The organism is Streptomyces sp. NPDC017991, from assembly GCF_044328075.1.
GTDB lineage: Bacteria > Actinomycetota > Actinomycetes > Streptomycetales > Streptomycetaceae > Streptomyces.
Genome location: NZ_JBIRGP010000005.1, coordinates 383,766 through 439,460, shown reverse-complemented (window position 1 = coordinate 439,460; position 55,695 = coordinate 383,766). Strand labels below are relative to the sequence as shown.

50 protein-coding genes are annotated in these 55,695 nt (G+C 71.0%); 23 read left to right on the top strand and 27 right to left on the bottom strand.

The features are described 5' to 3' along the window. The first annotated feature begins 68 nt into the window (after positions 1 to 68). Positions 69 to 731: a dihydrofolate reductase family protein gene (locus tag ACH4DZ_RS18230; protein ID WP_398288142.1), complete on the top strand. Its 663-nt coding sequence runs from the start codon at positions 69 to 71 to the stop codon at positions 729 to 731. A 32-nt stretch (positions 732 to 763) separates the two neighbouring features. Here the strand turns inward: ACH4DZ_RS18230 and ACH4DZ_RS18225 are convergent, their stop codons facing one another. The 3 genes from ACH4DZ_RS18225 to ACH4DZ_RS18215 all read right to left on the bottom strand — a co-directional run bounded on the left by ACH4DZ_RS18225 (position 764) and on the right by ACH4DZ_RS18215 (position 3,193). After that, positions 764 to 1,402, bottom strand: coding sequence for a restriction endonuclease (locus ACH4DZ_RS18225; RefSeq protein ID WP_398288140.1), 639 nt, complete (start codon positions 1,400 to 1,402; stop codon positions 764 to 766). Positions 1,403 to 1,811: 409 nt separating this feature from the next. Beyond that, positions 1,812 to 2,525: a polysaccharide deacetylase family protein gene (locus tag ACH4DZ_RS18220; protein ID WP_398288139.1), complete on the bottom strand. Its 714-nt coding sequence runs from the start codon at positions 2,523 to 2,525 to the stop codon at positions 1,812 to 1,814. Beyond that, positions 2,522 to 3,193, bottom strand: coding sequence for a glycoside hydrolase family 11 protein (locus ACH4DZ_RS18215; protein ID WP_398288138.1), 672 nt, complete (start codon positions 3,191 to 3,193; stop codon positions 2,522 to 2,524). Before ACH4DZ_RS18215 ends, ACH4DZ_RS18220 begins: the two co-directional genes overlap by 4 nt. A gap of 386 nt (positions 3,194 to 3,579) precedes the next feature. On the opposite strand from ACH4DZ_RS18215, the gene ACH4DZ_RS18210 reads away from it, so the two are divergent. Then, positions 3,580 to 4,365, top strand: coding sequence for an SDR family NAD(P)-dependent oxidoreductase (locus ACH4DZ_RS18210; protein WP_398288137.1), 786 nt, complete (start codon positions 3,580 to 3,582; stop codon positions 4,363 to 4,365). Positions 4,366 to 4,400: 35 nt separating this feature from the next. On the opposite strand, the gene ACH4DZ_RS18205 is transcribed toward ACH4DZ_RS18210, so the two are convergent. Beyond that, positions 4,401 to 5,072 carry an enoyl-CoA hydratase-related protein gene (locus ACH4DZ_RS18205; protein WP_398288136.1) on the bottom strand — a complete coding sequence of 224 codons (672 nt, stop codon included), beginning with the start codon at positions 5,070 to 5,072 and terminating at the stop codon, positions 4,401 to 4,403. Between the two features lie 266 nt (positions 5,073 to 5,338). Between ACH4DZ_RS18205 and ACH4DZ_RS18200 the strand changes: the two genes are divergently transcribed. Together ACH4DZ_RS18200 and ACH4DZ_RS18195 are read left to right on the top strand one after the other, a co-directional pair. Beyond that, on the top strand, positions 5,339 to 6,772 hold the full coding sequence (locus tag ACH4DZ_RS18200) for a PHB depolymerase family esterase (RefSeq protein ID WP_398288135.1): 1,434 nt from the start codon (positions 5,339 to 5,341) through the stop codon (positions 6,770 to 6,772). Positions 6,773 to 6,786: 14 nt separating this feature from the next. After that, positions 6,787 to 8,184: an SGNH/GDSL hydrolase family protein gene (locus tag ACH4DZ_RS18195; protein WP_398288134.1), complete on the top strand. Its 1,398-nt coding sequence runs from the start codon at positions 6,787 to 6,789 to the stop codon at positions 8,182 to 8,184. A gap of 46 nt (positions 8,185 to 8,230) precedes the next feature. Here the strand turns inward: ACH4DZ_RS18195 and ACH4DZ_RS18190 are convergent, their stop codons facing one another. Then, a complete protein-coding gene (locus ACH4DZ_RS18190) occupies positions 8,231 to 8,758 on the bottom strand; it encodes a MarR family winged helix-turn-helix transcriptional regulator (RefSeq protein ID WP_398288132.1) in 528 nt (175 codons plus the stop codon). A 144-nt stretch (positions 8,759 to 8,902) separates the two neighbouring features. On the opposite strand from ACH4DZ_RS18190, the gene ACH4DZ_RS18185 reads away from it, so the two are divergent. Continuing rightward, positions 8,903 to 9,415, top strand: coding sequence for a YceI family protein (locus ACH4DZ_RS18185; protein WP_398288131.1), 513 nt, complete (start codon positions 8,903 to 8,905; stop codon positions 9,413 to 9,415). 226 nt (positions 9,416 to 9,641) lie between these two features. Here ACH4DZ_RS18185 and ACH4DZ_RS18180 read toward each other — a convergent pair whose 3' ends face one another. The 5 genes from ACH4DZ_RS18180 to ACH4DZ_RS18160 all read right to left on the bottom strand — a co-directional run bounded on the left by ACH4DZ_RS18180 (position 9,642) and on the right by ACH4DZ_RS18160 (position 14,045). Beyond that, on the bottom strand, positions 9,642 to 9,965 hold the full coding sequence (locus tag ACH4DZ_RS18180; protein ID WP_398288129.1) for a MazG-like family protein: 324 nt from the start codon (positions 9,963 to 9,965) through the stop codon (positions 9,642 to 9,644). 5 nt (positions 9,966 to 9,970) lie between these two features. Next, the gene (locus ACH4DZ_RS18175) at positions 9,971 to 10,531 is read right to left on the bottom strand and encodes a DoxX family protein (RefSeq protein WP_398288128.1); all 561 of its coding nucleotides are present in this window, start codon (positions 10,529 to 10,531) and stop codon (positions 9,971 to 9,973) included. Between the two features lie 209 nt (positions 10,532 to 10,740). Beyond that, a complete protein-coding gene (locus tag ACH4DZ_RS18170) occupies positions 10,741 to 11,445 on the bottom strand; it encodes an ABC transporter ATP-binding protein (RefSeq protein WP_398288127.1) in 705 nt (234 codons plus the stop codon). A 41-nt stretch (positions 11,446 to 11,486) separates the two neighbouring features. Further along, entirely contained in the window at positions 11,487 to 12,977 is a 1,491-nt protein-coding gene (locus tag ACH4DZ_RS18165; protein ID WP_398288126.1) for an ABC transporter permease, read from the bottom strand. Between the two features lie 258 nt (positions 12,978 to 13,235). Then, complete coding sequence (locus tag ACH4DZ_RS18160) at positions 13,236 to 14,045, bottom strand: SDR family oxidoreductase (RefSeq protein WP_398288125.1); 810 nt, start codon at positions 14,043 to 14,045, stop codon at positions 13,236 to 13,238. 145 nt (positions 14,046 to 14,190) lie between these two features. Here ACH4DZ_RS18160 and ACH4DZ_RS18155 point away from each other — a divergent pair, with 145 nt between their 5' ends. After that, on the top strand, positions 14,191 to 15,837 hold the full coding sequence (locus ACH4DZ_RS18155) for an alkaline phosphatase D family protein (protein WP_398288124.1): 1,647 nt from the start codon (positions 14,191 to 14,193) through the stop codon (positions 15,835 to 15,837). A 97-nt stretch (positions 15,838 to 15,934) separates the two neighbouring features. On the opposite strand, the gene ACH4DZ_RS18150 is transcribed toward ACH4DZ_RS18155, so the two are convergent. After that, positions 15,935 to 16,978, bottom strand: a complete 1,044-nt coding sequence (locus tag ACH4DZ_RS18150) for a Gfo/Idh/MocA family protein (RefSeq protein WP_398288123.1) — start codon at positions 16,976 to 16,978, stop codon at positions 15,935 to 15,937. 123 nt (positions 16,979 to 17,101) lie between these two features. On the opposite strand from ACH4DZ_RS18150, the gene ACH4DZ_RS18145 reads away from it, so the two are divergent. From ACH4DZ_RS18145 to ACH4DZ_RS18130, 4 genes are all read left to right on the top strand, one after another. Next, positions 17,102 to 18,493, top strand: coding sequence for a multidrug effflux MFS transporter (locus ACH4DZ_RS18145; RefSeq protein WP_398288122.1), 1,392 nt, complete (start codon positions 17,102 to 17,104; stop codon positions 18,491 to 18,493). Next, on the top strand, positions 18,466 to 19,623 hold the full coding sequence (locus tag ACH4DZ_RS18140; protein WP_398288314.1) for a serine hydrolase domain-containing protein: 1,158 nt from the start codon (positions 18,466 to 18,468) through the stop codon (positions 19,621 to 19,623). The genes ACH4DZ_RS18145 and ACH4DZ_RS18140 overlap by 28 nt, the downstream gene beginning before the upstream one ends. A 64-nt stretch (positions 19,624 to 19,687) precedes the next feature. Then, positions 19,688 to 20,689 carry a small ribosomal subunit Rsm22 family protein gene (locus ACH4DZ_RS18135; protein WP_398288121.1) on the top strand — a complete coding sequence of 334 codons (1,002 nt, stop codon included), beginning with the start codon at positions 19,688 to 19,690 and terminating at the stop codon, positions 20,687 to 20,689. A 273-nt stretch (positions 20,690 to 20,962) separates the two neighbouring features. Next, a complete protein-coding gene (locus tag ACH4DZ_RS18130; RefSeq protein ID WP_398288120.1) occupies positions 20,963 to 21,574 on the top strand; it encodes a TetR/AcrR family transcriptional regulator in 612 nt (203 codons plus the stop codon). Here ACH4DZ_RS18130 and ACH4DZ_RS18125 read toward each other — a convergent pair. Then, positions 21,553 to 22,413 (bottom strand): glycerophosphodiester phosphodiesterase, encoded by an 861-nt coding sequence (locus ACH4DZ_RS18125; protein ID WP_398288119.1) that lies wholly within the window; start codon positions 22,411 to 22,413, stop codon positions 21,553 to 21,555. The genes ACH4DZ_RS18130 and ACH4DZ_RS18125 overlap by 22 nt on opposite strands. 169 nt (positions 22,414 to 22,582) lie before the next feature. Between ACH4DZ_RS18125 and ACH4DZ_RS18120 the strand changes: the two genes are divergently transcribed. Further along, entirely contained in the window at positions 22,583 to 23,314 is a 732-nt protein-coding gene (locus tag ACH4DZ_RS18120; RefSeq protein ID WP_398288118.1) for a bifunctional DNA primase/polymerase, read from the top strand. A gap of 201 nt (positions 23,315 to 23,515) precedes the next feature. On the opposite strand, the gene ACH4DZ_RS18115 is transcribed toward ACH4DZ_RS18120, so the two are convergent. The 7 genes from ACH4DZ_RS18115 to ACH4DZ_RS18085 all read right to left on the bottom strand — a co-directional run bounded on the left by ACH4DZ_RS18115 (position 23,516) and on the right by ACH4DZ_RS18085 (position 31,151). Continuing rightward, on the bottom strand, positions 23,516 to 24,538 hold the full coding sequence (locus tag ACH4DZ_RS18115; protein WP_398288117.1) for a hypothetical protein: 1,023 nt from the start codon (positions 24,536 to 24,538) through the stop codon (positions 23,516 to 23,518). A 152-nt stretch (positions 24,539 to 24,690) separates the two neighbouring features. Continuing rightward, entirely contained in the window at positions 24,691 to 25,539 is an 849-nt protein-coding gene (gene efeU / locus ACH4DZ_RS18110) for an iron uptake transporter permease EfeU (RefSeq protein WP_398288116.1), read from the bottom strand. 3 nt (positions 25,540 to 25,542) lie between these two features. Continuing rightward, on the bottom strand, positions 25,543 to 26,859 hold the full coding sequence (gene efeB, locus ACH4DZ_RS18105; RefSeq protein WP_398288115.1) for an iron uptake transporter deferrochelatase/peroxidase subunit: 1,317 nt from the start codon (positions 26,857 to 26,859) through the stop codon (positions 25,543 to 25,545). A gap of 9 nt (positions 26,860 to 26,868) precedes the next feature. Beyond that, a complete protein-coding gene (gene efeO, locus ACH4DZ_RS18100; RefSeq protein WP_398288114.1) occupies positions 26,869 to 28,029 on the bottom strand; it encodes an iron uptake system protein EfeO in 1,161 nt (386 codons plus the stop codon). Between the two features lie 184 nt (positions 28,030 to 28,213). Continuing rightward, positions 28,214 to 29,050, bottom strand: a complete 837-nt coding sequence (locus ACH4DZ_RS18095) for a heme ABC transporter ATP-binding protein (RefSeq protein ID WP_398288113.1) — start codon at positions 29,048 to 29,050, stop codon at positions 28,214 to 28,216. Then, on the bottom strand, positions 29,047 to 30,162 hold the full coding sequence (locus ACH4DZ_RS18090) for a FecCD family ABC transporter permease (protein WP_398288112.1): 1,116 nt from the start codon (positions 30,160 to 30,162) through the stop codon (positions 29,047 to 29,049). Before ACH4DZ_RS18090 ends, ACH4DZ_RS18095 begins: the two co-directional genes overlap by 4 nt. Beyond that, a complete protein-coding gene (locus ACH4DZ_RS18085; RefSeq protein ID WP_398288313.1) occupies positions 30,159 to 31,151 on the bottom strand; it encodes a hemin ABC transporter substrate-binding protein in 993 nt (330 codons plus the stop codon). Before ACH4DZ_RS18085 ends, ACH4DZ_RS18090 begins: the two co-directional genes overlap by 4 nt. Positions 31,152 to 31,404: 253 nt before the next feature. Between ACH4DZ_RS18085 and ACH4DZ_RS18080 the strand changes: the two genes are divergently transcribed. The 3 genes from ACH4DZ_RS18080 to ACH4DZ_RS18070 all read left to right on the top strand — a co-directional run bounded on the left by ACH4DZ_RS18080 (position 31,405) and on the right by ACH4DZ_RS18070 (position 35,270). Further along, the gene (locus tag ACH4DZ_RS18080) at positions 31,405 to 32,913 is read left to right on the top strand and encodes an HtaA domain-containing protein (protein WP_398288110.1); all 1,509 of its coding nucleotides are present in this window, start codon (positions 31,405 to 31,407) and stop codon (positions 32,911 to 32,913) included. Between the two features lie 76 nt (positions 32,914 to 32,989). After that, positions 32,990 to 34,477, top strand: a complete 1,488-nt coding sequence (locus tag ACH4DZ_RS18075; protein ID WP_398288109.1) for an HtaA domain-containing protein — start codon at positions 32,990 to 32,992, stop codon at positions 34,475 to 34,477. 148 nt (positions 34,478 to 34,625) lie between these two features. Next, the gene (locus tag ACH4DZ_RS18070; RefSeq protein WP_398288108.1) at positions 34,626 to 35,270 is read left to right on the top strand and encodes a PhzF family phenazine biosynthesis protein; all 645 of its coding nucleotides are present in this window, start codon (positions 34,626 to 34,628) and stop codon (positions 35,268 to 35,270) included. Between the two features lie 206 nt (positions 35,271 to 35,476). On the opposite strand, the gene ACH4DZ_RS18065 is transcribed toward ACH4DZ_RS18070, so the two are convergent. Together ACH4DZ_RS18065 and map are read right to left on the bottom strand one after the other, a co-directional pair. Further along, positions 35,477 to 36,136 carry a heme oxygenase (biliverdin-producing) gene (locus tag ACH4DZ_RS18065; RefSeq protein ID WP_398288106.1) on the bottom strand — a complete coding sequence of 220 codons (660 nt, stop codon included), beginning with the start codon at positions 36,134 to 36,136 and terminating at the stop codon, positions 35,477 to 35,479. Positions 36,137 to 36,318: 182 nt separating this feature from the next. Further along, on the bottom strand, positions 36,319 to 37,176 hold the full coding sequence (map, locus tag ACH4DZ_RS18060) for a type I methionyl aminopeptidase (RefSeq protein WP_398288105.1): 858 nt from the start codon (positions 37,174 to 37,176) through the stop codon (positions 36,319 to 36,321). Between the two features lie 58 nt (positions 37,177 to 37,234). On the opposite strand from map, the gene ACH4DZ_RS18055 reads away from it, so the two are divergent. Next, the gene (locus tag ACH4DZ_RS18055; RefSeq protein WP_398288104.1) at positions 37,235 to 37,465 is read left to right on the top strand and encodes a hypothetical protein; all 231 of its coding nucleotides are present in this window, start codon (positions 37,235 to 37,237) and stop codon (positions 37,463 to 37,465) included. Between the two features lie 129 nt (positions 37,466 to 37,594). Here ACH4DZ_RS18055 and ACH4DZ_RS18050 read toward each other — a convergent pair whose 3' ends face one another. Further along, positions 37,595 to 38,209, bottom strand: coding sequence for a hypothetical protein (locus ACH4DZ_RS18050; RefSeq protein WP_398288103.1), 615 nt, complete (start codon positions 38,207 to 38,209; stop codon positions 37,595 to 37,597). Positions 38,210 to 38,316: 107 nt separating this feature from the next. On the opposite strand from ACH4DZ_RS18050, the gene ACH4DZ_RS18045 reads away from it, so the two are divergent. From ACH4DZ_RS18045 to ACH4DZ_RS18035, 3 genes are all read left to right on the top strand, one after another. Beyond that, the gene (locus tag ACH4DZ_RS18045) at positions 38,317 to 39,408 is read left to right on the top strand and encodes an exo-alpha-sialidase (RefSeq protein WP_398288102.1); all 1,092 of its coding nucleotides are present in this window, start codon (positions 38,317 to 38,319) and stop codon (positions 39,406 to 39,408) included. A gap of 57 nt (positions 39,409 to 39,465) precedes the next feature. Then, positions 39,466 to 40,170 (top strand): NADPH-dependent F420 reductase, encoded by a 705-nt coding sequence (npdG, locus tag ACH4DZ_RS18040; RefSeq protein ID WP_267026133.1) that lies wholly within the window; start codon positions 39,466 to 39,468, stop codon positions 40,168 to 40,170. 123 nt (positions 40,171 to 40,293) lie between these two features. Beyond that, on the top strand, positions 40,294 to 40,488 hold the full coding sequence (locus ACH4DZ_RS18035) for a hypothetical protein (protein WP_398288100.1): 195 nt from the start codon (positions 40,294 to 40,296) through the stop codon (positions 40,486 to 40,488). 12 nt (positions 40,489 to 40,500) lie between these two features. Here the strand turns inward: ACH4DZ_RS18035 and ACH4DZ_RS18030 are convergent, their stop codons facing one another. Continuing rightward, complete coding sequence (locus ACH4DZ_RS18030; protein WP_398288099.1) at positions 40,501 to 41,301, bottom strand: site-2 protease family protein; 801 nt, start codon at positions 41,299 to 41,301, stop codon at positions 40,501 to 40,503. A gap of 192 nt (positions 41,302 to 41,493) precedes the next feature. Between ACH4DZ_RS18030 and ACH4DZ_RS18025 the strand changes: the two genes are divergently transcribed. After that, the gene (locus ACH4DZ_RS18025) at positions 41,494 to 45,009 is read left to right on the top strand and encodes an AfsR/SARP family transcriptional regulator (protein WP_398288098.1); all 3,516 of its coding nucleotides are present in this window, start codon (positions 41,494 to 41,496) and stop codon (positions 45,007 to 45,009) included. Positions 45,010 to 45,049: 40 nt separating this feature from the next. On the opposite strand, the gene ACH4DZ_RS18020 is transcribed toward ACH4DZ_RS18025, so the two are convergent. The 3 genes from ACH4DZ_RS18020 to panB all read right to left on the bottom strand — a co-directional run bounded on the left by ACH4DZ_RS18020 (position 45,050) and on the right by panB (position 48,159). After that, on the bottom strand, positions 45,050 to 45,880 hold the full coding sequence (locus ACH4DZ_RS18020; protein ID WP_398288097.1) for an ABC transporter permease: 831 nt from the start codon (positions 45,878 to 45,880) through the stop codon (positions 45,050 to 45,052). After that, positions 45,877 to 46,941: an ATP-binding cassette domain-containing protein gene (locus ACH4DZ_RS18015; RefSeq protein WP_398288096.1), complete on the bottom strand. Its 1,065-nt coding sequence runs from the start codon at positions 46,939 to 46,941 to the stop codon at positions 45,877 to 45,879. The genes ACH4DZ_RS18020 and ACH4DZ_RS18015 overlap by 4 nt, the downstream gene beginning before the upstream one ends. A gap of 351 nt (positions 46,942 to 47,292) precedes the next feature. Next, positions 47,293 to 48,159: a 3-methyl-2-oxobutanoate hydroxymethyltransferase gene (panB, locus tag ACH4DZ_RS18010; RefSeq protein WP_398288095.1), complete on the bottom strand. Its 867-nt coding sequence runs from the start codon at positions 48,157 to 48,159 to the stop codon at positions 47,293 to 47,295. A gap of 237 nt (positions 48,160 to 48,396) precedes the next feature. Between panB and ACH4DZ_RS18005 the strand changes: the two genes are divergently transcribed. From ACH4DZ_RS18005 to ACH4DZ_RS17990, 4 genes are all read left to right on the top strand, one after another. Further along, positions 48,397 to 49,971: an MFS transporter gene (locus tag ACH4DZ_RS18005; RefSeq protein ID WP_398288094.1), complete on the top strand. Its 1,575-nt coding sequence runs from the start codon at positions 48,397 to 48,399 to the stop codon at positions 49,969 to 49,971. A gap of 415 nt (positions 49,972 to 50,386) precedes the next feature. After that, entirely contained in the window at positions 50,387 to 51,022 is a 636-nt protein-coding gene (locus ACH4DZ_RS18000) for a TetR/AcrR family transcriptional regulator (protein ID WP_398288093.1), read from the top strand. A 210-nt stretch (positions 51,023 to 51,232) separates the two neighbouring features. Beyond that, positions 51,233 to 52,270, top strand: coding sequence for an endonuclease/exonuclease/phosphatase family protein (locus ACH4DZ_RS17995; RefSeq protein WP_398288092.1), 1,038 nt, complete (start codon positions 51,233 to 51,235; stop codon positions 52,268 to 52,270). A gap of 103 nt (positions 52,271 to 52,373) precedes the next feature. Beyond that, positions 52,374 to 53,594, top strand: a complete 1,221-nt coding sequence (locus tag ACH4DZ_RS17990) for an MFS transporter (RefSeq protein WP_398288091.1) — start codon at positions 52,374 to 52,376, stop codon at positions 53,592 to 53,594. Between the two features lie 241 nt (positions 53,595 to 53,835). On the opposite strand, the gene ACH4DZ_RS17985 is transcribed toward ACH4DZ_RS17990, so the two are convergent. Then, positions 53,836 to 55,590, bottom strand: coding sequence for an NAD+ synthase (locus ACH4DZ_RS17985; protein ID WP_398288089.1), 1,755 nt, complete (start codon positions 55,588 to 55,590; stop codon positions 53,836 to 53,838). Positions 55,591 to 55,695: the final 105 nt, after the last annotated feature.

Below are 55,695 nucleotides of genomic sequence, written 5' to 3'. Positions count from 1 at the left end.
TGGCTGTGCCGGCGTGCCGCAAAGCTTTCAACGATGGTCAAATAGTTCGGACGCGGGGAGGACTGCTGATGCGCAGCGTGACCTATTCGATGAACGTCTCGCTCGACGGCTACATCGTCGGACCGGACGGCGACTTCAACTGGACGGCGCCCGACGAGGAGGTCTTCCGCTTCACCATCGACGAGACGCGGAAGGTCGGCGTCTACCTGCTGGGACGACGGCTCTACGAGACGATGCTGTACTGGGAGAACCGGGAGAACTGGGAGAACGCCGACCAGCATCCGTTGCTCCACGACTCGAAGCATGAGTGGGCCGCGCTCTGGAATCCGCTCCTCAAGGTGGTTTTCTCCACCACGCTGTCGGCGGTGCGGGGCAGTGCCCGTCTGGCCTCCGGCGGCCTGGCGGAGGAGATCGAGCGGTTGCGGGCCGAGCCGGGGGAGGGCGAGATCGCGGTCGGCGGGGCGACCCTCGCCGCCCAGGCTGCCGCGCTGGATCTGATCGACGAGTACCGGGTCAAGGTCTACCCGGTGCTGGTCGGCGGTGGCACTCCGTTCTTCCCTCAAGCCGAGCGCCGCGCGAATCTCGAACTCGTCGAGACCCGCACACTCGGCTCAAGTGGCTCAAGTGGCTCAAGTGGCTCAAGTGGCTCAAGTGGCTCCAGCGGGTCAAGTGGCTCCAGCGGGTCAAGTGCTTCGCGCATCGTTTATCTGCGCTATCGCGTGGTGCGTTAGTCGTACCGCAGGCGTCCGAAGTCCCGCGTCGGTCATTTGCCGTACGCCTGCTTCCAGCGCGCCCGGTGGCGGGGGTCCCCCTGGCCCCGGCCGTTCACGCCCCACAGCGAGGCGAGCGAAACCCCGTTGTTCCAGAGCCCCAGGTGGTCCCGGTGCACGGCGAGGATTCCGTGCTCGACCGCGAATTGCTCGGAAGGGCGGCTGAAGCGCGTGGTCGCCACGAAGACGGCCAGATCTGCCCGGAAGTGCACCTTGGCGCCCAGCAGATCGCGCAGCTCGCGGCTCGCGATCGTGCTGCTCGGCGTGTACCGCTTGCACTGGATCACCATGGTCCTGCCGTCCGGGAGCCGCCCGAGGACATCGGCACCGTTGTCGTGCGAACCGCCCACCCGACGGACCTCCGTACATCCGTCGCGGCGGCACAGACCGGCGACCAGTTCCTCGAACTCCGTGCCGGTCATGGCGTCCACCTGCGCGAGGGTCCGGCGGCCGGCCTCCACCTCGTCGTTCCGACGCCAGCGGAGGTCCTGCGCGCGCACGATCCGGTCCGTGCGCCACAGCCACCAGCCCACCGTCCCGACGCCACCGAGGAGCACGGCAGCCATGACGTAGGGCCACACGGTCGACCAGGACGACGCGAGGAGGCCCAGCAGCACAACGCCGCTGATCACGGCCGCCTTCGTTCGCGCCCGTGCCCGTGCCCGTGCCCGTGTGGCCGTACGTGCCCGTGCCCCCGTCCGTGCCCCTGTCTTCTGCCGCTTGCGAGCAGCCATCCCCGTCCCTTCCTGACGTTCTGACGTTCTGCCGTCCTGACGTTCCGTTGGGCAGTCTGGGCAGCGCGGCGCCGGGCGGGAAGAGCGCGAGTCGGCCACGGCCTGATCGCCCTCCACGGCTCACTCACTCACTCACTCACTCACTCACTCATTCACTCACTCGCTTGTTCGTTCGCTCGCCGGCGACGGCCGACGCCAGGCCGACCGTCGCCGTGAGCAGTCGTGCAGGTCGTGCAGGTCGTGCAGGCGGTGCAGGCGGTGCAGGTCGTGCGGGTCGTGCAGGTGGTGTTCGGTGTCTGCCGGTGTGTCAGGGAGCCACCGCTTGGCCGGTCTGCGGGGAGATCCTGCCTGCGCACAGGCCGCGGGCGGTCAGGCCCTGCGCGATACGCGGGATCGCGGCGAGCGTGTTGGCGGACCAGTCGTGCATGAGGATGACCTGGCCGTTGCCGAGCCGCCCGGCGGCCTGCACGATGGCGTCCGTGCTCGCGCCGTTCCAGTCCTGCGAGTCCACGTTCCAGATGATCTCGGTCAGACCGTACTTGGCCTCGACCGCCCTCACCGTCGAGTTGGTCTCGCCGTACGGCGGCCGGAACAGTTTCGGCGTACCGCCGCCCGCGGACGCTATCGCCTGCTGGGTCCGCGAGATCTCCGAGTCGATCTGCGCTTGGCCGAGCTGGGTCAGATGCGGGTGGGTGTAGCTGTGATTGCCGACCCACATACCCGCGTTGACCTGCGCCTGTACCCGGGACGGGTTGGCGGCGGCGTAGTTGCCCTGGTTGAACATCGTGGCCCGCAGTCCGTTCCGCGTGAGTGCGCTGAGCAGGGCCGGCGTGCTGCTGGACGGGCCGTCGTCGAAGGTCAGGCCGACGTATCCGTTGCAGGCGGCAGCAGCGGAGGCGGAGGCAGTGGTAGCCGGCGCCGCCCCGGCGTCGGTGGCGTTGACGGTGAGCGTGCCCGCGGCCGTCAGCGCGACGGCGGCCAGCGCGGTCGTCAGGGGACGTGTCCGGGTGCCGGTGCTCATGCCGCCACCGTGATGCTTGAGCTGCCGCTGCTCTGGTAACCCTCGGTCGCGAGGATCATGTAGTACTTGAAGCTGCCGAGGGGCATCCCGGCCCGTGCCCAGGCGTCGAAGTGGTTGCCGGTGGTGATGCTGCCGCCGGTCCTCTTCGACTGCCGGACGCTCCAGTACTGGTTGAAGGTCTTCGTGCCTTCGACGGACGGGGCGTTGTACCGCGTCGTCTGGTAGATGTCGTACGTGCCGCCGTCGCTGGTGACCGTGCCCTTGTACGTGCCCGTGGGCCGGTAGTTGCCCCAGTTGTCGACGATGTAGTACTCCACGAGCGGGTTGGCCGTCCATCCGTAGAGGCACAGGTAGGCGTTGCCGGACGGGTTGAAGGCGCCGGAGTAGGTCACGGTCCTGCGGCTGCCGTTGCTCCAGCCCTTGCCGGCGACGAAGTTGCCGGTGTTCCTCCAGGTGGTGCCGTAACTGCCGCCGGAGCCCAGGTTCATGGAGACCGTGCCCTGCGCGTCGGTCCAGAACGAGTAGTAGTAGCCGTTGTTCGTGCCGGTCTGGTTCGTGGTGACGACCGTGTCGGCGTGGGCCGTGCCGGGCAGCGTGAGCGCGGTCGCGGCGCCCAGCAGCATGGCGCAGGCCTGCCTGCGGCTCGGCTGTGCGGGTGTGAGGTTCATGTGCGGGTTTCCCTCCGTCTTCCACGGGGTGGGTTTGGTCGAACAGTGTTGACCTGGACCCGTCAAGCGTCAACAGTTTCGCCCATGATTACGAAACATTCGTGTGGGACGGGGTGGCGCGGGAGGGTTAATTGCCTGGTGGGGGGCGCCAGTTGGGGTCCTCGCGTCATCATGCACATGACCCCTGCCCGATAGAGATCAAATAAAGGAGGTCACATCTTCGAATGTTTCGAAGAACTTACGGAGCGAAGGGCGGCCGACCGTCGTGCACGCGGCGGCGGCCGGCTCGTGTGCTGGATGGTGGGGCCGGGCATCCCTGAAGACACCATCAGGATCAGCTGAGTACGGGCCGCCGCGCCTGTGCCGACCTCCAGGGAGGACCAGCGATGAGCTCCAGCACAAGCACTACCGGCATCACCGGGCTGTCCGGTAAGTCGGTCGTAGTGACCGGGGCCGGTTCCGGGATCGGCCGCGCCGCCGCGCTGCGTTTCGCGGCGGAGGGCGCCCGCGTCCTCCTCGCCGACATCAACGCCGACGGTACGAAGGCGGTCGCGGCGGAGATCTCCGAGGCCGGGGGCGCCGCCGTCGCCGTGATCGGGGACCTCGGGGATCAGCGGGTCGTCGACCAGGTTGTCGCCACCGCCGTGGACTCCTTCGGAGGCATCGACGTGCTGGTCAACAACGCGGGCGTCATGGACAGGATGTCGGCCGCCGCCGACACCGCCGACGAGGAGTGGGAACGCGTCCTGCGCGTCAACTTGACCGCGCCGTTCCTGCTCAGCCGGGCCGCGCTGCCCCACCTCCTCGCGAGCGGCAACGCGGCGATCGTGTTCACCGCTTCCGAGGCGTCCCTGCGCGGCAGCGCCGCCGGTACCGCGTACACGGTCTCCAAGCACGGCGTGGTCGGCCTCGCCAAGTCCCTCGCCGTCATGTACCGCGACCAGGGGGTGCGGACGAACGCGATCGCCCCGGGCGGCACGGTGACGGGCATCCAGGTCGACGTGGACGCGGAAGCGCACGGCCCCTCCGTGCTCATGGGCTACCTGGGCAATATCGGCCGTACGGCGACCGCGGACGAACAGGCCGCCGCCATCGTCTTCCTGGCCTCCGACGCCGCGAGCAACATCAACGGGGTCGTCCTCCCCGTGGACAACGGCTGGTCCGCCGTCTGAGCCCCCGGATCCGCGAGCCGCCGTGTCCGCCGGGGTCAGCCGAGGGTGTTGTCCCTGGTGCGCAGGGTGCTCAGGACGGGCGCGTACATACGGGACTTGATGGTGGCGAGGGTCGGTCCGGCCTTGCCGGCCTGCGCCGCGGCGAGTTCCACCGCCTTCGCGCGTACGGAGTCCTCGGCCACCGCGTGGTCGACGAGCCCGGCGTCGAGGGCGTCGCCGCCTCCGTAGCGGCGGGCGGTGAGCATGGCCTCGTGCGCGGTACGCGGATGCAGCCGGGACTGGATCAGCGCGGCCATGCCCGGGGTGAAGGGGATGTTGATCTCGGCCTCGGGCAGACACCAGTAACCGCGGTCGGACCGCATCACGCGGAAGTCGTGGGCCAGGGAGAACATCGCGCCGGCCGCGAAGGTGTGCCCCTGAAGGGCGGCCACGGTGATCACGGGCAGGGACAGCGTCCGCGCGAACAGCTCCTGGACGCCGCCGACATAGTCCTCCTGCTGATCGGCGTGGGCGAACAGCCAATCCAGGTCGAGGCCGTTGGAATAGAACTTGCCGGTGGCGGCGGTCACCAGGGCGCGCGGACCCTCCGCCTTCTCGACCTCGTCCAGCGCGGCGTTGACGGAGGCGAGCCAGTCGGGGTGGAAACGGTTCTCGCCGTCTCCGAGGTCGAGAACGAAAACGTCGTCCTGGCGGTCGAGCGTCGGCATGGTGACTCCTCACCGGTAGCTACTTGCGAGTAACTTAATGCGTGACGTGTGGGTCGTGCAATGGATACGGCCGATCGCCCGTCGAAATCATTCGTCCCCGCTGGCCGGTTTCGGTCTCCACCCCGCCCCCGTGGGAGCGCTTCCATGGCAGGGCGACAGCGCAGTCATGCGCATGCCATGCGGCTGGCCCCGTCTCCTGGCGTCGTTCCATCGCGCCGACCCCGCATGCCCTCGTACCTCACAGCCGTGCTCCGGAAGGGACGGACATGTCCGCCACTGGACGCAACACCGTGCGCAGCCGCACCACGCGCAGCCGAGTCCCCGGCCATCACGCCGCGCACGACAACGCCGTGCCCGGCAACACCGGCCGCAGACGCCCGCGTTCGGGGCTCGCGGTGCTCTTCGCCGCGCTGGTGTCTCTGGTGTCCCTGCTCGCGACGGTGCTCCTGAGCGCACCCGGGGCCGTCGCCCGCGAGCCGGTCGAGAAGGCGTCCGTCACGACGAAGGCCGCCGCCGCGCCCACCGCGGCCCTCACCGAGGTCACCAACTTCGGCAGCAACCCCAGCAACCTCCAGATGTACCTCTACGTACCGGACAGCGTCACCGCGAACCCCGCCGTGGTGGTGGCCGTCCACTACTGCACGGGCTCCGGCCCGGCGATGTACTCCGGCACCGAGTACGCCTCGCTGGCCGACACCTACGGGTTCATCGTCGTGTACCCGTCGGTCACCCGCGCCAGCAAGTGCTTCGACGTCTCCTCGCCCCAGGCGCTGACGCGCGGCGGCGGCAGCGACCCGGTCGGCATCAAGTCGATGGTCGACTGGGTGACGCGCACCTACTCCGCCGACACCGGCCGCATCTTCGCCACCGGCATCTCCTCCGGCGCGATGATGACGAACGTCCTGCTCGGCGACTACCCGGACGTGTTCGCCGCGGGCGCCGCGTTCTCGGGCGTACCGTTCGGCTGCTTCGCCACCGCCGACGGCTCCGAGTGGAACAGCGCCTGCTCCGGCGGCACCGTGATCCACACCCCGCAGGAGTGGGGCAACCTGGTCCGCAACGCCTACCCGGGCTACACCGGCGCGAGGCCGCGTATGCAGGTGTGGCACGGCACCGAGGACGACGTGCTGCGCTACCCCAACTTCGGGGAGGAGATCAAGCAGTGGACGAACGTGCTGGGCGTCGGCCAGACCCCGGCCGCGACCGACTCGCCCCAGTCCGGCTGGACCCGTACCCGCTACGGCGCCACCGGTGACCAGGCCCCCGTCGAGGCCATCAGCCTCCAGGGCGTGGGCCACAACCTGTACGCCTGGGGCATGGCGGCCCGCGTCCTCACGTTCTTCGACCTGGACAGCTCGGGCCCGGGCCCCCAGCCCCAGCCGGGCGCCTGCAAGGTGACCGCCACGACCAGCGCCTGGAGTACGGGGCTGACCGGCTCCGTGACGATCACCAACACCGGCACCTCCCGTATCGAGGGCTGGCAGCTGGGCTTCACCCTGCCGTCCGGGCAGACCGTCACCAACGGCTGGGGCGCCGCATACACCCCGGCGAGCGGCGCGGTGACGGCCACCAACGCCACGTACAACGGCACGATCGCGGCGAACGCGAGCGTCAGCATCGGCTATCAGGCGAGTCATACGGGGAACAGTTCGGCACCTGCCGCCTTCACCCTCAACGGCACTGCGTGCAGCGGTAGTTGAGAAGCGTGAGACCGATGAGATCCGTGCAGGACGGGCAGGCCGGGCAGGGCGGGCAGAACGGGCAGTCCGTGGAGCCGTCGAGAGCGCGGTCCTTCGTCCCTCTCGTCACCGCCTTCGTACTCGTACTGGCCCTCGCCGTGAGCGTGTCCGCCGTGGTGGCCCTGGCGCAGGGGCCCCGGGGCGCGGACCGGGCTGCCGCCGGGCCGGCCGGGTCGGCCGCCCGGCACTGGGTCAACACCTGGACCGCGATGCCGCAGCTCACCGAGCCGGGCAATATGCCGCCCCCGCCGTTCACCGAGGAGCGGGCCGTCCTCGTCGACACCACCCTGCGGCAGACCGTGCGGGTCTCGGCCGGCGGCGGGCGCGTCCGGCTGCGGTTCTCCAACGCGTTCGGCGACACCGCGCTGCCCCTCACCGCCGTGAGCGTGGCCCTTCCGCTCGGCGGACGGGCCGGAGTCAGTGCCGTCGAGCCCGGCTCGCCGCGGCGCGTGACCTTCGCCGGACGCGCGTCGGCGACCGTGCCCGTCGGGGCCCAACTCGTCTCCGATCCGCTGGACTTCGGGCTGAAACCGGGTTCCGACCTGACCGTGACCGCCTACCTCGCCGAGGGCCAGCCGTCCACCGCGCTCACCTCGCACCCGGGGTCGCGCACCACCTCGTACCTCCAGAAGGCCGGTCACGCCGACCGCACCCGGGATCTCGACCTCCCGGGGGCGACCGCCGTCAACCACTGGTACCTCCTCAGCGACGTCGAGGTGCTTTCCGGCCCCGGTACGGCGGCGGTCGCCGTCCTGGGCGACTCGCTGACCGACGGGCGCGGCTCCACCACCAACGGGAACGACCGCTGGACCGACCGCCTGCGGGACCGGCTCCACGTGCACCCCGCGACCGGCGGGGTCGCGGTGCTCAACCAGGCCGCCGGAGGCAACCGCGTCCTCGACGACGGTCTCGGCCCCAACGTCCTCGCCCGTCTCGACCGGGACGTCCTGTCCCGCAGCGGAGTCTCCTGGCTGGTCGTCTTCGAGGGGGTCAACGACCTCGGAACCGCCGCCGCCACGCCCGCCGCCCAGCGAGACGTCACGACCGAACTGATCGCCGCGTACGAGCAGATCGTCGTCCGGGCGCACGCGCAGGGCATCCGCGTGTACGGGGCCACGCTGACGCCGTTCGGCGGCAACGCGATGTACGACGACCCCGACGGGCACCGTGAGGCGTCCCGGCGGGAGGTCAACTCCTGGATCCGTACGAGTGGACGGTTCGACGCGGTCGTCGACTTCGACCGGGCCGTCCGCGACCCGGCGGAGCCGCGGCGCCTGCGGTCCGCGCTGCACGACGGGGACTGGCTGCATCTCAATCCGGAGGGGTACCGGACGCTGGCCGCCGCGGTGCCGCTTCGGTTGTTCCGGACGTGAACCAGTGGATCCGCCGGTTCGTCGACTTGGTCGTCCGGTAGTCCGGTCAGGCGGTCTTCTCCGTGGGGTCGGCGGGCAGGGGCAGGAGGTCGTGGAGCTGTGTGTACCGCTGGGCGCAGGCCGTCTGCGCGATGGCCCGCGAGACGGCGTCGGCCAGCGGGCCCGTGGACTCGCTCAGCAGACGGCGGGCCTTGTCCGTGAGGGCCACCTCGATACCACGCCGGTCGCCGCACGCCGAGTTCTTGGTGATCAGGCCCGCGTGCTGCAGACAGGCGACCTGGTACGTCAGCCGGGTCTTCGGGCGGCCCAGCAGCTCCGCGATCCGGGTCATCCGCAGGCTGGAGCCCGGCTGGTCGGCCAGCAGGCACAGCACCAGGAACTCGTCGTGCGAGACCCCCATGGCGTCCTTCACGCGTGAACGCAGCTGTTGCTCGATCGCGCCGGCCGCCGCCAACAGGCGCATCCAGGAACGGAGTTCGGCCGGCAGCAGGCTGTCCTCCGGTACGCCCTCAACGTCTTCGGCGCCCGGCGGGACGGATGAGGGCTGGTCGGCGGGGGCGGAGGAGGCGGCCATGGTGACACAGTCTACCGGTTGTCCATTTTTGGATAACCGGCTAGCGTGGGGTCATCCAAATTTGGATTACCGATTCGTTCGTCCGTGCACATCCGCACGCATCCCACGTCCGCGAACACCCGCACTCATCCCAGGAGAAGTCCCATGACCGTCGCTGTGGAAACCGGCCTGTGGCGGCTCGACGCCGTCCGCTCGACCATCGGCATCGAGCACAAGACGATGTGGGGTCTGGTCACGGTGAAGGGCGCCTTCAGCGGTGTCGCCGGTGAGGGCGAGGTCCAGGCCGACGGCACCGCCCACGGCGCCGTCACGGTGGACGCCGGGTCGCTCGACACCAAGAACGCGAAGCGTGACGCGCATCTGCGCGGTGCCGACTTCTTCGATGTCGAGCGGCATCCGACGCTCGTCTTCGCCGTTCGTGACGCGGTGGTGCGGCCGGACGGCAGCGTCGGGATCGAGGGCCAGCTGACCGTCCGGGGGGTCGATCGGCCGCAGTCCGTGACCGGCACGGTCACCGAGTCGAGCGCGGACGCGGTCACGCTCACCGCGGAGTTCACGGTGGATCGGGAGCAGTTCAACCTGGGCTGGAACCAGTTGGGCATGATTCGGGGGCTGACGGCTGTCAGGGCGACGCTCAGGTTCACGCGGAGCGTGTAGCCGCCTGGCGGGGTGCGCGTGTTCTTCGGCTGCGGGGCGGTGGGGGCTGGTCGCGCAGTTCCCCGCGCCCCTATAGGGAGCTTGAGCCTACGTGGGACGACAGGTTTCGGGTGCGGGCCGGTGGGGCCGGTCGCGCAGTTCCCCGCGCCCCTTAGGGGGCTTGAGGAACGTGGGTTCGGAGGTTGGCCGGGCCGGTGGGGGCCGGTCGCGCCGTTCCCCGCGGCCCTTAGGGGCGTGCGCGGGTCGTCACGCGGTTCAGGTGGGTCGTGAAGATCTCCTGGGCGTCGGGGGAGAGTGTTCGCAGTGCCACCGCGGCTGTGATGATCACGTCGCAGAGTTCCGATCGCACGTCGTCCCACGTGTGCGACACGCCCTTGCGGGGGTTCTGGCCGGTGGCGCCGATGACCGCCTCGGCGACCTCGCCCACCTCCTCCGAGAGCTTCAGCATCCGCAGGAGCAGGGTCTCCTGCGGTGGGCGGTCCGGCTGGGACCTGGCCAGCCAGTCCTGGAGGTGCTCGATGGACTCCCAGAGATCACCGTCGTGGCTCATGGAACTCAGACTGCCACGCCCTCCTCGTCGAACAACTCACCCTGCTCGCCCTCCTCCTGGCGTCGCACCCGCGCGTACCGCGCTCCGATCACCACCAGGGTCGCCGCGGCCGTTCCCGCGAGAGCGACCGGCACCATCCAGTTCCGGTCGACCGTGTGGCCCAAGACGTGGTCGAGGGAGATCCGGCCGGGGCCCGTGACGGCGAGGCCCGCCGCCGCGAATCCCAGGTACGCCGCGTACTCGTAGCCGCCGCTCATCGCGAAGAAGCCGTTCGGCGCGTGCACCGCGGCGGCTCCCGCCATCGCCCCGGCTGCGGCCGCTCCGGCCGCCGGGGTGGCGAGGCCCAGCGCGAGCAGCGTGCCGCCGCCCGTCTCCGCCAGGCCCGCCGCGGCGGCGCTCGCCCGGCCGGGCGCGTACCCCACGGACTCCATGAACTCGCCGGTCCCGGAGAGGCCGCCGCCGCCGAACCAGCCGAAGAGCTTCTGTGCCCCGTGCGCCGCCAGCACTCCGCCCGTACCGAGGCGGAGCAGCAGCAGTCCCAGATCGCGTCGGTCGAAACAGGTCACGGTTCCCGTCACTCCTCGCATGTCCGCACCCGCACGCCCCTTCTGGCGTACGCGCCTGACCACCGTCGCACCGAACAGCCGGCCGGGCCTTCGCCGGCGCCGCCGTTCGGGTGGCGCCGACAACGGCCCGGCGCGGCCGTCGCGACCGGCGAGAGGCCGCTCACCGGTGAGGGTGAGCGGCCTCCGAGGGAACCGTACGGGCGGACCGGTCAGAGCGCGGGCTGCGGCTGTGGCCGCGGCTGCTGCTCGGTCAGGGCGATCCGGCCCTTCTTGATCGTCGCGAGCCGGGGTGCGCGCCGGGCGATCGACGAGTCGTGCGTGACCATGACGAACGTCAGCCCGTGCTCCCTCCACAGCCCCTCCAGCAGGGCCATGATGTCGTCGCGGGTGCCCTCGTCGAGGTTGCCCGTGGGTTCGTCGGCGAGCAGCACCTTCGGGTTCTTGACCAGCGCGCGGGCGATCGCGACGCGCTGCTGCTGACCACCGGACAGCTCGCTGGGCGCGTGCGTGAGCCGGTCGCCGAGACCGACCGAGCCCAGTGCCTCGGCGGCCTTCGCACGCCGCTCGGCCGGCTTCACGCCGAGCGGTACCAGCGCGGTCTCGACGTTCTCCTGCGCGGTGAGCGTGGGGATGAGGTTGAACGACTGGAAGATGATGCCGATCTTCTCGGCGCGCACCCGGGTCAGCCGGGCCTCGCTGATGGACGCGAGATCCACGCCGTCCAGCTCGACGCTGCCGGAGGACGGGCGGTCCAGGCCGCCGATCATCTGCAGCAGGGTCGACTTGCCGCCGCCGGTGGGGCCCTGGATGACGAGCTGGTCGCCGTCCTCGATGGTGAGGTCGACGCCGCGCAGCGCCTCCACGGTCTCCTTGCCTCTCGTGTAGTTCTTGGTGACGCCGGTGAGCTTGTACATACGTCTTCTCCGTAACGTGCCGTGGTGTTGAGGGGCGGGGGCTACGACACGCTGCGCAGCGCGTCGGCCGGGCGCATCCGGGAGGCGCGCCAGCCGCCCATCGCACCGGCGATCAGACCGCCCGCGACCGCGAGGCCCACGGCGAGCGCGATGGTGGTGACGGAGACCGGGGCGGACAGCGCGATGTCGAGGGTGCTCGACGCGCTCTGTCCGCCGGGGCCGCCACCGCCGCCGGGTCCACCGCCGCCGGGACCGCCGCCCTGGCCGCCACCCGTGGAACCGAGTTCGGCGGTGAGGGTGGGGCTGACGGCCGTGACCGCGTACGCCGCCGCGAGGCCGAGGGCGATACCGAGCGCCCCGCCGAGCAGGCCGTTCACGACCGACTCGCCGACGACCTGCCGGGTGACCTTGCGGCTCGGCCAGCCGAGCGCCTTCAGTGTGCCGAACTCCCGCACCCGGCGGCTGACCGCCGACGAGGTGAGCAGCGCGGCGACGAGGAACGCGGCCACCAGTACCGCGACGGAGAGCCACTTGCCCACGCTGGTCGCGAGGTTGGAGGCCGTCGACAGCGAGCCGGAGACGGTGTCCGCGAGATCGGCCGAGGTCGTCACCGTCGTGCCCGAGATGTTCTTCTGGATGGCCGACTTGACCGCGTCGATCCGCTGCGAGTCGGACGCCTTCACATAGATCGTGGAGATCTTGTTCTTGGAGTCACCGAGCGTCTGGGCCTGCTTGAGCGGCAGATAGACGTCGGTCGTCGACTCGCTGCTGTCCGGGGTCACGATCCCGATGACCTTGTACTTGGTGCCGGAGATCTTGACGCTCTCGCCGACGGTGTACTTGTTCTCCTTGGCGTACGACGTGCTGAGCACCGCGACCTTCGCGTCGGTCTGCGCGGCCGTGAACGTCCTGCCCTTGCTGATCTTCGTGGTGGCGAGCGGACCCAGCTCCTGGTTCGTGACGTCGATGCCGGACACCGCGTACGAGTTCACGTCGAAGGAGGCGCCGCCGCCCTGCACCTGGGGCTGACCGGTCGAACCGCCGCCGCCCGTACCGCCGGGGCCGCCGCCCTGGCCCTGCGAGCCCTGCGAGGAGGTGTCGGTTTTGGCCTTGCCCTGGGTGAAACTGCCGTCGACCTTCGTGACGTTCAGGGTCAGCGCGCCCACCGCGCTCGCCACGTTCTTCTGCGCGGCGACCTTGTCGATCAGGGCGGACTTGAGCGTCTGACCGCCCTGTGTCGTCACGCGGTCCGAGCTCTGCTCCTCGTCGTCGTCGGAACCGGCGTCGAATTCGAAGTTCGGTCTGCCCGACTGGTTGTTGCCGGAGGAAGGGGCTTCCCTGGCCTTGGTCACCGTCATGTCGGTGCCGAGTCCGTACAGCGACTGAAGGACCTTGTCCTGTGCCTGTGACATGCCGGCCGACACCGAGTTGACGGTGATGACCAGCGCGATTCCGAGCGCCAGACCCATGGCGATGACCAGAGCCGACTTCTTGCGCCGGCTCAGCTCACGCTTGAGATAGATGCCAAACATCCCTGTCCCTAAGGTTCTTGGCGCCCGCTGTGGGCGCTGCCACAAGCTATGGACGAACCTTTGAGACACCCTGAGTAGGGAATGTGTAGGACCTGAGAATGCGGTCCCGGGAGTCAGAATCGCGTAAGACAGCTGATTCCTGACCGACTCAGGGCCAGTTGCCAGGAAAGGGGTGTTGCCTTGCGCCTTTCAGGGGCGCGGGGCTGTGACATCTGCGGCTCTGCCGCGTGGGCGCGACCGGCCTCCACGGACCCGCGGCTACCCCCGCCCCACATACGGCATGCCGCTCGCGAGCACCGTCGCGAACTGCACGTTGGCCTCCAGCGGCAGCTCCGCCATGTGCCGAACGGTCCGCGCCACATCCCCCACGTCCATCACCGGCTCCGCGGCCACCTCCCCGTTCGCCTGCAGGGCGCCGGTCGTCATCCGCGAGGTCATGTCCGTCGCCGCGTTCCCGATGTCGATCTGCCCGCAGACGACCCCGTACGGCCGTCCGTCCAGCGACAGCGACTTCGTGAGGCCGGTCAGCGCGTGCTTCGTAGCCGTGTACGCCGCCGACCGCGGCCGGGGCGTGTGCGCCGAGATCGAGCCATTGTTGATGATCCTCCCGCCCTGCGGATCCTGCTCCTTCATCTGCCGGTAGGCCGCCTGCGCGCACAGGAACGCCCCGTCGAGATTCGTACCGACCACGTGCCGCCAGGCCTCGTACGGCAGGTCCTCGAACGGCACGTTGCCGGGTCCGAACGTGCCGGCGTTGTTGAAGAGCAGGTCCAAGCGGCCGAAGCGGTTCCGGGTAGCGGCGAAGAGCGCGGCCACCTCTTCCGGCCGTGAGACGTCGGTGCGTACGCACAACGACGTGCTGTCTTTCCCGGCGGGCTCCTCGGCGGCTCCGGGCGACACGTCCGCGAGGGCCGCCCCCGCGAGCGCCGCCGTCTCCTCCAGCCGCTCCGCGCGGCGGCCGGCGAGCGTCACCGACCAGCCGGTACGCAGCAGTTCGACGGCCACGGCACGGCCGATTCCCGAGCCCGCGCCTGTCACGATCGCGATCTTCGTCCGATGAGCGTTCATGGCCCCGCAGCGTACGGGAGGCCCTGGTCGACAGTCCGCCATATGGACCTCATCCGTCCGACATCTGACTGTTGTGTACGTGACGGTCCACCGTTGACTCTGGCCACTCCAATTCCTTGTACAACAACCGTCAGGGGAAGGCCAGATGACATCCACCGGCCACCAGCAACCGTCGCAGCACGCCCCCGAACTCCGCGCCGCCGCCCGTCACCTCGGGCGCCGCCGGCTTTTCACCGTCACCGGCGCGGCCGCCGTGCTCGCGTTCGCCACCAACCTGCCGACCGCGGGTGTGGCGGCAGCCGCCGAGTACGACGCGGCGAAGATCACCGACGACCCCTTCACCCTGGGCGTCGCCTCCGGCGACCCGCAGGCCACCTCCGTGCTGCTGTGGACCCGACTCGCCCCCACCCCGTACCAGGCGGACTCCGGGCTGCCCCCGGAACGCGTCGTCGTGCACTGGGAGCTTGCCCGCGACGAACAGTTCCGCCACGTCGTCAGACGGGGGGCGACCTTCGCCCACCCCGAGTTCCACCACTCCGTGCATGTCGAGGTCGGCCACCTCGACTCCGACCGGGTCTTCTACTACCGCTTCAGGACGGGCAGCTGGATCAGCGAGACCGGCCGGACCCGCACCGCACCCTCGTCCCGCGCGCGCGTCGACGAGCTGCGGCTCGCCGCGGTCTCCTGCCAGGCCTACCACGACGGGTACTTCACCGCGTACGGCCATCTCGCCGAGGACGACGTCGACGTGGTCTTCCACGTCGGCGACTACCTCTACGAGTACGCGGTCGACTCCGTGGGCGGCGCCCGCAACTACACCGACCGCGTGCTGCCCGACCTCTTCAACCACGAGACCATCACGCTGGAGGACTACCGCCTGCGGTACGCCCTCTACAAGACCGACCCCGACCTGCGGGCCGTGCACGCCGCCCACCCCTTCGTGGTCACCTGGGACGACCACGAGATCGAGAACAACTACGCGGACGGCATACCCGAGAACTCCGTACCGCCGGAGGAGTTCCTGCTGCGGCGCGCCGCCGGGTACCGCGCCTACTGGGAGAACCTGCCGCTGCGCCGCCCGCAGCGGCCCGAGGGCCCCGACATGCGGATGTACCGCCGGCTGAACTGGGGCCGGCTCGCGCAGTTCGACATCCTCGACACCCGGCAGTACCGCTCCGACCAGGCGTACGGGGACGGGGCGGACGTTCCCGGCCCCGAGACGGACGATCCGGCGCGCACGATCACCGGCGCGGCGCAGGAGCGGTGGCTGCTGGACGGGTGGCAGGACTCGCGGGCGCTGTGGAACGTCGTTCCGCAGCAGGTCATCTTCTCCCAGCGGAAGTTCGACCTGGCCGTGCCGTCCCGGGTGTCCATGGACGCGTGGGACGGCTACCGGGCCTCGCGGGGGCGGGTGCTGGCCGGTGCGGAGGCGGCCGGGGTCGAGAACCTGATGGTGTTCACCGGGGACGTCCATGTCGCGTACGCCTTCGACATCAAGGACGACTTCGACGATCCCTCGTCCCGGACGCTCGGGACGGAGATCGTGACGACCTCGATCACCAGTGGGCGGGACGGGGCGGAGCGGCCCGCCAACTGGGAGACGTACATGGCGGCGAATCCGCATCTGAAGTTCTACAACGGGCGGCGGGGTTATACGACCGTGCGGCTCGGGAGGGAGTCCGCTCGGGCCGACTTCAAGACCGTGCCCGCGGTTACCACGCCTGGGGCTGCGATCAGTGTTGCGGCGTCGTTCGTCACCGAGGTGGGGGATCAGGGGCTGAAGCCGGCGTAGGGCTCCGCCCGGGGGGCCGTTTCAGGGGGGCGGGGGTGCGCGATTCGTTGTCGGCTGCGGGTCCGTCGTGGCTGGTCGCGCAGTTCCCCGCGCCCCTTCAGGGCGAAAAGCCAGAAGACTGCGCCGTTCCCCGCGCCCCTGACGCCGGTTCGCCGGGGTAGGTGACGCCTATGTCTGCCCTTACCGCGTCCAGGGTGCGCATGACCGCCAGGGTGCCGTCCAGGGGGACCAGGGGGGACTCCGTTTCGCCGGCTCGGAGGCAGCGCATCACCTCCGTCGCCTCGTGCTTGAGGCTGGCCCGGGTGCCGTCCGCCGCGTTCGCCGTGTACTCCTGCGGGTCGCGCCCGTCGCGGTGCAGGACGAAGCGGTCCGAGTGGAAGAAGCCGTACGGGATGTCGATGCGGCCCTCGGAACCGGTGACCGAGGCGGAGGTCGACGTGCCGCCGGTCAGGGAGCAATGCAGCGCGGCGAGCGCGCCGCTGTCGTACGAGAGCAGCATGCCCGTCTGGAGATCGACGCTCTCCTCCGAGAGCACCGCTCTCGCCGTCACGCCGGAGGGCTCACCGAGCAGCAGATGCGCGAACGACACCGGATAGACGCCCAGGTCGAGCAGCGCCCCGCCGCCCTGCGCCGGATCGCGCAGCCGGTGGGTGGGCGGGAACGGACCCGAGAGGCCGAAGTCGGCCTGCACCGTGCGGACCTCACCGATCGCCCCGTCGTCCACCAGCGCCTTGAGCTGCCGGACCAGCGGGTTGCAGTACATCCACATGGCCTCCATCAGGAAGCTCCCGTGCTGTTTCGCGAGGCCGACCAACTCCTCGGCCTCGCGCGCGTTCAGCGTGAACGCCTTCTCGCACAGCACGTTGCGCCCCCCCTCAAGACACAGCCCGGCCGCCGCCCGGTGCGCCGAGTGCGGAGTCGCCACGTACACGACGTCCACGTCCTCGTCCGCCGCGAGGGACTCCCAGTCGCCGTACGCCCGAGGTATCCCGAACCGCTCCGCGAACCCCTTCGCCGACTCCTCGGTGCGCGACGCCACCGCCACCACCTCGGCATCGGGCAGATCGATCAGATCCGCGGTGAACGCCGCGGCGATCCCACCGGTCGCCAGCACACCCCACCGCACGCGTTCCTCAGTCATGCCCGACCCCTCGCTCCGTGCCGTCGACGCCCGCGGCGCCCTCGACCGCTTCGACCATCTGTACGAGACCACCCGTACGAGCTGAGAGCATAGGTGGCGGATCACACGGAGAGGGAGGGGCGCATGCCCGAGCGCGGCCGTACGACGCGGGACCCGGAGGGCCCGGAGACCCGCATACCCAGCGCGGCGGTGACCGAGGAGAGCGTGCTCGCCGCCTCGGCGCCGCCGGTACCGCCACCGGTCGCCCGCCGCTCCGTGGGACTCCTGGTCACGCTCATCCTCGGCGGTCTCACGGCCGTACCGCCGCTGTCCATGGACATGTACCTCCCGGCCCTCCCGGACGTCACCGACGCGCTGCACGCCTCCGCGGCCACCGTGCAACTGACGCTCACCGCGTGCCTCGCCGGTATGGCGCTCGGCCAGCTGGTCGTCGGGCCGATGAGCGACAAGTGGGGCCGCAGACGGCCGCTGATCACCGGACTGGTCGTCTACATCCTCGCCACCGCCGTCTGCGCGATCGCCCCCACCATCGAATTGCTCATCGCCTTCCGGCTGCTCCAGGGACTCGCGGGCGCCGCCGGGATCGTGATCGCCCGGGCCGTCGTACGCGACCTGTACGACGGCGTGGACATGGCGCGGTTCTTCTCCACGCTCATGCTGATCTCCGGAGTCGCGCCGATCATCGCGCCGCTCATCGGCGGCCAGGTGCTGCGGATCACCGACTGGCGGGGCGTCTTCTACATCCTGACCGTCATCGGCATCGGGCTCACCGCCGTCGTCTGGCGGCTGCTGCCCGAGACGCTCCCGCCCGCCGAGCGCCATGACGGCGGCACGGTCGAAGCCCTGCGCACCATGCGCGGACTGCTCGCCGACCGCGTCTTCACCGGCTACATGCTCACCGGCGGCTTCGCGTTCGCGGCGCTCTTCGCGTACATCTCCGCGTCGCCGTTCGTGGTCCAGGAGATCTACGGCGCCTCCCCGCAGACGTACAGCATCCTCTTCGGCGTCAACTCCGTCGGCCTGGTGATCGTCGGCCAGGTCAACGGCAAGATCCTCGTCGGCCGGGTCAGCCTCGACAAGGTGCTCGCGGTCGGCCTCGCGGTCATCACCGTCGCGTCGGCCGCGCTGCTCCTGATGTCGGCCGGGGCGTTCGGCGAGGTGGGGCTGGTCCCGATCGCGGTCGGACTCTTCGTCCTCATGTCGGCGATGAGCCTGTGCATGCCCAACACCAACGCGCTCGCCCTCATGCGCACCCGGCACTCGGCGGGCTCCGCGTCCGCCCTGCTCGGCACGTCCTCGTTCCTCGTCGGCGCGGCCGCGACACCCCTGGTGGGCATCGCCGGGGAACACACGGCCGTCCCGATGGCCGTCGTCCAGCTCGCGTGTTCACTGGTGGCCGTCGGCTGCTTCATGGCACTGTGCCGTCCCTGGCGGAAACAGCCGCACACACGGACGAACGTGAAGCCGAACGTGACACCGGACGTGACATCGAACGTGAAGGGAGCGGGCAGCTGAGCGCACCGAGACTGCGCCCCGGCACGGCGGAACGTGCCGGGCTCGACCCCGGAGAACTCGACGCTCTGGTACGGGAGTTCCGCGCGATCACCGTCGGGTACCGGCCCTGGGCCGCGGGCGCCGTACTGGTCGCCGGACGCGGGCCCGTGATCGCCGTCGAGGAGGCGGCGGGCTGGGCGGTGCGCTACCGCGCGTACGACGAGGACGCGGACGCGGGCGTGGAACTGCCGCGCGGCGAACGCGTGCCGATGACCGTCCGCACACCCTTCGACCTGGCGTCCCTCACGAAGCTCTTCACGAGCGTCGCCGCCGTGCAGCAGCTGGAGCGCGGCACGCTGGGCATCGACGCGCGCGTGGGGGCGTACCTGCCGGGCCTCGCCGCCGCCGCCGAGTACGGCATCACCGTGCGGCACCTGCTCACCCACACCTCCGGGCTGCGGCCCGAACTCCCGCTGTACGACTGCGCGGACGACAGGGCACGGTTCGCCCTGCTGCGGGCCGAGAAACCGGTGACGGCGCCGGGCGCCGCGTACGGCTACTCGGACCTCAACATGCTGCTGCTCCAGCAGGTCCTGGAACGGATCACCCGGCGCCCGCTGGACGCCCTCGTCCGGGACGGGATCACCCGGCCGCTCGGCATGACCGACACCGCCTTCGGCCCCTGCCCCGGCGCTGCCGCCACCGAGGACCAGCGGCGGCCCTGGGCCAAGGCCGACCGGGGCATGCTGCGGGGCACGGTCCACGACGAGAACGCGTGGGCGCTCGGCGGGGTCGCGGGGCACGCCGGCCTCTTCTCGACGGCTGCCGACCTCGCCGTCTTCTGCCGCACCCTCCTCGCGGGCGGCTCCTACGGCACCGCCCGGATCCTCGGCCCCGACTACGTCGAACTGCTCCTCTCACCGCCCGGCCTCGGCTTCGCCCTCGACCAGCCGTCGTTCATGGGCGCCCTCGCCGGCCACGGAGCCGCGGGCCACACGGGCTTCACGGGTACGTCGCTGGTGATGGACCCTTCGACGGACACGTTCCTGGTGCTCCTGGCGAACACGGTCCATCCGCGCCGCCGGCCCGCGGACCACGGACCCCGCGCGGCGGCGGCCACGCGGCTGGCGAGGGCGGTCCGCGGGGCCTGAGCGGTGGGCCGGCGGTGGGCCGGTGGTGGACCGGGGCGGTGGGCGGTGCTCGTAGACTTCCTTCGTGACCGCCCCCGTTTCCCCAGCTGAGACCTTGCGCGCGGCCCTCGCGGGCCTGCTCGACGGACTGCCGCCCAAGGTGGCCGCGCAGGCCGTCGACCGGCTGATCGCGAACTACCGGGGCACCACCCCGACCGACGCCCCGATCCTGCGCGACCGCGCGGACGTGGCCGCGTACGCCGCGTACCGGATGCCCGCGACCTTCGAGGCCGTACGGGCCGCGCTCGCCGCCTTCGCGGACGTCGTGCCCGAGTGGGTGCCGGGCAGCCACGTGGACGTGGGGGGCGGCACGGGCGCGGCGACCTGGGCCGTGAACGCCACCTGGCCAGGGGAGCGGCCGGTGACCGTGCTCGACTGGGCCGAGCCCGCGCTCGTCCTCGGGCGTGAACTCGCTTCCGCCAGCCCGCAGTTGCGGTCCGCCGAGTGGCGCCGCTCCCGGATCGGGGCGGAGCTCGCGCTGCCGGACGCCGACCTCGTCACCGTGTCGTACGTCCTCGGCGAGCTGACCGAGGCGGGCCGCGGTGCCGTCGTGGACGCCGCGGTGGCCGCCGCGCGGGCCGTCGTGATCATCGAGCCCGGGACGCCGGACGGGTACGCCCGCGTCATCGCGGCCCGGGACCGGCTGATCGCCGCCGGGTTCTCCGTCGCCGCGCCCTGTCCGCACAGCGGCGCCTGTCCGATCGTGCCGGGGGAGGACTGGTGTCACTTCTCTGCTCGGGTGAGCCGGTCCTCGTTGCATCGGCAGGTGAAGGGGGGCTCGTTGGCGTACGAGGACGAGAAGTTCAGCTATGTCGCCGCGACGCGGTTGTCCGCGGCTCCGGTGGCTCCGGTGGCTTCGAGGGTGGTGCGGCGGCCGCAGATCCGTAAGGGGCAGGTTCTGCTGGACCTGTGTGAGGTGGGGGGTGGGTTGCGCCGTTCCACCGTGACGAAACGGCACGGGCTCCTCTACAAGGAGGCCCGGGATGCGGCCTGGGGAGACGGGTGGCCGCCGCGGGAGCCCCGATAGGGGCGTTTTCTCGCCCCCGCCGCCCCTACCCTTCCCGTCACTGCATGGGGGCTGCGCCCCCTCGCCCCCCTTGTCGCGCTGCGCGCTCGTCCTCAAACGCCGGACGGGCTGAAGAGTTGCGGACCGTCCGCGAATCTTTCAGCCGTCCGGCGTTTGAGGACCGGGGGTTCGGGGGCAGCGCCCCCGAGTACGTGACGGGAAGGGTAGGGGCGGCGGGGGCGAGGACAGGCTTGGCGAGACGGGGCGTCTTGTTGTGCTGGTAGTTTCGGGGGTATGCCTCCCGACTCCACCCGCCGCAGCGAGAAATCCCGCCGCGCGATCTACGCCGCCGCCCTCACCCTCGTCGCAGAGGTCGGCTACCCGAAAACCACCATCGAGGCCATCGCGGCCCGCGCGGGCGTCGGCAAGCAGACCATCTACCGGTGGTGGTCGTCGAAGGCCGAGGTCCTCATGGAGGCCTTCGTCGACCTGGGCGCCCAGGCGGCGGAGGCGGCCGGCGGGGACTGGGCGGAAACGGACGGCATCCCCGACACCGGCGACCTGGAGGCCGACCTCAAGACCGTCCTGCGCGCCACCGTCGACGAGCTGAACGACCCGCGCTACGAGGCCCCGGCCCGCGCGCTCGCCGCGGAGGGCGTGGGCAACCCCGCCTTCGCGAAGGAGTTCGTCGCCACCCTGCTCCTGCCCTCGCTGGAACTGTACGTACGACGCCTGCGGACAGCCCAGGACGCCGGCCAGGTGCGCGCGGACGTGGACCCGTACATCGCGCGCGACCTGTTCGTCTCGCCCCTCGCCCAGCGCTGGCTGCAGGGCACCGGACCGCTCGACCACGCCTTCGCGGACAAGCTGGTCGAGTACGCCCTCTACGGCATCGCCCCTCGCTGACCCCAGGCCCGGACCCGTACCCGGGCCAGCCGTCCCGGGGCGTCCGTGATGATCCCGTCGCAGCCGAGCGCGAGGGCGCGGTCGCGCTGCGCCGGGGTCACCACCGTGTGCGCCCACACCCGGGGGATGCCGGACCGGACGGCCCGTACGAGATCGTGGTCGCGGGCCTTGTGGTCCACGTCCAGGACGTCCACGAACGGCCGCCACCGCCCGGGCCGGTCGGTACGCATCTGGTGCGCCGAACGCCACAGCTGCGCGAGGAGGCCGAGGCGGTGGGTGCGCAGGGCCACGGCGGGATGGTTGGAGTTGACCAGCACCGAACGGGTCAGACCGCGTTCCCTGAGCATGGCGGCGATGGCCCTCAGGCTCCGCGGGTCCTTGGCCTCCAGCATCAGCACCACCCGCCCGCCGAACCGGTCCAGCACCTCGGCGAGCGTCGGCGGCCGTTCCGAACGCCAGCTCCCGGGCAGCGCGTCCCTGGGGCGCAGCCGGACCCCCTGCCAGTCCCGCCGGTCGAGCGCGTGCACCGGGCCGCCCATGTAGGTCGTGCGGTTCAGGGTGGCGTCGTGCATGACCACCATCGTCCCGTCGCGCAGCATCCGGGTGTCCAGGTCGAGCACCTGGGCCGTCCCGCGCTCGTACGCCGTCATAAGGCCCGTCATGCTGTTCTCCGGAACCTCGCGGGCGCCGCCGCGGTGTGCCGTGTAGACGACGCGGGGCAGCGCCGCCACCGTCAGGGGGCCGGCGCCCCATTCCACCGGGGTGATCGCCCCGCTCTGTCCCACGAGAGCCAGTGACGTGAGGCCGGCGATACCCGTCAGCGCAGTCCGTGTGACCATGCCGACACCGTAGGCGGGCATATCGTGTCAAAGTACGCAATGACACTCGATCACTGCCCCGGGCGGGCATCACCCCACCTACCCCGGATGTGGGCTCCGGCCCCCCGGAGCGCAGGATGGTGGGAGCATGAGGCATGCTGTCCGCACAACAGCCAGGCGAGGGCAATATATGAGCGCAGAGACGGGCCGCCGCTCCGGCGGGCAGGGCAGGATCTCCCAGTGGTTGCGCGGTCGGCGCCCACGGACGGACGCCGCGGACGACTCCGCGAGCCGTGAGGAACTGCTGCTGGCCGCCGCCGGAGCCGGGCTGCCGCTCGCGCCCGCCGCCCATCCCTCCGCCTACCGGTGTTCCTGTGACCGCGTCGGGTGTCCGACCCCCGCGCGCCACCCCGTTTCCTTTGCCTGGCAGACGCAGTCCACGACCGACCGGGCGCAGATCGAGCGGTGGGCCCGGCATCAGCCGCTCGCCAACTTCATCACCGCGACCGGCATGGTGCACGACGTGCTGGACGTACCGGTGGAGGCCGGGCAGGAGGCGCTGGAGCGGTTGCTCGGCTCCGGGATCGAGGTCGGTCCTGTCGCGCTGTCCGGGGACGACCGGATGCTCTTCTTCACCGCCACGCGCGGTACGCCCGAGGACGAGGACGAGTGGTGGCCGTGCGAGCTGGACTGCCATCCCGAGACGATGGACGAGCATCCGGGGCTGCGGTGGCACTGCCGTGGGTCGTATGTGCTGGTGCCGCCGGCCCGGTTGCCGGGGGAGCTTGTGGTGGAGTGGCTGCGGGGGCCTGAGCATCCGTTGCCGGATCCGTTGTCCTTGCTGGAAGTGCTGACGGATGAATGTGCGCGGTATGCGGGGGAGGAGCGGGAGCAGGTCGCGGCTTGGCCGTTGCGGGGGTGACTCCGTCGGGGGCGGTTGTTCTTCTGCGGGTGCGTCGTGGCTGGTCGCGCAGTTCCCCGCGCCCCTAAAGGCAAAAGATGCGCCGTTCCCCGCGCCCCTTGAAAGCGACAAGATTGCGCCGTTCCCCGCGCCCCTAAAGGCAAAAGACTGCGCCGTTCCCCGCGCCCCTGAAGGCAAAAGACTGCGCCGTTCCCCGCGCCCCTATTCGCCCTTTGCCGCCGTCAGGCCCTGGATTCGGCTCAGGAATTTCACCCGTTGGTCCGAGGCCGACTTCGGGGGGTCCAGGACCGCCTGGTTGGAGGTGGACTCCAGGGTCAGGGACTGTTTGGGGTCGCCGGTCATCAGGGCCTTGACGTCGGCGTTGGTGACGTTGATCGGGACGCCCGGGGCCGCCGTCTGCTTCTGGTAGTGGCGGGTGGTGAAGAAGACGAGGGCGCCGCCGTCCGCCGTGCGCAGACCGACCGGGGCGTAGTCGCCGGACGTCAGCGGCTCGTCGATGTACTGCTGGGCGAGCCCCGGACGCGCCGCGCTCTTCGCCCGGTCGGAGCGCCACTTCGTGGTGTGGGCGCCGTCCGCGAAGGTACTGCCGCCGTCCTTGAGGTAGGTCGCGTACCGCTGGGGGAGTTTCCCGGGGGCGACCGCCAGATCCGCCGCGTTCGCCGTGACCGGCTCGGCCCAGCCGTCCTCGTTCTTCCTGAACGCCGGTATCTCCTTGGCGGAGGAGATCGTCAGATACGCGACCTGCCACACCTCGTCCGCGTCGCCGCGGGTGAACACCATCAGCCAACGGTCCTCGGGGCGGCCCTTGTTGGCCTTCGAGTCGGTGACGAACCAGCGCGGCCAGCCGGCCTTCTCCGGGATGGTGAAGTCGGTGTCGGTGAGCTTGAGCGGCACATAGCCGGCGTTGCCGCCCGGCTGGTTCTTGCCGCCGGCCTTCAGCTTCGCCCCGTCGATGTCCCCGAGGGCGCCGGTGACCCGGTCCGCGTCCAGGGACGGGTCGTTGGCCCCGTTCGCCTTGTTGTAGTCGGCGGTGAAGTCGCGCAGGGCACGTGCGGCCTCGCTCTTCGTGGCCCCGGGGAGGATCTCCCGTTCGCCGTGCACCACCACGCACCCGCTCGCCGTCACCGACAGCACGGTCACGGAGGCCGCCGTCAGCGCGCTCCGGCCGAGTCCGCGAGGCCTACGAGGCCCAGGAGACTTCCGAGGGCTGCGATCCCTGCTCATCGAGTCCCTTCACCTTTCCCGTCCCGAATCCCGGTCCGCGAACCCCGGTTCCCCTCCCGGTTTCCGATCCCGGTTTCCCGGAGGCGAACCCTACCGGGGCCGGGAAGCGCCCGGGCGGCGGGATGACGTACCGAGCCCTTCGCGCGCCGGTCCTACGCGTCCTCGCGCAGGGGGGTCGGGGACTTGGCCCCGCTCCCGCCGGACCGCGAGGGCGCCAGGAAGAACGCCAGCGTCGGCACCAGGTACAGGAGCCACACGACCACCTGGACGACGGTCGGGTCGGGCTGGAAGTTGAGGACGCCCTTCAGGAGCGTGCCGTACCAGCTGTCCGGGGGGATGGTCTCGCTGATGTCGAAGGCCTTGTTCGTCAGGCCCGGCAGGAAGTCGGCCTCCTGGAGGTCGTGCACACCGTACGCGAGGACGCCCGCGGCCACGACGACCAGCATGCCGCCGGTCCAGGTGAAGAACTTGGCGAGGTTGATACGGACCGTGCCCCGGTAGAAGAGGTAGCCGAGCACGACCGCGGTCAGGATGCCCAGCAGCACACCGATCAACGGGCCCTGGGTGCCGTCGTTCGACGCGCGCACGGACGCCCACACGAACAGGGCCGTCTCCAGGCCCTCCCGTCCGACGGCCAGGAAGGCGGTCGCCACCAGCGCGCCCGTGCCCATCAGCAGGGCCGCGTCGAGTCTGCCGTGCAGTTCGGCCTTCAGGTGCCGCGCGGTGCGGCGCATCCAGAAGACCATCCACGTCACCAGGCCGACCGCGATGATCGACAGCGAGCCGCCGAGCGCCTCCTGTGCCTCGAACGTCAGCTCCTGGGAGCCGAATTCGAGCGCGAAACCGAAGCCGAGGGCGAGCACGACGGCGACCGCGATGCCGATCCAGATGGGCTTCAGGGCGTCCCGGCGGTCCGTCTTCACCAGATAGGCGATGAGGATGCAGACCACGAGGCTCGCCTCAAGACCTTCGCGCAGGCCGATCAGATAGTTGCCGAACACGGCCTACGCCTCCTTGGGCTCGGGTGAAGCACCGGGGTTCCCGGCGAACAGGGCCCGGCCCCACCAGTCGTCCTTGTCGCGGACGCCCGGCGGGATCGCGAACACCGCGGAACCCACGTGCTGGATGTACTCGTTGAGCGCGTCGGCCGCCAGGCTGCGCTGCACCGGGATGAAGCCCTTGCGCACATCGCGCTGGTACGCGAGGAAGAACAGGCCCGCGTCGAGGCGGCCCAGCCCGTCCGTGCCGTCCGTGAAGGAGTAGCCGCGGCGCAGGAGCGTGGCCCCGGCGTTGGTGTCGGGGTGTGCGAGCCGCACGTGCGCGTCGGGCAGCATCGCCTTCAGGAACGGCTTGTCCCGCTCCTTGGCCCTGCCGACGGGAGCGCCTTCGCCCTTGTCGCGGCCGAAGATGTCCTCCTGCTCCTGGAGGGAGGTCCGGTCCCAGGTCTCGATGTTCATCCGGATGCGCCGGGCCACGAGGTACGAGCCCCCGGCCATCCACGCCGAGTTCGCCCCGCCGTCCTTGTCCTCGACCCACACGAACTTCTTCAGGCGGTCCGTCTCGGTCCCCGCGATGTTGCGGGTGCCGTCCTTGAACCCCATGAGGTTACGAGGGGTCTGGGCGTCCGGGGTCGTCGACGAGGTCTTGCCGAAGCCCAGTTGCGACCAGCGGATGACGACCTTGCCGAAGCCGATCCTGGCCAGGTTGCGGATCGCGTGCACGGCGACCTGCGGGTCGTCCGCGCAGGCCTGCACGCACAGGTCCCCTCCGCTGCGCGCGCGGTCGAGGTTGTCGCCGGCGAACTTCGGCAGATCGACGAGGGCTTCGGGCCGCCGGCCGGAGAGGTCGAACTTCCCGAAGAGGGAGGGGCCGAAGCCGATGGTGAGGGTCAGCCGTGACGGTGTGAGGCCGAGCGCCTCCCCGGTGTCGTCCGGCGGCGCCTCGGCGAGACCGCCGTACGCGCCCTCGCCGACCGCCCGCCCGGCGGTCATCCGCCGGGCCGCCCCGGTCCAGTCCTTCAGCAGCTGGACGAACGCGGCCCGGTCGGTCGTCTTCACGTCGAAGGCGGCGAAGTGCAGCCGGTCCTGCACCGGGGTGGCGATGCCCGCCTGGTGCGTACCGTGGAAGGCGATCTCGCCGCCCGCCCCGGCCGCGGCCGGTTCGGCGTCGTCGCCCGAGCGGGCCACCGCCACCGCACCACCGGCCGCGGCGGCGCCCAGCGCGAGCCCGGCACCGCCCCAGCCGATCAGGGAACGCCGGGAGGGGGCGGCCGGTGTGCTCTCCTCGGCCGCGGTGGCTTCCCCGGCGGGGGTGTCCGTCATGGCCGGTCCCTACTTCGCCGCGACGACGGCGGCGGCGAGCTTGGACAGCGGCTCCGCGAGCGCGTTCACCGCGTCCGAGAGCTCCTTCTGGTCCGCCTTGGAGACCTTGTCGTACGAGGTGAAGTCGTACGAGGTCTTGTCCTTACGGTAGGTGTCCAGCAGCGTGTCGAGCGCCGCGAACTGCTTGTCCAGTTCGGTGACCAGCGCCGCGTCGTTCTCCTTCGCCACCGGCTTCAGCAGCTCGTACGACTTCTCGGCGCCCTCGACGTTCGCCTTGAAGTCGACCAGGTCGGTGTGCGAGTAGCGCTCCTCCTCGCCGGTGACCTTGCCGGTGGCGACCTCGTCGAGGAGTTCCTTGGCGCCGTTGGCCATCGAGGTCGGGGTGATCTCCGCCTTGCCGACGCGGTTCTGCCAGTCGGTGAGGTCCTTGATCAGCTGGTCGGCCAGCGCGGAGTCCCGGTCGGTGAGCTTCTTGTCCTTCCACAGCGAGCGCTCCAGGCGGTGCCAGCCCGTCCAGTCCTTCTCCAGGTCCTGGCCCTCCTCCAGACCGTCCTCGCGCAGGTCGACCTTCGGATCGATGTCACCGAACGACTCGGCGACCGGCTCGGTGCGCTCCCAGCCGATGCGCGAGGTGGCGTACGCCTTCTTGGCGGCCTCGATGTCACCGGCCTTGACGGCGTCCGTGAAGACCTTGGTCCTGGGCAGCGTCTCGTCGGCCTGCTCCTGCGCGTACTGCCGGTAGGAGGCGACCGCCGCGTCCAGGCGCGGGTCGCGCTTCGCGGCCTTGCCGCCGCCGGTGACCGTGACGTCCTGGCGAATGCCCTTGCCCTTCATACCGGGCTTGCAGGCGATCCGGTAGTCGCCCGCCTTCACCTCGGCGGTGACCTTCTGGCGGGTGCCGGGGCCTATGTTCTCGCGCTCGGTGACGATCCGGTCGTCGGGGAAGAGGAGGTAGACCTCGGTGACCTTGGAGCCCTTGTTGGTCACGTCGATCTGGACGTGACCGGCCGGGAACTCCTTCTTCGACACCTCGCACCCGGTGTCCGTGGCCGTCACCTCGACGACGTGGTCGTCGCTCGACGCGTCGCTCTTCTCGGTGCAGCCGGTGACAGCGGCCAGCGCGACCGCGGTCGCGGCAGCGGTGACGACGGAGAGTCGGACGGCTCGCATACAGGCTCCAAGAGGTTCACGGGACACAGGAAAGGCACAGACGCTGAGTGAGGCTGCCCTAACTTATCTGAGGCTTACCTGACTGAAAGCCGCCCGTCCAGTGATTCAGCTCTCATGGACGCCGTACGAGCACGGCCCGGTCACGGAGGTGCTATCCACCCCCCACGAAACGGTCAAAGACGGGTCAAGAACCCCTGACAGGGGCCACCATGACCCCGCCCGTGCGCGGGTGGGGGAACACCTCCACCGGCTGTTTGTAGACGTCCGAAAGGAGTCGGTCGGTGAAGACCTCCGAGGGCGCCCCGTCGGCCACCGCGCGCCCGGCGCACAGGATCACCACCCGGTGCGCGTACGCCGCCGCGAGACCCAGATCGTGCAACACCACGACCACCGCGTCCCCTTCACGCGCCCTTTCGCGACAGACCCGCAGCACCAACTCCTGGTGCCTGAGGTCCAGTGCGGCCGTCGGCTCGTCGAGCAGCAGCAGCCGGGCCCGCTGGGCGAGCACCCGGGCGAGCGCGACCCTGGCCCGCTCGCCGCCGCTGAGCGCGGAGAAGGGCCGGCCCGTGAATTCGGTGACCTCGGTCGCCGCCATGGCCGACGCCACCGCCGTGTCGTCCTCGGCCTCCTCGGGCCGGCCGGCCCAGGGCGCCCGCCCCATCCGTACGACCTCCTCGACCGGGAAGGGGAAGGAGAGCGAGGCGGACTGGGGAAGCACCGCCCGGCGCAGGGCCAGTTCGTGCGCCGACCAGTCGGACACCGGGCGCCCGTGGACCCGTACGACACCCTCGGCCGCCGGGAGGTCGGCGGCGAGCGCGCCCAACAGGGTGGACTTCCCCGCTCCGTTGGGGCCGACGAGCGCCAGCACCTCACCGGCGCGGGCTTCGACGTCCACGCCGGACAGCACCTCGCGGGCGCCGAGCCGGACGCGCAGCGCCTCGGCCCCGGCGAGTACGTCACCGGCGGCCACGGGTCCGGGCGGCACGATCCCCGTACGGAGCCATCCCCTGCGCTTCCTCATGCCCAGCCTCCCTGCCTGCGACGGGTCCTGCGCAGCAGCCAGAAGAAGAACGGGCTGCCGAAGAGAGCGGTCAGCACACCGAGCGGCAGCTCGGCGGGCTCGGCGACGGTACGCGCCGCGAGGTCGCCCGCGAGCAGCACGACCGCACCGCCCAGCGCGCTGCCGGGGACGAGGAAGCGGTGGCCGGGCCCCGCGAGCATGCGCAGCAGATGGGGGACGACGAGGCCCACGAAGCCGATGACCCCGGAGACGCTCACGGCCGCGGCCGTCAGCAGGGCCACCACCAGGACCAGCACGATACGAAGCCGTTCGACGTCCACGCCGAGATGCCGGGCCGGGCGCTCGCCGAGCGCCAGCAGATCCAACTTGCGTGCGTACAACGGCGCGACGGCGAGACCGGCCACCGCGCACGGCAGTACCGCCAGCACCTTCGGCCAGGTCGCCTGGGAGAGCGAGCCGAGCTGCCAGAAGGTGATCTGGTTCACCGCGGCGGTGTCCGCCAGGAAGATGAACAGGCCGATCAGCGCGCCCGCGAAGGCGTTCACCGCGATACCGGTGAGGATCAGCGTCACGACCTCGGTACGGCCGCCCGAGCGGGACGTCGAGTACACGAGCAGGGCGGTGCCGAGCCCCGCGACGAAGGCGAAGACCGGGATCGTCCAGGTGCCCAGGAAGCTCAGGCCGAGCGAGATCGCGGCGACCGCGCCGACCGCCGCGCCCGACGAGACGCCGATGACGCCCGGTTCGGCGAGCGGATTGCCGAACACGCCCTGCATCAGCGCGCCCGCGCAGCCCAGCGAGGCACCGACGAGCAGCGCGAGCACGATCCGCGGGAAGCGCACGTTCCACAGCACGGACTCGGGGACACGGGCCAGTTCGTCACCGCCGAGACCCGCGCGGTGCGTGACGGAGGAGAGGACGTCACCGGGCGGGATCTCGTACGCGCCGAGGCCGGCGGAGGCGAGGGTGAGGAGCAGAAGAAGGGCGGCCAGCCCGACCGTGAGCAGCCAGGTGACACCCCGGCGGGGCCGCGGGGGGAGGGCGGCGGCGGGCTGTCCCCCGGCGGGAGGGGCCTCGGAGGCCTGGGGCACGGCCTTGTCGGTCACGCTCACTTCGTGTCCCCGTACAACTGGCCGACGATGGACTTCAGTACGGCGTCCGTGCGGGGCCCGTAGTTGAGGAGTACGCCGTCCTCGACGGAGACGACCCGGCGGTCCATCCCGGCGGGGGTCTGGGCGACGCCCGGAATCCTGACCAGGCCGTCGATGCCGCCGACGGACTCAAGTCCCTTCGACATGACGAGGATCGCGTCGGGAGCCGCCTGGGCGAGGGCCTCCGTGGTGATCGCGGTGAAGTCCTTCTTCAGGCCCGACTCCGCGCCCGCGTCCACGGCGCCCGCCGCTTCGAGCAGCGAGGTGGCCCCCGAGCCCTTGCCCCCGATCAGATAGACGGACGCGGAGCCGCGGAGGTAGAGGAAGGCGACGCGCGGTTCGTCCGTCTTCTTCGGAACGTCCTTGCGCACGGCGGCGATCCGCTCCTCCGAACGCTTCGTGAGCTCCTCGCCCGCGGCCGGTACGCCGAGGGCGCGGGCCACGGCCTGGATGCGTGGGCCCACGTCGTCGAGGCCCTGGGCCGGGTCGACGACGAGGACGGGTATGCCCGCGTCGCGGATCTGGCCCATCGCCTCCGCGGGCCCGGTGGTGGCCTCGGCGAGCACCAGATCGGGCTTGAGGGACAGCACGCTCTCCGCGGAGACGTCGTGGTTGCGGGTGACCACCGGCAGCTTCTCCGCCTGCGTGAAGGTGGCGGTGATGTCACGGGCGACGACCCGGTCGCCGAGGCCGAGGGTGAAGACGATCTCGCTGAGGCTGCCGGAGAGCGGAACGACGCGTTCGGCGTCCTTGACCGTGAAGTCGTGGCCGTCGGCCGACCGCACGGTGACCGGAAGTCGAGGCTCCGGTGTGTCGGCGAGCGGCTCGACGCGATCGGCCGCGGCGCCGGCCCCGGCGGCCTTCGCGGCAGGCTCGGAGGTCGCCTCGGGGGAGGCGCACCCCGCCACCACAAGCACCGCGAGCAGCGCACCCGTCACTCGTACCCGCATACGTCGCACGGCTGCGTAGTTCCTTTCGGTTCGCCGGAGCCCCATGAAGGCGGGGCAGCGCCCGTGAGGGGCGCGGGGAACTGCGCGACAAGCCACGACGGACCGTCAGGCGAAAAACAACCCGCGGCGGTCCCCTTGTGACCTCGCCCCACACTTCCCGCATCAGTGGACATAGCTTAGGTTAGCCTTACCTTTCTCGCCAGGAGTGCGCATCACACCGCATCCGGCCGGATCCACCCGCCCCGGAGGACACATGCCAGCCCGCCCGCATCCACGCACCTACGTGACCCTGCTCTGCGCGGCAGCACTCACGGCAGTACTCGCGGCGCTGCTCCCGGCCGGCCAGGCCCACGCGGCGAGCCGGACCGTGCAGGGTGGCCGTCTGGACTGGGGCATCAAATCCTCCTTCCAGAGCTATGTCACCGGCCCGATAGCGAACGGCAGTTTCTCCCTCACCGGCGGCGCGGCCACGGTCGGCGGCAGCCAGTTCCGCTTCCACTCGGCGACCGGTACGTACGACGGTTCCTCGGGTGCCTTCCACGCCGGCTTCTCCGGCGGTGTCCACTTCCTCGGGCACAAGGAGGACGACGGCGGCTACCAGCTCGACCTGACGATCAGCCGCCCCACCGTCCGCCTCGCGGGCAACGGCGGCACGCTCCACGTCGACATCATCAGCAAGGCGAAGGGCACCGGGGCGGTCACGACGTCCTCGCAGGTGCCCTTCGCCTCCCTCTCCCTGGGGGGCATCGACATGAAGGGCGGCGGCAACGCCGTCCAGCTGAACAACCTGCCCGCCACGCTGACCGCCCAGGGCGCCAAGTCCTTCGCCGGCTACTACACGGCGGGCACCGCCCTCGACCCGGTCAGCCTCTCCGCGGACGTGCGGGCGGCGGCCGAGCCGACCCGTACGCCGTCCCCCTCGCCGACCGGGTCCACGTCCGGTTCGAAGGCGAAGGCGAAGAAGGCGACTTCGGGCCGGATCGAGAACGGCGCCGTCGACTGGGGTGTGCGCAGGACCTTCCGTGAGTACGTCACCGGCGCCATCGCGCAGGGCGAGTGGAAGCTCAGCGACGGCGCCCAGGACGGCGGCGCGCTCTTCCGCTTCCCCGAGGGCTCGGGCACGTACGACGAGAAGAAGCGGACCCTCGACGCGACCTTCGCCGGAGCCGTCCGCTTCACCGGCGAACAGGGCCTCGACCTGAAGCTCGGCGGAATCAGGGCCGAGGTCGCGGACGACGGCAAGGGCACGCTGTACGCCGACGTCACGAGCGGCGGCAGGACGCGGGACGAGAAGGGGAAAGAGACGCGGAAGAAGGTGTCGCTGGTCACCTTCACCGCCAAGGACCTCAAGCCGAAGGACGGCCTCGCCCAGGTCACCGAGGCCCCCGCGAAGCTCACCGCCGCGGGCGCCGAGGCCTTCGGCGGGATGTACAAGGCGGGCACGGAGATGGACCCGGTGTCCCTCGCCGTCGCCCTGACCGCCAAGGCCGAACTGCCCGCGCTGCCCGACCTGGGCAGCGCGGAGTCGGCCACGCCCGAGGCCGCGGCGGCCGAACCGAAGAAGGCCGAGCCGAAGACCGAGGCCACCGCGAGCGGATCGGACGTCCCCGTCCTGCCCATCGGCCTCGCGGTCGCTTCCCTGGTCGCGGTCGCCGCGGCCTTCCTGGTCACCCGCAGGCGCCGTACGCCACAGACCGCCACCGGCACCGAAGCCGACGCCTCGAACGCGTCGAACGAGTCGAGTGCGTCGAACGAGAACTGAACTTCTTTTCCCCGTCCGCCAGTTGAGCGGACCTCCACACACTGAATCCGATTCCGAACCGAGGAGATCCACGACCATGGCCGCCAACCGCCGCCGCCCGACAGCCCTTGCCGCAGCCTGCGCGACCGCCGTCACGCTAGGCGCCACCGCGCTCGCCGCGACGTCCGCCTCCGCCGCCGAAGTGCCGCTCAAGGGTTACGAGTTGACCTGGGGCATCAAGGAGTCGTACCGCAACTACGTCACCGGTATGGCGGCCGGTACCTTCACGGCCGAGGCCGGCGCCACGCAGGCCAAGGACAACGGCGTGTTCACGTTCGTCAACGGCACCGGGAGCTACGACTCCGAGGCCCACACCGTCGCGCTCGGCTTCGAGGGCACCCTGAACATCGTCTCCAAGGCGCACGGCTTCGAACTGAGGCTGTCCGACGTGCAGTTCGACAGCAAGGACGCGAGAGTCACCGCCGATGTGACGAAGGCCGGTACGACCGAGCAGGACGTGCCGCTCGCCGAGGTCACCGTCAACCGCACGATGACGGACATGACGACCAAGCTGACCAAGGAGGCGGGGGACGTCTTCGGCAGCTCCTCCTACACCGGCGCGGCCGGCGACCCCCTGACGGTGGTCGAGAAGAAGGCCGAGTCGCCGACCCCGACGCCCACGGGCACCACCACCCCGCCGGCCACTCCGACCGGCACCCCCACGAGCACCCCGACCAAGACCCCCACCGCGGACCCGACAGGATCCACCACGCCGAAGCCCCCGCCCACCGAGGCCGCCACCAAGGGGGCCATCAGTTACGGCACGCTCGGCTGGGGTGTGAAGCAGTCCTTCCGTACGTACGTCGTCGACGGGGTCGCCAAGGGCAGGATCACGGTGTCGGGCGGGGCGGAGCAGGCGTCCGGCAACGGCGTCTTCACCTTCCCCGACGCCACCGGCACCTACGACACGGACGCCGACACCCTCAAGGCCTCCTTCAAGGGCTCGGTCAACTTCAAGGGCCATGAGGACAACGGCAGTTACGGTCTCGACCTCACCCTCAGCGACCTGAAGGCCGAGATCGACGGCGGCTCCGGCAAGCTGACCGCCGACGTCGACAGCCTCGGTCAGAAGTCCGAGGACGTGACCCTCGCCGCACTCAAGCCCAAGTCGGCGGACCTGACCGCGAAGAAGGACGTCATCACCCTCGACGACGTCACCACCACCCTCACCAAGGCGGGCGCGGAGGCCTTCGGCGGCTTCTACCAGACCGGCGCCGAACTCGACCCGGTCGACATCGCGGTGGCCCTGACCGCGGACGCCGAACTCCCGGACGCCGACCCGACCTCGACCTCCGGGGCGGGCGGCACCACGGGCGGTACCACGGGTGGTACGAGCGGCGGCACCACCGGTGGCGCGGGCACGACCGGGTCCACCACGGGCGGTGTGACCGGCAACCTCGCCTCCACCGGCTCCGACGTCCCGGTCGGCGCGCTCGGAGCGGCCGCCGCGGTCACCGTCGCGGCGGGCGCGGGCGTGGTGTTCGCGGTACGCCGCCGCCGTCTGACGGACTCCGCCCAGGCCTGAACGGCCTGAACGGCCTGAACGGCCTGAACGGCCTGAACGGCCTGAACGGCCTGAACGGCCTGAACGGCCTGAACGGCCTGAACGGCCTGACGGGTCGGACCGGGAAGCGCCCGCACACGCGTCGCCGTCATGGTGTTTGAATGCCGGTGTGACTGATTACGACGTGGTGCGGGTCTTCTGCGGGCCCCGCGGCGAGTACGGCAATGAACTCGGGGTGGTACGGGAGGGTTCCGTACTGCCCGAGCGGGACGAACGGCAGGCGTTCGCGGCGAAACTCGGCTTCAGCGAGACGGTGTTCGTCGACGACCCCGAGCGCGGGGTCATCGACATCTACACGCCCAGTGTGCGGCTGCCGTTCGCCGGGTACCCCTGTGTGGGCGCGGCCTGGCTGCTGGACGTACCCGAACTCGTCACGCCCGCGGGCGTGGTGGGCACCCGGCTGGACGGCGAGTTCACCTGGATCGAGGCCCGCCCGGAGTGGCCGCAGCCGCGCACGCTGCGCCGGCACGCGACCGCGGCCGAGGTCGAGGCGCTGGCCGTGCCGCCGGCGGGGGAGTGGGTCTACGCCTGGGCCTGGGAGGACGAGGCGGCGGGCCGCATCCGCGCCCGCGGTTTCCCCGGCCGGGGCGACGGCATCGACGAGGACGAGGCGACGGGCGCCGCGGCGCTCCAGTTGACAGCCCAACTGGGCCGTGCCCTGAACATCATCCAGGGCAAGGGCTCCCAACTCCTCACAGCGCCCCAGCCGGAGGGCTGGATAGAACTGGGCGGAAGAGTCTTCCTGGAACGCTGACACCCTCCGGGTGGGGTCGGCCAGGACTCCCGTGCGGGCCCGGTGGGGGCTGGCCGCGCAGTTCCCCGCGCCCCTAAAAGACTGCGCAGTTCCCCGCGCCCCTCAAAGCCGGGGCCGCGCCCCAGCCTTCGCCCTGCAGGGGCGCGGGGAACTGCGCGGCCGGCCACAACGAACCCGCACCCGAAAACGCGACCCCCAGTGGAACGTCACGCACTGATGCGAAACTCTTCCCCCAACCCCCGAAAAACCCCCGTGTTCAACGCGAACGCCCGCCGGCACTCGGCAACAACCCGCTGCTTCTGCAGGTCATCCACGGGAAGAGCGTCAAGCAACTCCCGATACCCCCGCTTGAACGCCGCGGGATTCCCGATGTCCTCGAAGACATAGAACCGGACCCCGTCCCCCTTGCGCGCGAACCCCCACGTCTTCTCCGCCGTCCCACGGATGATCTGCCCACCGGAGAGATCCCCGAGGTACCGCGTGTAGTGATGCGCCACATACCCCCCGGGCCACGTACGCGCACACTCGGCGACCCGCGCCGCGTACTCCAGCGTCGCGGGCAGCGCGGTGACGCCCTCGCGCCACCCCGGCCCCCGCAGATGGGCGAGATCCCGCTCCAGCGAGGCGAGCCGCATCAGCTCGGGCTGGATGAACGGCCCCGCCACCGGGTCGCCGGAAAGATCCCGCGCACCCGACTCCAGCGCCTCGTACACGAACCACAACTGCTCCGTGTAGCGCGCGTACGCGTCCACGCCGAGCCTGCCGCCGAGCAGATCGCTCATGAAGGTCGAGGTCTCCGCCTCCACGTGCTGCTCGTGGGACGCGGTGCGGATGAGCGTCGAGAACGGCGTACTCGACGATGTCATGAGGACCTCCGGGGCTGAACGGGGGAGACGGGAGCCGGACCAATCTTCTATGGTTAGGCTTACCTAAGTCAATGGGTTCCCGACGGCCTGTCGGTAAAACCGTACCCCGATCCTCCACCGTTCCCACATGAAAGTGCCGCCCGCTCTGAGTGAGCGGGCGGCACGTGGCGGGACGGGAGCGGCTACGGCAGCGTGAGGACCTCGGCCCCGCTGTCCGTGACGACCAGGGTGTGTTCGAACTGCGCGGTCCGCAGCCGGTCCTTCGTGACGACCGTCCACCCGTCGTCCCACAGGTCGTAGTCGTACGAGCCCAGCGTCAGCATCGGCTCGATCGTGAACGTCATCCCGGGCTGCATCACGGTCGTCGCGTGCGGGCTGTCGTAGTGCGGGACGATCAGCCCGGAGTGGAACGACGAGCTGATGCCGTGCCCGGTGAAGTCCCGGACGACCCCGTACCCGAACCGCTTCGCGTACGACTCGATGACCCGGCCGATGATGTTGATCTGGCGGCCGGGCCTGACCGCCTTGATGGCACGCTCCAGCGACTCACGGGTCCGCTCGACCAGCAGCCGCGACTCCTCGGCCACGTCGCCGACGAGATACGTGGCGTTGTTGTCGCCGTGCACGCCCCCGATGTACGCCGTCACGTCGAGGTTGATGATGTCGCCGTCCCGCAGGACCGTGGAGTCCGGGATGCCGTGGCAGATCACCTCGTTCACCGAGGTGCACAGGGACTTCGGGAAGCCGCGGTAGCCGAGCGTGGACGGGTAGGCGCCGTGGTCGCACATGTAGTCGTGCGCGACCCGGTCCAGTTCGTCCGTGGTGACGCCGGGCGCGATGAGCTTCGCGGCCTCGGCCATGGCTCGCGCGGCGATCCGGCCGGCGACACGCATCGCCTCGATCGTCTCGGGCGTCTGCACCTCCGGCCCGGTGTACGGGGTCGGCGCGGGCTTGCCGACGTACTCCGGGCGGCGGATGTTTCCGGGCACGGAACGGATGGGGGACAGCTCCCCTGGGACGAGCAGCGACTGGCCAGACATGCCAGCGAGTCTAACCAGCGGAGATGGGGGAACATGTCGGTGGCGAGAGGAGCTGGTCATGGCACTGTTCAAGAAGCGGACGGTCGGCAAACCGGGCGAGTGGTACTACTGCCTGGAACACAAGAAGGTGGAGGAAGGCCCGGAGTGCCCGGCGAAGGACCGCTTCGGTCCGTACGCGTCCCGCGAGGAGGCCCAGCGGGCGATGGACACGGCCCGTGAGCGCAACCTCGACTGGGAGACGGACCCCCGCTGGCACGACGCCGCTCCCCGCGGCGCGGACGAGGACTGAACCTCTTCCCCGCCTGGCCGCCCCTTCCTGGGGGCACGGGGTACGGCGCGGTCTTCACCTCGTGAACCGCTCCCGCCGCCCCTCTCGCGAGCCCCCGGGAACGCCGCCGGAAGTCGGGAGGCCGCCGGCTCACCACCGCGCGGGTGGCGGCGCCGTCAACCGGTCCGCCAGCCGCGACAACCGGTCGGTGAACCGCCGTCGGCCCCGGGGGGCGGGCAGCGAGTTCTCCCCGGTGGCCGCACTGACCAGGTGCTGAACCGTGTCCAGATCAAGCCCCGTGTCGCATCCCGGTCCGGGCGGCACCGCGAGCGCCTCGTGCGCCATCGCGTGCAGTTCGCGGTCGCCCGAGTCCAGCGCGAGGATCAACGCCCCGGCCCGGCGCGCGTCGTACACCCGCTCCAGGAGCGGAGCCCCGGGCGCGCCCGGCGCCACGACGAGCAGCGTCTCGCCGCGCCGGGCCGCCTCGATCCGGCCGAGCCCCACCGCCAGATGGGCCGGGTCCCCGGGCCGCGCCCCGTGCCGTACCAGCGTCGGTGTCAGCTCCGGCGTGCCCGACCAGGCGGCCTCGTCCACCAGATGCGCGGCCAGGTGCCAGGGCTCGTACTCCGCGGTTCCCACCAGCAGCAGCCCGCCCCCGTGCGGCAGTACGGACGACCGCAGCACCCCCGCGAACCGCCGTGTGGCTCCCGGCCACTCGGTCCCGGCGAGTACTTCGCGCAACAAGGCCACCCGTACGGCATCCATGTGGCCGCATCCTGCCGCAGCCGACCGCTCGTCAGACGGCGTTCACGGTGAATTCGCCCATCCTGGGCAGAGTGGCCCGTCCACCCAGCCGGCGAGGAGAGGTTTCCATGACCAGCAGTGCGGCCAGCAGTGAGGTGTCCGTGCCGTTCCGGGCCGGACAGGAGGGCTACGCGAGTTTCCGTATCCCGGCCGTCGTCGTCAGCGCGGCGGGAACCCTGCTCGCCTTCTGCGAGGGCAGGGTCGGCTCCCGCGACGATTTCGGCCACATCGACATCGTCCTGAAGCGGTCCACGGACGGCGGACTGACCTGGGGGCCGATCCAGGTGGCCGCCTCGAACGGCGAGGCGCTGGCCGGGAACCCGGCCCCCGTCGTCCTCGACACCGGCAGGATCCTGCTCGTCCACGTCCGCAACGCGGCCCTCGCCACCGAGGACGCCATCCGCCGGGGGAAGGTGAGCGCCGCCGACGGACGCCGGGTCTGGATCCGGCACAGCGACGACGACGGACGCACCTGGTCCACGCCGCGGGAGATCACCGGGCAGACGAAGAAGGCGCCCTGGCGCTGGTACGCCACCACTCCCGGCCACGCCCTCCAGCTCACCACCGGCCGGGTCGCCGTACCGGCCAACCACTCCCTCCCGCCGACCGGCACGGACACCGGCACCGAGGGCAGGTACAACGGCGGGCACTGTCTGCTCAGCGACGACCACGGCGCGACCTGGCGCATCGGGTACGTCGACGACAACCCCGGCAACCCCGTCCACGTGAACGAGACCACCGCCGCCGAACTCCCCGACGGCCGCGTCTACTTCAACACCCGCACCGACTCCGCCGCCCCCGGCACCCGCGCCGACGCGTACTCACGGGACGGCGGCCGGACCCTGGTCAAACCCTTCCGCCCGCAGGCCGGCCTCGTCGGTCCCGTCGTCGAGGGCAGCGTGCTCCAGCTCCGCGAACCCGACCTGCTCCTCTACTCGGGCCCCGCCGACCCCGGCTTCCGCGCCCTCATGACGGTCCGCGCCAGCACCGACGACGGTGTCACCTGGCGCACGGCACACACCGTCGACGGGCTGCCCGCCGCGTACTCCGACCTCGTCCGCGTCGACGCCGACACGGTCGGACTCCTCTACGAGACGGGCGACTTCAGCGCGTACGAGACGGTCACCTTCCGGCGGATCCCCGTGACGGCTCTCACATGAGCGGCGCGCGCCGGAACCACACGTGAGAAGGGGCCACGACGCACGTAAAGTCGGCCCATGACCTCTACTGACAGCGCACAGAAGGCCCCCGCCAAGGACCCCTGGGACCTTCCCGACGTCTCCGGGCTCGTCGTCGGCGTGCTCGGCGGCACCGGTCCCCAGGGCAAGGGTCTCGCCTACCGGCTGGCCCGGGCCGGGCAGCAGGTGATCATCGGTTCACGGGCCGCGGAGCGCGCGCAGGCCGCCGCCGACGAGCTCGGACACGGCGTCGAGGGCGCCGACAACGCCGAGACCGCCCGCCGCAGCGACATCGTGATCGTCGCCGTGCCGTGGGACGGACACGGCAAGACCCTGGAGTCCCTGCGGGAGGAACTGGCCGGCAAGCTCGTCGTCGACTGCGTGAACCCGCTCGGCTTCGACAAGAAGGGCGCGTACGCGCTGAAGCCCGAGGAGGGCAGCGCCGCCGAACAGGCCGCCGCGCTGCTGCCGGACTCCCGCGTCACCGCCGCCTTCCACCACCTGTCGGCCGTGCTGCTCCAGGACCCGGAGATCGAGGAGATCGACACCGACGTGATGGTGCTCGGCGAGGAGCGGGCCGACGTCGAGATCGTCCAGGCGCTGGCCGGACGCATCCCCGGCATGCGCGGCATCTTCTCCGGGCGGCTGCGCAACGCCCACCAGGTCGAGTCGCTGGTGGCGAACCTGATCTCGGTGAACCGCCGGTACAAGGCCCACGCGGGCCTGCGCCTCACCGATCTCTAGGACCGGCCCGCGGGACCGTGTACGGGCGCGTTCCGGACGTGGGGGACACTGGAGCCGCGCAGTGTCCCCCTCCGGGGACCGGTTCCGCCGGGCCCCCGGAGTTCCCCGACAGGAGCAGACCCCATGTCCCGACTCGCCCTCTACGCCCTCGTCGTCTGCGTCCTCGCCACGGCGGCGGCCGTCGTCTCCTTCGTCCAGGGCAGCTGGCTGGGGATCGTGTGGGTGCTGCTCGCGGGTCTGTCGTCCAACATGACCTGGTACTACCTGCGCCGGGACCGGATGCGGCGCAGGGCGTCGGCGTCCTCCGTCACCGGCTGACGCGGCGGCCGGTCACTGGCCGACCGAGCAGTACTGGTCGGTGTCCGTCCAGAACCGGTAGAGGTTCTGCCCGCAGTACGTACGGATCTCGTCGATGCCCAGCGTCCGCAGCAGCGCGTCGATCGCGTCGAAGAACTGGTTGTTCACCTCCGGGATCCACAGGATCGCGAAGACGAAGAGCAGTCCGAAGGGCGCGTACGGCTCCACCTGCCGGCGGATCCTGTGCGACAGCCAGGGTTCGATGACGCCGTAGCCGTCCAGGCCCGGGATCGGCAGGAAGTTCAGCAGCGCGGCCGTGACCTGCAGCAGCGCCAGGAACGCGAGGGCGAACTGGAAGTCGGCCGGTACGCCGTCCAGCGCGTCCAGCCAGAACGGGGCGGTGCAGACCACCGCGAACAGCACGTTCGTCAGCGGGCCCGCCGCCGAGATCAGGCTGTGCCTCCAGCGGCCCCGGATGCGGCTCCGCTCGATGAAGACCGCGCCGCCCGGCAGACCGATACCGCCCATGATGACGAAGAGGACCGGCAGCACGATACTGAGCAGCGCGTGCGTGTACTTGAGCGGGTTCAGGGTCAGATAGCCCTTCGCGCCGATGGAGATGTCGCCGCTGTGCAGGGCCGTGCGCGCGTGCGCGTACTCGTGCAGACAGAGCGAGACGATCCACGCGGCCGTCACGAACAGGAAGACGGCGACGCCGGGCTGCTCGGCGAAGCCCGTCCAGGTGGCCCAGCCGGTCACCGCCGCGACGGCCACGATCCCGAGGAAGACCGGGCTGATGCGCCGGTCACTGTGCCGGCCGGTGGCGGTGGTCATGGGGTGGGGCTCCCTGGAATGTTCGAACGGGCTGGGCGTGCCGGGTAGACCGTACCGGTGGTGAGGGGGCAACGTCCCAGGGAGGGTCGGAGGTTCCTGCGGCCCTCCACCCGCGTCCCCGGTCCGTTCTCGGCCACCCCCGGTTCATGCCGGTCCAAAATCCGGGGCGGGGCCGGGTCGCCGACAGGGACAATGGTCTGCGTGCGCTATCGCATCCTCGGCACCACCCAGGTACTCCGTTCCGACGGCACCCCCGTTCCGGTCGGCGGGGCGCGGCTGCGCGCCCTGCTGACAGTGCTCGCCCTGCGCCCCGGCCGGCCCGTGTCCGTGGCCGTGCTGGTCGACGAGGTCTGGGGCGCCGACCCTCCGGCCGACGCCCCGGGCGCGCTGCAGGCCCTGGTGGGCCGGCTGCGCAGGGCGCTGGGCGCGGACGCGATCGGCTCCGACGAGGGCGGCTACCGGCTGCGCGCGGCGGCCGACGACGTCGACCTGCACCGGTTCGAACGGCTCGCGGGCGAGGGTTCCCGCGCGCTGGCCGACGGCGACCCCGGCAAGGCGGCCGTCATCCTGGACGACGCCCTCGCCCTCTGGCAGGGCCCGGCCCTCGCCGATCTCCCGGACCGCACGGCCGAGTCGTCGCGCTGGGAGGCCCGCCGGCTCGACGCACGGCGCGCCCGTCTCGGCGCCGCCCTCGCTCTCGGCCACGCCGAACAGTCCCTGCCCGACCTCACCGCGCTCTGCGACACCCACCCCCTGGACGAACCCCTCCAGGTGCTGCGCCTGCGGGCCCTGCGCGACGCGGGCCGCGCGGCGGAGGCCCTGGCCGCCTACGAGTCCGTACGCCGCCTGCTGGCCGACCGCCTGGGCACGGACCCGGGCCCCGAACTGCGCTCCCTGCACACGGAACTCCTGACCGGCACCCCGGCCGGCCAGGCCCCCGGCACACCCCGTGACACCCAACACGCCGAGAACCACCGATCCAACGGCACCGGCCCGGCCTCGCTCAGCAGAACCACGGGGACGACCCCGCACAGAGGCGACTCCGAAGCAGCCCCGCCCGGAGACGACTCCGACGCGACCCGGCCCGGCGGTGGCTCCGGCGCGGCGCGGGGCCGACGTGGCGCCGCCCCGCGTGAGCGGCCCGTGCCGCTCGGGAATCTGCGGGCCCGGCTCACCTCCTTCGTCGGGCGGGACAGCGATCTGGCCACCATCCGCGGGGACCTCGCGGGGGCGCGGCTCGTCACACTGCTGGGGCCGGGCGGCGCCGGGAAGACACGGCTGTCCCAGGAGGCGGCGGAGAGCGTCGCCCAGGATCTGCCCGACGGCGTGTGGCTGGCCGAACTCGCCCCCGTCGACGACCCGGAGGCCGTCCCCGAGGCCGTCCTCACGGCGGTCGGCGCCCGGGAGACCGTGCTGCGCGGCGCCGGCGCCGAGGAGATGCGGGCCGTCACCGACCGGCACGACGACCCCCTCGTCCGGCTCACCGAGCACTGCGCCAAACGCCGCATGCTGATCGTCCTCGACAACTGCGAACACGTCGTGGACGCCGCGGCCCGCCTCGTCGAGCAACTGCTCGAACGCTGCCCCGGACTGACCGTACTGGCCACGAGCCGCGAACCCCTCGGCGTACCGGGGGAGCTGCTGCGGCCCGTCGAGCCGCTGCCAGAGCCGTACGCGCTGAAGCTGCTCGCCGACCGGGGCGCCGCGGCCCGGCCCGGTTTCCGGACCGAGGACGATCCGGAGGCCGCCGCCGAGATCTGCCGGCGCCTGGACGGACTGCCGCTCGCCATCGAACTCGCCGCCGCCCGGCTGCGGATGCTCACCCCGCGCCAGATCGCCGACCGGCTCGACAACCGCTTCCGCCTGCTCACCTCCGGCAGCCGTACGGTCCTGCCGCGCCAGCAGACCCTGCGGGCCGTCGTCGACTGGTCCTGGGACCTCCTGGACGAGGACGAACGCGACGTGCTGCGGCGGCTGTCCGTCTTCGCCGGCGGCTGCGACCTGGCCGCCGCCGAGGCGGTCTGCGGACCTGCCGCGCTGGAGGCGCTCGGCTCGCTCGTCGACAAGTCCCTGGTCGTGGCCGCCCCTTCGGGCAAGGGTCCGGGGAAGGAGACAGCCGTGGACGCGAGTTCGGGTGCGGGTGCGGGCTCGGGTGACGGCGAGATGCGCTACCGGCTCCTGGAGACCGTCGCCGAGTACGCCGGACAGCGCCTCGACGCGTGCGGCGAGCGCCCCGCGACCGAGCGCGCCCACCTCACGTACTACCGCGAACTCGCCCGCACCACCGACCCGCGACTGCGCGGACCCGGCCAGCGCGAAGCCATCGAACTGCTCCAGCTCGAAGGCGAGAACACGCGTGCCGCACTGCAGCGCGCCGTCGCCGCGGGCGACGAACAGGAGGCGCTCTGCCTCGTCCTCTCCCTCGCCTGGTACTGGCAGATCCGCGACCTGCGGATGGTCACCCGCAACTGGACGCGGGAGGTCATGGCGATGGGCCCCGACCCGTTCGCGCCGCCCACCGAACGAGCCGTCCCGCTGTACGAGTCCTGCGTCGCCGACCCGCCGCCCATGAGCCCGGACGTCCTCGTCGAGGCCAGGCGGGGCGTCCATCTCCTCCATCTCGCCTGTATGGACCTGGAGCTGGACACCTGGCAGACACCGGAGGCGGAGGCCAAGCTGCGTGCCATCACCGAGGCCTACGATCCCGGCCTCCCGCAGGTCTGCCGCAACCCCGGCTACCTCTGGTTCTTCGCCGTGCTGCTGACCGGCGACATGGACCGGCTGCGCCGGGTCATCGACGCGAGCGTCGAGACCTGCCGGGAACTCGGCACCCGCTGGGAGCTGGCCGTCGCCCTGCAGATGCGCGCCAACATGCTCGCCAACCGCGCCGACTGGGCGGGCGACGCGGCCCGTGACGCGGACGAGTCGCTGGAGCTCTTCGTCGGCCTCGAAGACGCCTGGGGCGCCGCCGAGGCGCTCTCCGCGCGCGGCGAAGCCCATGAGCGCAAGGGCGAGTACCAGCTCGCCGCGACGGACTACGAGACGGCCATCGCCCACGCCGAACGCCTGGGCGCCCGCGCCCAGATGGCCATCCTCAGTACCCGTCTGGGCAGTGTGCTCATCGACGCGGGCGAGACCGGGCGGGGCGAGCGGCTGCTGCGCGGGGTCCTGGAACAGGGCGACGGCGCGCACAACGAAGCCATGCCCGGGGCCCGGCTCTTCCTCGCGATGTGGCTCGGCCGCACCGGCCGCGTCGCCGAGGCCCGGGTCCAGATGGAGCGGCTGTGGGACGACTTCGGCGCCGTCCGCTTCGTGGTCTTCGACGGGTTCGTCATGGGCGTGGAGGCCTGGCTGGACTCACAGGAGGGCCTGTACGAGGAGGCCGTGGTGAAGGTGCGGGGAGCCCTGGAGCGGGCCAAGGACCCTCTGACCCAGATGATCGCGCCGCATATGTTCTCGGTGCATCTGGCCACCGCGTCCATCGCGCTCGCGGGGGTCGAGGGCGGCCGGCGCGCATGGGATGCCGCCCGGTGTCTCGGCGCCGCCGACCAGCTCCTTCCGCTCGGACACTTCCGGGCCGTCGTGGAGCACGAGATCAGGGGACAGGCCGAGGCGGCGGCGCGCGAGGTCCTCGACGACCGGGCGTACGACGCCGCGTACGCGCAGGGCGGCGGCCTCTCCTTCGAGGAGGCCGCCGCCCTGGTCTGAAACGGGACGGTCCGAGACGAGTCGGTCCGAAGCGGGACGGTCAGGTCTTGGTGCGGTACTTGTGGATGGCGACCGGCGCCATCACCACGGTGATGACGAGTGACCAGAGCAGCGTGATCATGACGTCGTGGGCGATCGGCCGGCCGCCGTTCATCAGACCCCGGGCCGCGTCCGCGAGGGACGACAGCGGGTTGTAGTCGGTGAACGTCTGCAGCCAGCCCGGCATGGTGGACGGCGGCGAGAAGATCGACGACCCGAACTGCAAGGGCATCAGCACGAGGAACCCCATTCCCTGGATGGCCTGGGCGTTCTTCATCACCACGCCCATGGTCAGAAAGATCCACATGATGGAGGAGCCGAAGACCAGGGCGAGACCGATGGCGGCGAACAGACCGGGAACGTTCGACACGGACAGACCGAGCAGGAAACCGACCCCGAGCAGGATCGCCGTGGCGAGCAGCAGCCGGCCGATCTCCACCGAGATCTTGGCGATCAGGACCGAGGCACGGGAGATCGGCAGGGACCGGAAGCGGTCCATCACGCCCGTCTGGAAGTCCTGGTTGAAGCCGGTGCCCACGCCCATGGCGATGTTCATGCCCATCATCGCCATCAGGCCCGGGACGACGTAGTTGACGTACTCGTCCTGGTTGCCCTTGCCGGCGATCGCGCCGCCGAAGACGAACACGAAGAGCAGCGTGAAGACGATCGGCATCAGGATGACGTCGAACATCGACTCCGGGTCCTGGCGGATCCACAGCACGTTGCGGCGGACCAGGGCGCTGATGTGCCGCAGATGGGCGCGTATGCCGACGTGCGGATCGTCGTCGGTGCCGAGCGCCGCGGGCGCGTCGACGGCGGTGGCGGCGCTCATACGGCGGCCTCCTCGTAGGACTCGTGGGAGCGGTCGGCCGCGGTGTCCCGCGGGTCGTCCGGATCGGTCGGTTCGGTGGCCCGGTGGCCGGTGAGGGAGAGGAACACCTCGTCCAGGCTGGGCAGTTCGGTGCTCAGACCGGCCAGGGTGATGCCCCGGGCGGTGAGCGCGCCGACCACGGCGGTCAGCTGCTCGTCGCTGAGGATCGGGACGAGGACCGTACCGGTGGTGATGTCCACCGTGGCGCTGCCCGGGCCCGTGAGGCCGAACTCGTCGAGCGCCGCGGCCGTGGGGCGCAGCTCCAGCGGGTCGGCCGGACGGATGCGCAGGGTGCGGCCGCCGACCTTCGCCTTCAGCTCGTCGATGCCGCCGTTGGCGATGACCCTGCCGCGGTCGATGACCGTCAGCTCGTTCGCGAGCTGCTCGGCCTCCTCCATGTACTGCGTGGTCAGCAGGACGGTGACACCGTCCCCGACCATCCGCTTGACCTCGCCCCACACCTCTTTACGCGTACGGGGGTCCAGGCCGGTCGTCGGCTCGTCCAGGAAGAGGACGGTCGGACTGCCGATCATGGACGCGGCGAGGTCGAGGCGTCGCCGCATGCCTCCGGAGTACGTGCTCGCCGGGCGCTTGGCCGCGTCGGTGAGCGAGAAGCGCTCAAGGAGTTCGTCGGCGCGGGTGCGGGCGTCCTTGCGGGTCAGGTCGAGGAGCCGGCCGATCAGATAGAGGTTCTCGCGCCCGGAGAGCTTCTCGTCCACGGAGGCGTACTGGCCGGTGAGGCCGATGACCCGGCGCAGCCGGCGGGGCTGGCGCACGACGTCGAAGCCGGCGACCGTGGCCCGGCCGGAGTCGGGTATGAGGAGGGTGGAGAGGATGCGTACGAGGGTCGTCTTGCCGGCGCCGTTCGGGCCGAGCACGCCGCGGACCGTGCCCTCGCGCACGTCCAGGTCCACGCCGTCCAGTGCTTTGGTCTCGCCGTAGTGCTTGACCAGTCCCCGCACGCTGACGGCGTCGGGGCCGGTGCCGCCGTCCTGCCGGGGCTCGTTGTCGATTCGCGTCATGCCACCCAAACTCCCACCCCCCACCGACAAACCACCGACATCCCACCGACAGGCTCCGCAGGGGGCGTCTGTGTTCGTCTGCGACCCGGTGGGGGCGGGCCCGAAAGACCGCGCAGTTCCCCGCGCCCCTGAAACGCGGGCTGCGCCCTGGCGTCTGCGGAGTGGGGGCGGGCCTAAACGATTGCGCAGTTCCCCGCGCCCCTAGGTACCTAGGGGCGCGGGGAACTGCGCGATGGGGGGCGAGGGGGCGGAGCCCCCATGCGGTGACGGGAAGGGTAGGGGCGGCGGGGGCGAAAAAACGGCAGCCCGCCGACGGGGGAAATCGGCGGGCTGCCTCCGTACCGCAGTGGACTAGTGGACGGAATGCTCCTCCTGAGGGAACGTTCCGCCGACAACATCGTCGGCGAATGCCTTCGCCGCGTCCCCCATGACCTGCCGAAGATCCGCATACTGCTTCACGAACCGAGGCATCTTCCCGCCCGTGAGCCCGAGCATGTCGGTCCACACGAGCACCTGCGCGTCCGTCTCGGCCCCCGCCCCGATCCCGACCGTCGGAATGTGCAGCACCCGCGTCACCTCAGCGGCAAGCTCCGCCGGCACCAGCTCCAGTACGACGGCGAACGCGCCCGCGTCCTGCACGGCCTTGGCGTCGCGCAGCAACTGCTGAGCGGCCTCCTCACCGCGCCCCTGCACCCGGTATCCCATGGAGTTCACGGACTGCGGGGTGAGGCCGATGTGCGCCATCACCGGAATTCCCGACTCCACGAGCAGCTCGATCTGCGCGTGCGACCGCTCGCCGCCCTCCAGCTTGACGGCCCCGACCCCGGCCTCCTTCACGAGCCGGGTGGCCGACCGCAGCGCCTGTACCGGCCCCTCCTGGTACGACCCGAACGGCAGGTCGCCCACGATGAGGGCGCGCGAGGTGCCCCGTACGACCGCGGCCGACAGCATGGTCATCTCGTCGAGGGTGACGGGCACGGTGGTCTCGTAGCCCAGGTGGCAGTTGCCCGCCGAGTCACCGACGAGCATGACCGGGATGCCGGCCTCGTCGAAGACGGACGCGGTCATCGCGTCGTACGCGGTGAGCATCGGCCACTTCTCGCCGCGCTCCTTGGCCACCGTGATGTCGCGGACAGTGATACGGCGTGTGCCCTTGCCTCCGTACAGCGCCCTGTTGCTGCTGTCGGTGGTGTTCTGGGCAGCCGAGAACTGCGTCATTGCAACGGCTCCTTCTGTCATCTCGAAGCGCCCTGACGGCGTCCCCGGATCCCCTCCATGGTGGCACCTCGTGCCACAGAACGGCTAGAGGGGTCACCGTGGCCCTCGTCTCCGCCGCCACCCGCCCGTGTCCTCGCCTCCGGCAGGCCCCAAGGCCGCCTCCAGAGCTCGTAAGGTCTCGGTAAAGGATTCCGATACGAGACGGTCTCGTATCGAATCTCCTCTAGCCTTTTCAGCATGACAACCCCTGCCGACACCGCTCCCCGGATACCGGAGGCCGTGCACCGACGACGCTGGGCGATCCTCGGCGTCCTGATGCTGAGCCTGCTGATCGTCGTTCTCGACAACTCGATCCTGAACGTCGCCATCAAGACCATCTCGACGCCCGCCCCGACCGGCCTGGGAGCCACCCAGAGCGAGCTGGAATGGGCCATCAACTCCTACACCCTCGTCTTCGCGGGCCTGCTCTTCTCCGCCGGTCTCCTCGGTGACCGGCTCGGCCGCAAGAAGGTGCTGCTCGGCGGACTGCTCGTCTTCGGGATCGGCTCGGCGCTCGCCGCCTCCTCCGGGTCCCCGGTCGAACTCATCTCGTTCCGCGCGGTGATGGGCCTCGGCGCCGCCTTCGTGATGCCGGCCACCCTCGCGGTCCTGATGAACGTCTTCGAGCGCGACGAACAGCCGAAGGCCATCGGCATCTGGGCGGGTGGTGTCGGCCTCGCCATCGCCATCGGCCCGATCACCGGAGGGATCCTGCTCGACCACTTCTGGTGGGGATCCGTCTTCCTGATCAACGTACCGATCGTGATCGTGGCGCTGGGGCTGATGATCTGGCTCGTCCCCGACTCCCGCGACCCGAAACCCGGCCGCATCGACCCGGTGGGCGTGGTGCTGTCCGTCATCGGCCTCGTCCTGCTGGTCTACGGCATCATCAAGGGCGGCCAGCTCGCCGACTTCACGGACGCCAAGGTCCTCGCGACCATCGGTGCCGGACTCGTCGTACTCGTCGGCTTCGTCGTGCACGAGAAGCGCAGCGACCACCCGTCGATCGACATCGACTACTTCAGGAACAAGGTCTTCTCCGCGGCCATCGCCGCCATAGCGCTGGTGTTCTTCGCGCTGATGGGGGTGACGTTCTTCTCCGTCTTCTACACCCAGAGCGTGCGCGGCTATTCGCCCCTGCAGACCGGTCTGCTGATGCTGCCGCTGGCCGTCGCGCAGCTCGTCTTCGCGCCGCGGGCCCGGCTGGTCGTGGACCGCTTCGGCAACCGGGCCACCACGACCGCCGGCATGCTCACCATCGCCGCCATGCTGGCCGCGTTCGCCGCGCTGGAGGCGGACACGCCGATCTGGATCCTGGAGGTCATCTTCTTCCTGATGGGCGCGGGGATGGCGCACATCATGACGCCGACCAGCGTCGTGATCATGCAGGCCCTGCCCCGCGAGAAGGCGGGCTCCGCCTCCGCTCTCAGCAACACCTTCCGCCAGGTCGGCGGCGCCCTGGGCATCGCCGTACTCGGCTCGGTCCTCTCCGCCGCGTACCGCTCGGGCATCGAGGACAAGCTGCCCGAGGCCGCCCGGCACGAGGCGGGCGAGTCCATCGAGGCGACCCTCGGCTTCGCCGCGAAGCTCGGCCCCAAGGGCGACGCCCTGATCGGCCCGGCCAACGACGCCTTCCTGCACGCGATGCACGTCACGGCCCTGTGCGGCGCGGGAGTCGCCGTGGTGGGCGCACTGGTCGTCTACCTGTTCCTGCCGGGCCGCACCCCGACCCAGGCGAAAAAGGAGACGAACCTGGCAAGCGCCGACCACTGAAGCCCCCGCAAGGCGCGCGGACAACGCCGCACCCGCACCCGCACTCTTGGGGGCGCGGGGAACTGCGGGCCCGACCACGACGCACCCGCACCCGACCTCAAAGGGGCGCGGGGAACGGCGCACCCAGCCACGACGCACCCGCACCCGCACTCTTAGGGGCGCGGGGAACTGCGCGCCCGACCACGACGCACCCGCACCCGACCCGATAGGGGCGCGGGGAACGGCGCACCCAGCCACGACGCACCCGCACCCGCACTCTTAGGGGCGCGGGGAACTGCGCGGCCAACCCCCACGCACCCGCACCCAAGTCACAACCTGCCGTCACCCAGGGACAATCGACCCGGACGGCGGACGGCGGACGGCGATTGACGGCGCAGCGTCAGGACGTCAACACCCAAGAGAGCGGAGCGAAAACGTGGGCGGCGGGCAGCAGGTGCCGGGCGGGCCCGGACGGCGCGGCGGCGGGGCCGCCAGAGGCCGCCCCCGCAGCGAGGCGGTGGAGCGCTCGATCATCGAGGGCGTCATGCGCCTCCTGGAGGACGGCGTTCCGCTCGCGGAGATCTCCATAGAGCGCGTCGCCCGCATCGCCGGCGTCGGCAAGGCCACCATCTACCGCCGCTGGAGCGGCCGCGAGGAGCTCTTCTGCGACGTGCTGCGCACCGCCGAACCGCCCGACCCGCGGCTCCCCGGCACCTCCATGCGCGACGACCTGATCGTCATACTCGAATCGCTGCGGCGGCGCGGCCTGGTCACGCGTTCGTCGGCGATCATGCACAACGTCTACGCGCAGATGAAGAGCAGCCCCAAGCTGTGGAAGGTCTACCACGCGGCCGTCATCGAACCGCGCCGGCTGATGACGCTCGACGTCCTGCGGCGCGGCCAGGCGAACGGCGAGTTCCGCGCGGACGTCGACGTCGAACTGGCCAACGACCTCTTCGTGGGCCCCATGCTCCTGCGCGCGGTCATCCGCCCGGACGCGGGCCTCGAAGAGGGACTGTCCGAACGGATCGTCGACACGGTCCTCGCGGGACTGGGCCCCGCCGCTCGCTGAGTCCCGCGCCCCGCCTGCTGAACGCCGGTCCCGGCAATGTGCGCGTTCCGTCACAGACCACCCCACCTGGCCCAGTGCCGGAACTCGACGCGCCCCCTCGGTCGTCCTTGTGCCCGTACGGCCGCCGTGCGGCGGCGGGAACGATCGCGATCATCCCCTAGGGTCTTAGGGCGCGGGGATGATGTGAACGGCAGTTGGTGAGGCGACGGTATGGCGCAGGCGTACATGACGGAGACGGGCAGCGGCGGCCAGGGACCCGACCGCAGAGGACCCCGGCTCCGCCGCCTGCTGACGTCGCTCCGTACCGACCGGGGCATCTGGCGGCGGGGGATCGTCCTGGCCGCGTTCGCCCTCGTACTCGCCCTGGTGATGGCGCTCCACGCGCAGATCCCGAACCGGATCGGCAACCTGGGCAGCCTCCTGGAGACCTTCCTGCCCTGGCTGGGGCTGGCCGTCCCGGTGCTGCTCGCCCTCGCGCTGTTCCGCAGGTCCGCGACCGCGCTGATCGCCGTGCTGCTGCCCGCCGTCATCTGGGTCAACCTCTTCGGCGGGCTGCTCGTCGACAGGACGGGCTCCGGCGGGGACCTCACCGTCGCCACCCACAACGTCAACGCGGACAACCCGGACCCGGAGGGCACGGCCCATGACGTGGCCGCCTCGGGCGCGGACGTGGTGGCCCTGGAGGAACTGACCACCTCGGCGGTCCCGGTCTACGAGAAGGCCCTCGCCTCGACGTACAAGTACCACTCCGTGCAGGGCACGGTCGGCCTGTGGAGCAAGTACCCGCTGAGCGGGGCCGCCCCCGTCGACATCAAGCTCGGCTGGACCCGCGCGATGCGGGCGACCGTCACCGTTCCCGAGGGGCGGCTCGCGGTGTACGTGGCGCACCTGCCCTCCGTACGGGTGAAGATGGAGGCCGGTTTCACCGCGCGGCAGCGCGACAAGAGCGCCGACGCGCTCGGCGAGGCCATCGCCGACGAGAAGCTGCCGGACATCGCCCTCCTCGGCGACCTGAACGGCACGATGAACGACCGCGCGCTGAACGGCGTCACCTCGCAGATGCGCTCCGCGCAGGGCGCGGCGGGCAGCGGCTTCGGGTTCAGCTGGCCGGCGTCGTTCCCGATGGCTCGCATCGACCAGATCATGGTCAAGGGCGTCGAGCCGGTCACCTCGTGGACCCTCCCGGAGACGGGCAGTGACCATCTCCCGATCGCCGCTCGCGTGAAGCTGTCGTCAACCGGCTCGTAGGAGCCCGCGTCACATCCCCGGGGAATACTGGGCCCGGGAGGCTTTGTTCCGCAGGTGAACATAAACTGCACGGAACACCGCTCTCCCCTGTGAAAGGTCCCTCATGCCCCTGGCCCTGCTCGCCCTCGCCGTGGGCGCCTTCGGCATCGGCACCACCGAGTTCGTGATGATGGGGCTGCTCCCCGACGTCGCGGACGACCTGGGCATCTCGATCCCCACCGCGGGCCACCTCGTCTCGGCGTACGCGATCGGCGTCGTCGTCGGCGCCCCGCTGCTCGCGGCGCTCACCGCGCGCATGGCCCGCCGCAAGGTCCTGATCGGACTGATGGTGCTGTTCGTCGTGGGCAACACGCTCTCGGCGTTCGCCCCCGACAACACCTCACTGCTCGCGGCCCGCTTCCTGAGCGGTCTGCCGCACGGCGCGTTCTTCGGCGTCGGAGCCGTCGTCGCCACCGGCATGGTCTCCGCCGAACGCAAGGCCCGCGCGGTCTCCCTCATGTTCCTCGGCCTCACCGTCGCGAACATCGCCGGCGTCCCCGCCGCGACCCTCATCGGCCAGCAGCTCGGCTGGCGCGCCACCTTCCTCGGCGTCAGCGTGATCGGCCTGGCGGCCATCGCCTCCCTGGCGCTGCTCCTGCCCCGCACCTCCGAACACGGCCTGGCCGCCACCGGACTGCGCGGCGAACTGGCGGCGCTCAAGTCTCTCCCGGTCTGGCTGGCCCTCGGCACGACCGTCGCGGGCTTCGGCGCGCTCTTCTCGGCGTACAGCTACATCACGCCGATGCTGACGGACTCCGCCGGGTACGCCGACTCCAGCGTGACCCTGCTGCTCGCGCTGTTCGGCGTGGGCGCGACGGCGGGCAACCTGCTCGGCGGACGCCTGGCCGACCGCTCGATGCGCGGCACCCTGTTCGGCGGCCTGGTCTGGCTGGTGGCGGTCCTGGCCCTCTTCCCGCTCATGATGACCACGGCGTGGAGTGCGCCCCTCGCGGTGGTGCTGCTCGGCGCGGCGGCGTTCATGACCAGCTCCCCGCTCCTCCTCATGGTCATGGAGAAGGCTTCTTCGGCCCCCTCCCTGGCCTCCTCCGCCAACCAGGCGGCCTTCAACCTCGCGAACGCCGGCGGCGCCTGGATCGGCGGCCTGGCCCTCGCGGCGGGTTACGGCGTCACGTCCCCGGCTCTCGCGGGCGCGGCCCTGGCGGTCCTGGGCCTGGGCGTCGCGACCATCGCGTACGTCGTGGACCGGAACCGCGGCACGACGAACGCGGGCCGCATAGTGGCGACCCACACCCCGCAGCACGCGGAGGTCCCGGCCCACCACTGAGCCGGACGCGCCCCCGGCCAAAGATTGCGCCGTTCCCCGCGCCCCTGAAGGCGAAGGAATTGCGCAGTTCCCCGCGCCCCTCAAGGCGAAAGGATTGCGCCGTTCCCCGCGCCCCTAAGCGGGGCTGCGCCCCATCAGGGGCGCGGGGAACGGCGCGACCAGCCCCCACCGGGCCCGCAGCGCACGACGAGCCCGCCGTCAGGCAAAAAAAGGGGACGCCCAGTAAAAGGCGCCCCTCTCCTCACACGCTCTCGCGCCAGAGGCTCGTGATCGGCAACCGCCGGTCCTTGCCGAACCCCTTCGCCGAGATCTTCGTCCCCGGCGGATACTGCCGCCGCTTGTACTCCGCCGTATCCACCATCCGCAGCGTCTTGGTGACCACCTCGGGGTCGTACCCCGCCGCCACGATCGCGTCGGCCCCCGTGTCGCGGTCGACGTACAGCTCCAGAATCGCGTCCAGGACGGGATAGTCCGGCAGCGAGTCCGTGTCGACCTGCCCCGGCCGCAGCTCGGCGCTCGGCGGCTTGGAGATGGAGTTCTCCGGGATCGGCGGGGTCTGCCCCCGCTCGGCCGCCGCCCGGTTGCGCCACTCGGCGAGCCGGAAGACCGACGTCTTGTAGACGTCCTTGATCGGCCCGTACGCGCCCACGGAGTCGCCGTACAGCGTCGAATACCCGACCGCCAGCTCGGACTTGTTGCCCGGCGCCAGCACGATGTGCCCCTCCTGGTTGGAGAGGGCCATCAGCATGGTGCCGCGCAGCCGCGACTGGAGGTTCTCCTCGGCCAGCCCGGTGAGCCCCAGCGACCCCATGTACGCGTCGAACATCGGCTCGATCGCCACGGTCCGGAAGTTGAGCCCCGTCCGCCGGGCCAGCTCGGCCGCGTCCCCCTTGGAGTGGTCCGAGGAGTACTTGGACGGCATCGACACGCCGTACACGTTCTGCGCGCCGAGCGCGTCGCAGGCGATCGCGGCGACGAGAGCGGAGTCGATACCGCCGGAGAGCCCGATCAGCACGGAGCGGAAACCGTTCTTCGCCGTGTACGCCCGCAGGCCCACCACGAGCGCGGAGTACACCTCCTCGTCGGCGTCGAGCCGCTCGGCGTACCCGCCGGAGAGTTCCGCCTCGTACGGCGGCAGCGGCTCGTCGGAGATGACGAGGTGATCGATGCGCAGCCCGTCGTCCACGATTCCGGAGGGCGCTTCGGGGGCGGCGGCGGGCAGATCCAGATCGAGGACGACACACCCCTCGGAGAACTGGGGCGCCCGGGCGACTACCTCGCCGTGCCGGTCGACGACGATCGAGTCGCCATCGAAGACCAGCTCGTCCTGGCCGCCGATCATGGCCAGGTACGCGGTCGTGCAGCCGGCCTCCTGCGCGCGCTTGCGCACGAGGTCGAGCCGGGTGTCGTCCTTGTCGCGCTCGTACGGCGAGGCGTTGATCGACACCAGCAGGCCCGCCCCGGCGGAACGGGTCGCCGGGACCCGGCCGCCGTCCTGCCAGAGGTCCTCGCAGATGGCGAGCGCGACGTCGATGCCGTGCACCCGTACGACCGGCAGGGTGTCGCCGGGCACGAAGTAGCGGAACTCGTCGAAGACGCCGTAGTTCGGCAGGTGGTGCTTGGCGAAGGTGAGGACCACCTCGCCGCGGTGCAGCACCGCTGCCGCGTTCCGCGGGGCGCCGGCCGGCTGCCCGTACCTGGGCTGGGCCTTCTCGGAACGGTCGAGGTAGCCGACGACGACCGGCAGCTCCCCGAACCCCTCCTCGGCGAGCCGCGCGGCGAGGGCGTGCAGGGCCGCGCGGGACGCCTCCACGAAGGACGACCGCAGGGCCAGGTCCTCGACGGGATACCCGGTCAGCACCATCTCGGGGAACGCCACGAGGTGCGCTCCCTGCTCGGCGGAGTGCCGGGTCCAGCGGACGACCGCCTCGGCGTTCCCGGCGAGATCGCCGACGGTCGAGTCGATCTGATTCAGAGCGAGGCGTAGTTGAGGCACGCGGTCCAGTGTAATCGTCAGAGCGACGTTATGGGGTGGCCGCCCCGCCTCACACCCCGACGGGCTCGTGGCGCCGGGCCCCGCGCCCCTCGAAGCGCGCCGTTC

Bases quoted from the DNA above. Each gene is read 5' to 3' on its own strand.
- ACH4DZ_RS18080 (WP_398288110.1), top strand. From the start codon at position 31,405: ATGCCAGCCCGCCCGCATCCACGCACCTACGTGACCCTGCTCTGCGCG.
- ACH4DZ_RS18210 (WP_398288137.1), top strand. From the start codon at position 3,580: ATGAGCTCCAGCACAAGCACTACCGGCATCACCGGGCTGTCCGGTAAG.
- ACH4DZ_RS18215 (WP_398288138.1), bottom strand. From the start codon at position 3,193: ATGAACCTCACACCCGCACAGCCGAGCCGCAGGCAGGCCTGCGCCATG.
- ACH4DZ_RS18095 (WP_398288113.1), bottom strand. From the start codon at position 29,050: ATGAGGAAGCGCAGGGGATGGCTCCGTACGGGGATCGTGCCGCCCGGA.
- ACH4DZ_RS18025 (WP_398288098.1), top strand. From the start codon at position 41,494: ATGGTCTGCGTGCGCTATCGCATCCTCGGCACCACCCAGGTACTCCGT.
- ACH4DZ_RS18155 (WP_398288124.1), top strand. From the start codon at position 14,191: ATGACATCCACCGGCCACCAGCAACCGTCGCAGCACGCCCCCGAACTC.
- ACH4DZ_RS18180 (WP_398288129.1), bottom strand. From the start codon at position 9,965: ATGAGCCACGACGGTGATCTCTGGGAGTCCATCGAGCACCTCCAGGAC.
- ACH4DZ_RS18150 (WP_398288123.1), bottom strand. From the start codon at position 16,978: ATGACTGAGGAACGCGTGCGGTGGGGTGTGCTGGCGACCGGTGGGATC.
- efeO (WP_398288114.1), bottom strand. From the start codon at position 28,029: ATGCGAGCCGTCCGACTCTCCGTCGTCACCGCTGCCGCGACCGCGGTC.
- ACH4DZ_RS18020 (WP_398288097.1), bottom strand. From the start codon at position 45,880: ATGAGCGCCGCCACCGCCGTCGACGCGCCCGCGGCGCTCGGCACCGAC.
- ACH4DZ_RS18195 (WP_398288134.1), top strand. From the start codon at position 6,787: ATGAGATCCGTGCAGGACGGGCAGGCCGGGCAGGGCGGGCAGAACGGG.
- panB (WP_398288095.1), bottom strand. From the start codon at position 48,159: ATGACGCAGTTCTCGGCTGCCCAGAACACCACCGACAGCAGCAACAGG.
- ACH4DZ_RS18005 (WP_398288094.1), top strand. From the start codon at position 48,397: ATGACAACCCCTGCCGACACCGCTCCCCGGATACCGGAGGCCGTGCAC.
- ACH4DZ_RS18030 (WP_398288099.1), bottom strand. From the start codon at position 41,301: ATGACCACCGCCACCGGCCGGCACAGTGACCGGCGCATCAGCCCGGTC.
- ACH4DZ_RS18205 (WP_398288136.1), bottom strand. From the start codon at position 5,072: ATGCCGACGCTCGACCGCCAGGACGACGTTTTCGTTCTCGACCTCGGA.
- ACH4DZ_RS18120 (WP_398288118.1), top strand. From the start codon at position 22,583: ATGAGCGCAGAGACGGGCCGCCGCTCCGGCGGGCAGGGCAGGATCTCC.
- ACH4DZ_RS18125 (WP_398288119.1), bottom strand. From the start codon at position 22,413: ATGGTCACACGGACTGCGCTGACGGGTATCGCCGGCCTCACGTCACTG.
- ACH4DZ_RS18085 (WP_398288313.1), bottom strand. From the start codon at position 31,151: ATGCGGGTACGAGTGACGGGTGCGCTGCTCGCGGTGCTTGTGGTGGCG.
- ACH4DZ_RS18190 (WP_398288132.1), bottom strand. From the start codon at position 8,758: ATGGCCGCCTCCTCCGCCCCCGCCGACCAGCCCTCATCCGTCCCGCCG.
- ACH4DZ_RS18115 (WP_398288117.1), bottom strand. From the start codon at position 24,538: ATGAGCAGGGATCGCAGCCCTCGGAAGTCTCCTGGGCCTCGTAGGCCT.
- ACH4DZ_RS18130 (WP_398288120.1), top strand. From the start codon at position 20,963: ATGCCTCCCGACTCCACCCGCCGCAGCGAGAAATCCCGCCGCGCGATC.
- ACH4DZ_RS18170 (WP_398288127.1), bottom strand. From the start codon at position 11,445: ATGTACAAGCTCACCGGCGTCACCAAGAACTACACGAGAGGCAAGGAG.
- ACH4DZ_RS18220 (WP_398288139.1), bottom strand. From the start codon at position 2,525: ATGAGCACCGGCACCCGGACACGTCCCCTGACGACCGCGCTGGCCGCC.
- ACH4DZ_RS18015 (WP_398288096.1), bottom strand. From the start codon at position 46,941: ATGACGCGAATCGACAACGAGCCCCGGCAGGACGGCGGCACCGGCCCC.
- ACH4DZ_RS18045 (WP_398288102.1), top strand. From the start codon at position 38,317: ATGACCAGCAGTGCGGCCAGCAGTGAGGTGTCCGTGCCGTTCCGGGCC.
- ACH4DZ_RS18050 (WP_398288103.1), bottom strand. From the start codon at position 38,209: ATGGATGCCGTACGGGTGGCCTTGTTGCGCGAAGTACTCGCCGGGACC.
- map (WP_398288105.1), bottom strand. From the start codon at position 37,176: ATGTCTGGCCAGTCGCTGCTCGTCCCAGGGGAGCTGTCCCCCATCCGT.
- efeB (WP_398288115.1), bottom strand. From the start codon at position 26,859: ATGACGGACACCCCCGCCGGGGAAGCCACCGCGGCCGAGGAGAGCACA.
- ACH4DZ_RS18145 (WP_398288122.1), top strand. From the start codon at position 17,102: ATGCCCGAGCGCGGCCGTACGACGCGGGACCCGGAGGGCCCGGAGACC.
- ACH4DZ_RS18230 (WP_398288142.1), top strand. From the start codon at position 69: ATGCGCAGCGTGACCTATTCGATGAACGTCTCGCTCGACGGCTACATC.
- ACH4DZ_RS18075 (WP_398288109.1), top strand. From the start codon at position 32,990: ATGGCCGCCAACCGCCGCCGCCCGACAGCCCTTGCCGCAGCCTGCGCG.
- ACH4DZ_RS18065 (WP_398288106.1), bottom strand. From the start codon at position 36,136: ATGACATCGTCGAGTACGCCGTTCTCGACGCTCATCCGCACCGCGTCC.
- ACH4DZ_RS18160 (WP_398288125.1), bottom strand. From the start codon at position 14,045: ATGAACGCTCATCGGACGAAGATCGCGATCGTGACAGGCGCGGGCTCG.
- npdG (WP_267026133.1), top strand. From the start codon at position 39,466: ATGACCTCTACTGACAGCGCACAGAAGGCCCCCGCCAAGGACCCCTGG.
- ACH4DZ_RS17995 (WP_398288092.1), top strand. From the start codon at position 51,233: ATGGCGCAGGCGTACATGACGGAGACGGGCAGCGGCGGCCAGGGACCC.
- ACH4DZ_RS18200 (WP_398288135.1), top strand. From the start codon at position 5,339: ATGTCCGCCACTGGACGCAACACCGTGCGCAGCCGCACCACGCGCAGC.
- ACH4DZ_RS18055 (WP_398288104.1), top strand. From the start codon at position 37,235: ATGGCACTGTTCAAGAAGCGGACGGTCGGCAAACCGGGCGAGTGGTAC.
- ACH4DZ_RS17990 (WP_398288091.1), top strand. From the start codon at position 52,374: ATGCCCCTGGCCCTGCTCGCCCTCGCCGTGGGCGCCTTCGGCATCGGC.
- ACH4DZ_RS18035 (WP_398288100.1), top strand. From the start codon at position 40,294: ATGTCCCGACTCGCCCTCTACGCCCTCGTCGTCTGCGTCCTCGCCACG.
- ACH4DZ_RS18185 (WP_398288131.1), top strand. From the start codon at position 8,903: ATGACCGTCGCTGTGGAAACCGGCCTGTGGCGGCTCGACGCCGTCCGC.
- ACH4DZ_RS18165 (WP_398288126.1), bottom strand. From the start codon at position 12,977: ATGTTTGGCATCTATCTCAAGCGTGAGCTGAGCCGGCGCAAGAAGTCG.